The following is a 56,149-nucleotide window of genomic DNA, read 5'->3' on the forward strand; positions in this document are numbered from 1 at the left end:
GACTCCGCTCCGGGGTCGCCTGCGTCCCTGCGCACGGCCAACCAGCAGCGGGTGCTCGACGTCCTCCGGACGGCCGCCCCCGGCACCCACGATCCCGACGCGGGGGGACGGCCGGCGGCGTTCACCCAGGCCGAGCTGGCACGCGAGACCGGCCTCGCGCGCGCCACCATCTCCAACATCGTCCGCGAGCTCAGCGCCGCCGGGCTGGTCGACAGCGAGGCCGGGAGCGGGCGCCGCGGATCCGCGGTCAGCATCTCGCCCGCGGCCGGGGTCGTCGCCGGCGTCGACTTCGGCCACAGCCACCTCGCCGTCGCCATCGGCGACCTGACCGGCCACGTCCTCGCCGAGGAGCGTCGCAACCTGGCCACGGCACTCGAGCACGAGGAGGCGCTGGAGCTCGCCGCCGAGCTCATCGACAGCATGCGGCCCACCGGCAGCGCCCTGCGGCACATCGGCATGGGCCTTCCGGCCCCGGTGACGGACGACGTGATCCGCACGCCCGCGATCTTCCCGGGCTGGCGCGACGTCGACGCCGCCAGCGCCGCCGCCGAGGTCCTCGGCGCCCCAGTCGACGTCGAGAACGACGCCAACCTCGGCGCGCTCGCCGAGCACCGCTGCGGCGTCGGCCGCGGCCAGGACAGCTCGGTGTTCGTCAAGATCTCCTCCGGCGTCGGCGCCGGCATCATCATCAACAACAAGCTGTTCCACGGCTCGGGCGGCACCGCCGGCGAGATCGGCCACCTCACCCTCGACGAGCAGGGACCCATGTGCCGGTGCGGCAGCCGCGGCTGTCTCGAGGCCTACACGTCGGTCGGAGCGGTGACCGCGATGATCGCGAGCCAGTACCCGCACGCCAGCCTCGACGACATCGTCCGGGCCGCGGACGACGGCGACGTCTCCACCCGGCGGGCGCTCGAGGACGCCGGGCTCCACCTGGGCTGGGGCCTTGCCACGATCGTCAACCTGCTGAACCCGTCGGTGATCGTGGTCGGCGGTGACATGGCGCGGGCGGGTGAGCTGCTGCTCGAGCCGGCCCGGATCGGCCTTCGCCGCCATGCCCTCGACGCGGTCGCACAGACGCCGGTGCTCGCGAGCGCGCTCGGCGAACGGGCCAGCCTCGTGGGCGCCGTGCTCCTGGCCGCGGAGCGCACCGAGCTCCTCGTCGCCTGACACCTTTGGTCTCGAGGCTCGGCCGCGGGTGGCCGCGCACCTCAACCAGCGGCGGACCTGGGTCGCTCGCGCGCCCTGCGGCGCTGACGCCACGCCTTGAACCGGCGCCACCCGCTGCGGATCAGCCGGATCGCGAAGTACAGGACGACGAGACCGACCAGCAGCAGCACGCCCGCGATGGCCGCGGCGATGTAGGGGTGCTCGATCGCGAACCACACGAGGGCGAGCACGACGACGTCCTCCCCGATGCTGAGTGCGATGTTGCTGGCCGGCTCGGGACTGGTGTTGACCGCGAGCCGGCTGCCCGCCTTCACCGCGTGTGACGCGAGCGCGCTGGCTCCGCCCACGGATCCTCCGAGCAGACCGCTGATCTCGGTCGAGTCGCCGGCAAGCAGGACGCCGATCGTCCCGCCGACCAGGGGTCGGATCACCGTGGAGATCACGTCCCACGCGGAGTCGACGTACGGCACCTTGTCGGCGACGAACTCGAATGCGTACATCAGGGCGGCGACCGTGAGCACCTCCCACGACCCGAGCTCGTCGGGGATCTGCGCGAAGTCGGAGACCCGGTCGGCGATGCCGAGCACGAGCACGACCAGGTAGGCGTTGACGCCGCTGGCCCACCCGCTCGAGAAGGTCAGGGCAAGGGACTCCACGGCCGAAGGCTAGCCCGATCCGAGGCGCCGGATCAGCCCCTGCTGGCAAGCCGTCTGCCGGGCCTGGTCCCGGGTACCCATCCAGGATGACCAGCGACGACGTGACCCCCGACCCGCAACCCGAGACCGAGAGCTACGGCGAGTACAGCGTCGACGACGAGGACCAGCTGCAGCCTCAGGACACCCTCGCCGACCCCGACGTCGACGACGCCCTGGATCGCGGCTACTCCCCTCCCGAGAAGTACTCGGCGGCCCAGGGCTTCGGCAACACGCCTGCCGAGGAGGCGCAGGGAGAGACCCTCGAGATGCGGATCGCCCAGGAGGAGCCGGAGCCGGATCCCTACCTGGAAGCGGAGGAGCGCTCGGACGCCCTGGCCGGCGACGAGGACGACGACCACGAGGTCGGCGACGACCGCGCCGGCCGGCTCGTGGCGCCCGACGAGGGCGCGCACGAGGACACCGAGGCCGGCCTGGTCGGCACCGACGTCGGCATCGACGGCGCCGCAGCGAGCGCCGAGGAGGCAGCCGTCCACGTCATCCCCGACGACGAGGTGTAGGACCGGTCCCAGCGGCACCGGCCGGACGCCGAGGGTCTGCGATCCCGGCGCCCGGGTACCTCCTTCACCGGCGGATCAGCGCGATCTGTCAGTGAAGAGGGAGGGATTTGAGGATGTTCTCACTCATTCTGTGGATTCTCGCGGTGATTCTGGTCGTCGCCGGAATCATCGGCCTAATCCGTGGCGAGGTCCTCTGGGGCATCTTGCTCATCATCGTCGGGCTGCTCGTCGGCCCCGGCGGAGTCAGCCTGTTCACCTGACGTCGATCCACACCAGGCGGTGGTCGGAGGTCGGGAACGGGAACCTCCCCGTCAGCCGGTAGAGCGGATCCGTCGTCGTCGGCCAGAACACGCCGGCGTCGACGGTCCGCAACCGGTGACGTGACGGCAGCACGTAGTCCACGCGCAGGTTGCCCGGCGCCGTGTCCGCGAAGTCGGCGGTGTCGTAAGCCGGATCACCCTCGTGGGTCAGGTTCGCCCCACCCTGGATCGCACTCGCCTCGGGACCGCCGGCGGACGACGGCCCCGTGGCCTCGATGCGCGGGTGGTCGAGCAACTGGAGGATCGCGTCGTCGACCGAGTCGCCGTCATGCGGATCGGCGTTCTGGTCACCCGCGATCACGAACGGCGTGCCGGGCTTGAGGCCGCCGTACCGTCCCTCGTCGTCGTAGATGTACGCCGAGCTCCTGCGATTGCCGACGTAGTCGGCCCAGAACCGGATCTCGTCGTGGTTGCGGAGGCCGTTGCGGTCCTCGACGCCGTCGAAGGTGGGCGGCGTCGGGTGCGAGACCAGGAAGTGGACGGTGCGCTTGCCGATCCTGATCGGCAGGTCCCAGTGCGACTTCGAGGACAACCGGAAGACCGCCTGCTCCTCCGGTGTGTACCAGTCGGCGGGCGCCGACGTCGCCGGGTCGTCCGGGAGCAGCGCGCCCGGCATGTCCTTCCACAGGAAGTGCTGGAACGTCCGCGCGCGATCCGCGTCGATGGGGTACTTGGAGTAGACGACCATGCCGTACTGACCGGGGAACCAGCCGAACCCGAACGAGTCGTCGCCGTACGCGTTGGTGCCCTGCGGTCCGCCGACCTGCCCGTTGTTGTTGAGGTCGAAGCCACTGGGGATCCCGGTGTTGGAGGGCGCGATGAACGCATAGGGGTACTCGATCGGCTCCGCGCCGTTCTGCCCGATCTCGAGGTAGTTGTCGCGGAACAGGTCGACGGCCTCGGGCGCGTAGTCGAACTCGTTGATGAGCACCACGTCGGGGTCGACCCGCTGGATCGTCTCGGCGACGTTGCGGGCCTGCTGGTTGTCGGGAGTCGACAGGTCGGCCACCAGCTGGCCGGCGGCGTTGCGGTTGAGGGAGGCGTTGAACGTCGCGAACCGGACGGGCTCCTTGGAGCTCTGACCCCGGTCGGAGTCGGCGTTCGCCGACGAGGTCGGCAGAGCCAGAGTGGCGGCAGTCAGAGCCGCGACGGCGGCGGAAGCGATCAGAGCAGGTGTACGGCGCACGGCGACCTCCCGAGCGGGACGATGAAGCGGACCTCCCGACCCTAGGTCGACTTCCGCCGCAGCGCCACGGCACGACCGGTGAAGGTTCGGTGAACCCCAGCGAGGACGATGCGTGCGCTGGTCACGAACGCGCTCGGCGACGTGGCGGCCGGGGTACCAGCATCGGCACCCGGTCGATGACGTCCTGGTACGACGGGCGCCGCTCCAGGCTGCGCGCCTCCATCATGGGGATGCTGGCGCCGAGGAACATCGCGAGCATCGCCGCCGTACCGGCGAGGAGCCACCACCAGTCGCCCGGCGACGCGGCGATCCCGAACAGCGCGAGCGCGAACCAGAAGCTGATCTCGCCGAAGTAGTTGGGGTGCCGGGACCAGCCCCACAGCCCGCGGTCCATCGCCTCGCCCGGCCGGCGGTCCCGGACGAACCGGCGCATCTGCCCGTCGGCGACCAGCTCGAGCGCGACTGCCCCGACACCGACGACCAGGGCGACGCCGTCCAGCCAGCCGAGGTCACGGCCGGGCCGCGCGACCGCGACGTAGACCGGCACCGTGCCCAGGAAGGTCTGGAAGGTCGGGATCAGGTGGATCGCGAAGAAGTCGACCGGCAGCTCGAGCCTGCCGGCGCGGTCGCGCAGCATCGGGTAGCGCCAGTCCTCGTGGTGCAACCCCGGGAAGCCGGTCACCCAGTTGGCGGTCAGCCGGACTGCCCACAGGAAGACGACGCCGAGCACCAGCAGGGTCCGTACGTCGTCGCCGGCGCCGTCGCTCGCGATCAGCCAGTAGACCGCCAGGTACGGCGGCAGCACGCTCCAGTAGGGGTCGTAGAAGCTCGAGTTGTGGTGCCACCGGCTCGCCGCGAAGACCACGACGGTGGCGATGACGTCGGCGACGAGCGCGTCGAGCCAGAGCCGTCCGGTGTCGGGCCCCCAGGTCAGCCAGGCGGTCGCGGCACCGAACGCCAGGAGGTAGGCCACGGTGACGCGCGTCATCGACTCGGCCTTGCCCACCCGAGGAGGGTAGTGGAACGTGTTCTAGTTTTTCGACGTTCTCGCGCTCGCCTGACCGGCCGCCCACGTGACCAGGTCGCGCGCCGGACCTTCTGGCGGGTGGGCGCCGCCCCGCCACACCGCGTGGAGGCGACGGGTGAGGTCGAGGCCGGCGACGTTGATCCGGACCAGCCGGCCGGTCGTGAGGTCGTCCTTGATCGCGTGCGCTCCGAGGGCGGCGGGACCGGCGCCGGCCGCGACCGCGGACCGGACGGCCGCGGTGCTCGACAGCTCGAGGGCGGGCGGTGCTGTCGGCAGCCCTTCGAGCGCCCGCTCGAGGACGGTGCGGGTGCCGGAGCCGGGCTCTCGTACGACGAGCGGTGTCGCGGCCAGCGTCGTGGCGGTGACCCGGCGGCTGGACCGTGCGGCCCACGCGTGCCCCGGCCCGACGACCACGACGAGGGTGTCGGTCCCGACCAGCCGGTGGCGCAGGTCCTCGGGTGCGTCGGGTCCCTCGACGAACCCCAGGTCGACCTCACCGGCTGTCACGAGTGCGGCCACCCGCTGGCTGTTGGTCGCCGTCATGGTGACCTCGGTCGGCGTCCGCCCGAGCTGCGCCTGCCGGGCGCGAAGGGCCACCAGCCAGCCGGGGAGGAGGTGCTCCGCGATCGTGAGGCTCGCGGCGACGCTGAGCCGGCCACGCCGATCGGCCCGTAGCGCGGCGATCCCGGCGTCGAGCTGCTCGGCCGCCTCGAGGACCCCGGTCGACCACTGCACGAGCAGCTCACCGGTCGGAGTCAGTGCCGACCCGCGCCGCGACCGGTCCAGCAGCGGCGCGCCGATCAGCGACTCCATGGTGCGCACGCGCGACGAAGCGGCCTGCTGGGTGATGCCGAGCTCGGCGGCGGCCGCGCTCAGGCTCCCGGTGTGGGACACGACGACGAGCAGCTCGAGCGCGCGCAGCTCCGGCACGTGGGATCCCAACACAGGTCACAAGGCTACGTTGTGACGCCACAACCACAACCTCGTTCTGTGATGCGAGATTCGTCTCCAGAATCGAGGACATGACCCCCACCTCTCCGACCAAGCTGCGCGTTGCGATCGTCGGCGGCGGCCCGGCCGGCATCTACGCCGCCGACATCCTGACCAAGGCCGACGTCGACGTCTCGGTCGACATCCTCGAGCGGCTGCCCGCGCCGTTCGGACTGGTCCGTTACGGGGTCGCACCCGACCACCCGCGGATCAAGGAGATCGTCAAGGCGCTCCAGCGGGTGCTCGCCAAGCCTGACGTGCGGCTGCTCGGCAACGTCGAGTACGGAGTCGACGTCAAGCTCGAGGACCTGCGCGCCTACTACGACGCCGTCGTCATCGCCACCGGAGCGAGGGCCGACCGCGACCTCGGTATCCCCGGCGAGGAGCACTCCCACGGCGCCGCCGACTTCGTCTCCTGGTACGACGCCCACCCCGATGTCCCGCAGAGCTGGCCGCTGGACGCCCCGTCGGTCGCCGTGGTCGGCGTCGGCAACGTGGCGCTCGACGTGGCCAGGGTGCTGGCCAAGACCGCCGACGAGATGCTGACCACCGACATCCCTGCCCACGTGTACGAGGGCCTCAGGGCGAAGACCACCACCGACGTCCACGTGTTCGCCCGGCGCGGTCCGGCGTACGCGAAGTTCTCCCCGATGGAGCTGCGCGAGCTCAACCACTCCCCCAAGGTCGAGGTGATCGTCCACCCCGAGGGCTTCGACGTGGACGACCACGGGATGGAGCACATCGGCAGGCACAAGGCGCAGAAGATGGTGCTCGACACCCTCGCCAACTGGGTCGGCCGCGACCCGGTCGGCAAGCCGCACCGGATCCACCTGCACTTCGCGGAGGCGCCGACCGAGATCCTCGGCGGCGCGGGCGGAGCGACCACGCTGCGCACCGAGCGCACCCGCCCGGTGGGTGACGGCACTGTGGAAGGCACGGGGCAGGTCACCAACTGGGACGTCCAGGCGGTCTACCGCGCCGTCGGCTACCGCAGCACGGCGCTGCCCGGACTGCCGTTCGACGACCGTGCCGCCGTGGTCCCCAACGACGGCGGCCGGGTGCTCGACCTCGACGGCGACCCGGTCGCCGGCACCTACGTCACCGGATGGATCAAGCGCGGGCCGGTCGGTCTGATCGGCCACACCAAGAGCGACGCGGCGGAGACGATCGGCAACCTGCTCGCCGACGCCGCGGCGGCCGGGCCGACCGCCGTGCTCCGCGAGCCGGGCGACGTCGACGCCTACTTCGCCGAGCGCCACGTCGACGTCGCGACGTTCGACCACTGGGAGCGTCTGGACCAGCACGAGGTCGCGCTCGGCGTGGCGGAGGGTCGGGAGCGGGTCAAGGTCGGCGACCGGGCCGGGATGCTGCGGGCCGGTCGGGTCAGCTGAGGACCAGCTCGCGGTCGAGACGGGCGTCGGCCGCCGCCGTCCGCATCCTCGGCAGCGCCCCCGGGTGCTGGGCGTGGACCCACGCGAGCAGCTGCTCGCGCAGGTCGCACTTGAGGTCCCACGCCGACGACGCGTCGGCAGCGGAGGCGGTGATCCGGACCACCATCGCCAGCTCGGTGACGTCCGTCACCTGCAGGACCCACTCGCGTTGGTCCCACAGCGGGTTGGCCTCGACCAGCTCCCGGGTCTTCCTGCGCAGCTCGCCCACCGGTGCCGACGGGTCGAGGTAGAGCTCGAGGGCCGCGATGACCCGGGACTCGGACCGGGTCCAGTTCTCGAACGGGGTGGTGGTGAAGTACGTCGCCGGCAGCACCAGGCGCCGCTCGTCCCAGAGGTGGACGACGACGTAGGTCAGGGTGAGCTCCTCGATCCGTCCCCACTGCCCCTCGACGACCACGATGTCGTCGTACCGCAGCGCGTCGGTGAAGACGAGCTGCAGCCCGGCGAACACGTTGCTGAGCGTGGTCTGGGCGGCGAGACCGGCAACGACACCGACGAGTCCGGCCGACGCCAGCACCGAGGCGCCGTACGTCCGCATCGGGTCGAAGGTCATCAGCGCGGCGGCGGCGCCGACGATGGTCACGACGACCGCGGTGAGCCGGCGGATGATGCCCATCTGGGTGCGCACCCGGCGCGCCCGGCGGTTGTCCCGGACGTCGACCTTCACGCGGTGCATGACGCTGTCCTCGACGAGGAAGGCGGTCGTCGCGGCCAGCCAGGACACGGCGCCGATGGTGGCGATGACGAGGGCGTGCCGGACGGGTTGCTCGACGTCGGCCGGGAGGCCGGCGGGCCCGATGGCGATCAGCTCGCTCACGGTCACCAGCGTCGCCAGCCACGCCCGGTGACACCGGTCGTGCACGCGTCTCAGGAAGGGGCGGCGGGCGAGCCGGGCGACGACGGCGATCGCGCGGCCGCTCAGCCAGGCGACGGCGACGGCGCCGAAAAAGGTCCCGGCGAGGACGAGGGTCGGGCGTTCGGTGAGGAGGTGGAGCATGGCTCCTTCGGGGGTCGGGCAGGACGGTCAACCTCTATCCGTACCCGACCGATGCCCGCGAACACAGGCCGCTCGAGGTGAGACGAGTCACCCGAGGGTGACCCGCGACGGTCAGGCGACCGTGAGCGTCACCTCGACGTTGCCGCGGGTGGCGTTGGAGTAGGGGCACACCTCGTGGGCCTGCTCCACCAGCTTCTCTGCTTCGACACGATCGAGGGCCGGAAGCGCGATCTCGAGCTGGACAGCAAGGCCGAAGCCGCCGACGCCGTTCGCACCGATCGAGACGTCCGCCACGACCTCGGAGTCGGTGACGTCCAGCTTCGCCTTGCCGGCGACCAGCTGCAGCGCCGAGTGGAAGCACGCCGCGTACCCGGCGGCGAACAGCTGCTCGGGGTTCGTCGCGCCGCCGGCGCCGCCCAGCTCGCGGGGGACGCGGACGTCGGTGTCGATGAAGCCGTCCGGAGACTGGACGTGACCGTTGCGGCCCTCGCCAGTGGCGACCGCGGTTGCTGTGTAGAAGATATCCATGTGCACGACTATATTGTGTGCAATCTATTTGTGCAAGTTACACTGGACCCATGGCCTCGCACCCGCAGCTCGCCCTCAGCAGCCAGCTCTGCCTGCCGCTCTACGCTGCGGCGCGCGGGGTCACCCGCCGCTATGCCGAGCTGCTGGCCGAGATCGGGCTGACCTATCCCCAGTACCTGACCATGCTCGCGTTGTGGGATGCCGGGACGCCGCTGACCGTGGGCGACATCGGCGCGCGGCTCCGGCTCGACTCCGGCACGCTGACACCGGTCCTGAAGCGGCTCGAGAGCGCCGGCTACGTGGCGCGACACCGCGACGACGCCGACGAGAGGCGGGTGCTCGTGGACGTGACTCCTGACGGCGACCGCCTGCGGGAGCGGGTCGCCGACGTGCCCGAGCGTGCCTGGAGGGGCACCGGCCTCGGCGCCTCGGACGCTCAGCAGCTCCGCCGGCTCCTCGACCAGCTGCTCGACGGTCTGGACGCCAGCGCGGCGACCTGAGCAGTCCCGGACCCGCTCATCCGCCGGCGAGGCTGTCCCAGGCTTCCACCATGGCCGGTCCGTACCAGGTGAGGAGACGTCCGGACACCAGGCGGGTCGAGGTCCGGACGAACGCCTCCGGTCCGTCGTCGACCGTGAACTCGTACGGCTCGTCGGGCAGCAGCACGAGGTCGATGTCGCCGCGGTCGACGTCAGCGAGCTCGACCTGCGGGTAGCGGGCGTCGCTGTCGGCGAACGCGTTCTCCCAGCCGAGCCGCCGCAGCAGGTCGCCGGTGTACGTGCGTGCACCGACGACCATCCACGGGTCTCGCCAGATGGCTGCGGCGACACGGCGGCGTACGTCGGGCATCGGACCGCCCCAGAGCGCGCGGGCCCGGCCCAGCCACTCCGGCCGCGGCCAGCCGAGGCCCTCGTCGTACAGACGGTCGAGCGAGTCCAGCGCCTGGGGCACGCTCTCGATGTCGGTCACCCACACCCGCACGCCCGCATCGCGCAGTCGCCGCACGTCGAGCTCGCGGTTCTCCTCCTTGTTCGCGACGACGAGGTCGGGCTCCAGTGCCCGGATCGCGCGAAGATCCGGGTTCTTCGTGCCGCGGACACGGGGGACGTCGAGATCAGCGGGGTGCGTGCACCAGTCGGTCGCGCCGACCAGTGCTTCCCTCCGGTCGGCGGCGAGCGCCTCGGTGATCGACGGCACGAGCGACACCACCCGCGTCGCTGGCCGCGGCCCGTCGTACGGCGCGCCGAGGTCGTCCGCCCTCCCCCGGGCCGGATCTACTCCCACTCGATGGTGCCCGGCGGCTTCGAGGTGATGTCGACGGTGACGCGGTTGATCTCGCGGACCTCGTTGGTGATCCGGGTCGAGATCCGCTCGAGCACGTCGTACGGCACCCGTGCCCAGTCGGCCGTCATCGCGTCCTCGGACGTGACCGGCCGCAGCACGACGGGGTGGCCGTAGGTGCGGCCGTCGCCCTGGACGCCGACGGAGCGCACGTCGGCGAGGAGCACGACGGGGAACTGCCAGATGTCGCGATCGAGGCCGGCCGCGGTGAGCTCCGCCCGTGCGATCGCGTCGGCCTCGCGGAGGATGTCGAGCCGCTCGCGGGTGACCTCGCCGATGATGCGGATGCCGAGGCCGGGGCCGGGGAACGGATGCCGCCAGACGAGCTCGGGCGGGAGGCCGAGCTGCTCGCCGACCAGCCGCACCTCGTCCTTGAACAGCGTGCGCAGCGGCTCGACCAGCTCGAACTCGAGGTCGTCGGGAAGGCCGCCGACGTTGTGGTGGGACTTGATGTTGGAGGTGCCCGTGCCGCCGCCGGACTCGACCACGTCGGGGTAGAGCGTGCCCTGGACGAGGAACTTCACCGTGCTGCCCGCGGGCGAGCTCTTGATGATGTCCACCTCGGCCGCCTCGAACGTGCGGATGAACTCGCGGCCGATGATCTTGCGTTTGGTCTCAGGGTCGCTGACCCCGGCGAGCGCCTCGAGGAACTGCTTCTCCGCGTCTACGACGACCAGCTTGGTGCCGGTCGCGGCCACGAAGTCGCGCTCGATCTGCTCGGTCTCGCCCTTCCGCATCAGGCCGTGGTCGACGTAGACGCAGGTGAGCCGGTCGCCGATCGCCTTCTGCACGATCGCGGCCGCCACAGCCGAGTCGACGCCCCCGGACAGGCCACAGATCGCCCGGCCGTCGGTGCCGATCTGGGCGCGGATCCGCTCGATCTGCTCCTCGGCGATGTTGCCGATGGTCCAGGTCTGGCGGCAGCCGGCGATGTCCCAGAGGAAGTGCTCGAGGACCTTCTGGCCGTGCTCGGTGTGCAGCACCTCGGGGTGCCACTGGACCCCGGCCAGGCCGCGGTCGACGTTCTCGAACGCCGCGACCGGCGTGCCCGCGGTCGACGCGAGCACCTCGAAGCCGTCGGGCGCGGCGGTCACCGAGTCGCCGTGCGACATCCAGACGTTGTGCTCGGTCGGGACACCTCCGAGCAGGGTGCCGGCGTGGCCGACGTGGACCCGGGTCCGGCCGTACTCCCGCGCGCCGGTCTCGGCGACCGTGCCGCCCAGCCCCTGCGCCATCAGCTGGAAGCCGTAGCACATGCCGAAGACCGCCGTACCCGCCTCGAAGATCGCCGGGTCGAGCCCGGGCGCACCCTCCGCGTAGACCGAGGACGGCCCGCCGGACAGGATGATCGCCTTCGGCCCCATCGCCATCATCTCGGCCACCGGCATCGAGTGCGGCACGATCTCGGAGTAGACCCGCGCCTCCCGCACCCGCCGCGCGATCAGCTGGGCGTACTGCGCCCCGAAGTCGACCACCAGGACCAGGTCGTGCTGTTGCGAGGGATCAGGCGCCGTCATGACCGGATCCTATCGACCGGCGCGGGCTGGTCCGGCACGGCGTTCCTGTCGTGCTCGACGCGGGTTGCCCGGTCTCGATACGGCCGTCGCTGGTGCTCGCAGGCTCGCACCAGCGGGCCTACTCGACCTCCCGTCCTGGGTCTCCGGCTTCGCAGGCTCAGCCGGAGGGACGTGAAAAAGCACCAGGGCCCGACCGGGGAGGGAGGGTGGTCGGGCCCTGATCGTCCAAACAACTGCTGGACAGTGCCTGGACCGAGCCCGGACTTTCGGGAGGGAGCGTGAATCTCCGGGCTCGTTCGATCAACGACGGCATTCGGGGCGGGTTACGCCCGTTCACGACCCCATCTGAAGGAGTTTCGAACGAATATTCGTGCTCAGGAGACGCCGACGATGGGCAGCCGGAGCGCTCCGGGGGCCTCGTCGGGCACGACGGGCTGCTTCGGGGCCACCGGCTGGATGCGTCGGTACGACGCGCCGGCGGCCGGTCGGGTGTCGACCTCGCCCTTGTTGGGCCAGAAGGCCATCGCCCGCTCGGCCTGCGCCGTGATGGTGAGCGAGGGGTTCACCCCCAGGTTGGCCGAGATGGTCGACCCGTCCGCGATGTGCAGGCCCTCGTAGCCGTAGACGCGGTGGAAGGGGTCCACCACACCGGACTCGGGGCTGTCGCCGATGGTGCAGCCACCGATGAAGTGCGCGGTCAGCGGCCTGTTGAACGGCTCGCCGATCGTCCCGCCGGCCTTGCCGTCCATCACCGCCGCCATCCGGCGGACCGCCTCGTTGGCGACCGGGATCCAGGTCGGGTTGGGCTCGCCGTGACCCTGCCGCGACGTCAGGAACCAGCCGAACGGCGTCCGTAGCGGCCTGGTGGTGATCGAGTTGTCGACCGTCTGCATCACCAGCGCGATGACGACGCGCTCCGACCAGTGCTTGACGTCGTAGAGGTCGAGGACGTTGCGCTTCTCCTTCCACAGCTCCTTCAACCAGGTCTGCCAGCGCGGCAGCGGACCGCCGCCGTCGGTGAGCACGGTCTGCATGAGCGCCATCGCGTTGGAGCCCTTGCCGTAGCGCACCGGCTCGATGTGGGTGACGTCGTCAGGGTGCCACGACGAGGTGATCGCGATGCCGGTGCTGAAGTCCGCCGGCGCGCCCTTCGGTGCGATCGCTCCGAGCAGCGACTCCGAGTTGGTGCGGGTGAGCACGCCGAGCCGGTCGGAGATCCTCGGCAGGTCTCCCGTCGACTTGAGCTTGTGCAGCAGCTTCTGGGTCCCGAGGGCAGCCGCTGCGAAGATCACGTGCTCCGCGGTGAACGTCTTGATGGCCGACCGGCGCGACAGCTTCGCCTTCGTCCATCGCGCGTCGACGCGGTAGCCGCCCGCCTCGAGCGGCCGCACCCGCGTCACCGTGGTCAGCGGGTGGACCACGGCGCCGTTCTGCTCGGCGAGGTAGAGGTAGTTCTTGACCAGGGTGTTCTTGGCGTTGTGGCGGCAGCCGGTCATGCACTCGCCGCAGTCCAGGCACGTGTTCCGCTGCGGGCCGGCGCCTCCGAAGTACGGGTCACCGACCTGCGCGCCCGGCTCCTGGCCGGGCCCGCCGAAGAAGACGCCGACCGGGGTCGGGTGAAACGTGTCGCCCGCACCCATGTCGTCGGCGACCTGCTTCATCACCAGGTCGGAAGGCGTCACCTTGGGGTACTCGACGACCCCGAGCATCCGCTTGGCCTGGTCGTAGTAGGGCTCCAGCTCGGACTTCCAGTCCGTGATGTGCGACCACGCAGGGTCGCGGTAGAACGCGTCGAGCGGCTCGTAGAGCGTGTTGGCGTAGACGAGGGAGCCGCCCCCGACGCCGGCACCGGCCAGGATCATGCAGTCGCGGACGGCGTCGATCCGCTGGATGCCGTAGCAGCCGGCAGCGGGCGCGAAGAGGTAGCGCTTGAGGTCCCAGGAGCTTGCGGCGAAGTCCTTGTCGTCGAACCGCGCGCCCGCCTCGAGCACGGCGACCCGGTAGCCCTTCTCCGTCAGCCGGAGAGCGGAGACTGACCCGCCGAATCCGGAGCCGATGATGAGAACGTCGTAGTCGAACGCCTCCGCCATCCTCAGGCCCTGCCCAGCTTGTTGAGCAGGCGCAGCCCGAGAGTCTGGACCTTCGCGTGCCGCTCGGCGCTGAGACCGAACTGCGGGGAGAGGCGGAGCACCCGCTGCGTGCCGACCGACTGGGTCTCGGTGTAGCGGTGGATGCCCTCGACACCCTGCCGGCGGCCCATGCCCGACGCGCGCATGCCGCCCATCGGAGCCGCGACGCTGCCGAAGGTGGCTCCGAACGCCTCGTTGATGTTGACCGTGCCGCACTTGACCTGGCGGGCGATGGCGCGCGCACGCTCGCCGTCGCGGCTGTAGATGGCGGCGTTGAGGCCGTACTCACCGTCGTTGGCCCGCGCGACCGCGTCGGACTCGTCGTGGAACCGGTAGAGGGAGACCACCGGTCCGAACGTCTCGTCGCCGAAGCAGGCCATCTCGGGCGTGACCCCCTCGAGGATGGTCGGCTCGAAGAAGTACGGCGCCAGGTCAGGGCGCGGCGAGCCCCCGGTGAGAGCGCGCGCGCCCTTGCCCACCGCGTCGTCGACGTGGTTGGTCACCGTCTCCAGCTGCTCGGCGGTGATGAGCGGCCCCATGTCGACCTCCCAGTCGAGGGAGGCGCCCAGCGACATCGCTTCGGTGCGGGCGACGAAGCGCTCGACGAACCGGTCGTACACCTGGTCGGCGACGAAGATCCGCTCGGCGGAGACGCAGAGCTGACCGGCGTTGGAGAAGCTCGCCCGGACCGCGCCCTCGGCCGCCTTCTCGACGTCGGCGTCGCGGAGCACGAGGAGTGGGTTCTTGCCGCCCAGCTCCAGGGAGCACCCGATGAGCCGCTCGGCGCACTGCTGGGCGATGAGCTTGCCGGTGGCGGTGGAGCCGGTGAAGCAGATGTAGTCGGAACGTTCGATCATCGGCCCGCCGAGCTCGCGGCCCGGCCCGGCGACGACCTGCCAGAGGTCCCGCGGGAAGCCGGCCTCGTCCAGCAGCTTGACCGCGACCAGGGCGGTCAGCATCGTCTGCGCGTCCGGCTTGGCCACGACCGCGTTGCCGGCCATCAGCGCGGGGATCCCGTCGGAGATCGCCATCGTCAGCGGGTAGTTCCAGGGCGAGATGATCCCGACGACGCCCTTCGGCACGTGGTTGACGTCGATGCGGGTGAACACCGGGAACAGGCCACCCCTGCGCTCGGTCGCCAGGTGCTGGGCGCCGGTCCGCGCGTAGTAGCGGGCGGTGAGCGCGGTGTGGGCCACCTCGTCGAACGCGTGCTTGCGTGCCTTGCCGTTCTCGAGCGTGATGATGTCGAGCAGCTCCGGCATCCGGTCGAGCAGCAGGTCGTGCAGGCGCAGCAGCTTGGCGGCGCGTTCCGCGACCGGCGTACGTGCCCAGGCGGCCTGCGCGATGCGGGCCCGTCGGTAGGCCTCGGCCACGTCGTCGGCACTCGACTGCGGGATGTGCGCGAGCGGGGCGCCGTCGAGCGGCGAGGTCACCTGGACGGTCGTGCCGGTGGTCGCGACGACGCGCTCGGTGAGGCTCGCGACGTACTCCGGCTCGAGGACGTACGACGCCCGCGGGTCGTGCTCGGGGTCGTGCGGACCGTCCACGAGGGGCCCGCCGCCGACGCCTTCGGGGTGGCCGGGGTTCGAAGCGTTCATACGACGAGGGTAGTGAGTGCGATCACTCCCGGCTACCGATCGGTAGCCAATGTGCTGCTTTACACATCCAGATCCTGTGTCAAGGCCGGAAGTGCGCGCTCAGGAGCCGTCGCGTCGGACCACGATGGGCGGCCGGACGACGTCGTTCTGCTGGGTGAGCGCGGTCATCAGGTGCGGTGAGCCGTCGGGAAGCAGACCGGACAGCGGGGTCAGCCGCGCCTCCGCGTCGTCGATCTCGACGAGCATCAGGTGCGCCTGCGCGGCCCAGGCCGTCGTGTGGGCCGCGTCGAAGCCCTCCGGGATCTCCTCGCGGACCTTCCCTCCGGCACCGGAGACGACATAGGTGCGACCGTCCACCTCGGAGACCTGGAAGTTGTGCTCGTGCCCCGCCAGGACGAGGCGGACCCCACCTTGCTCGAACAACGGCTCGAGCGCCTCCAGCATCTCCTGGTCGTTCTCGTGCAGCGGTCCCGCGCAGTAGACCGGGTGGTGGGAGAACGGGATCCGCCAGGTCGGATCACCCGAGGCCAGCGCCTGTTCGAGCCAGTCCCGGTGGTCCGGCACCTGGAAGTACCGGTGGTGCTCGGCGTCCTCCTCGTCCTGCGACGTGTCGATGCAGATCAGCTCCAGGTTGCGGCCGTAGCCGAAGCGGTAGAACAGACCGGGACCCACCGAGGCCCGGTCCTGCTGATCGCGGAAGCGCTCGTGGACGTGGAAGTTGTCCTCCATCTGCTCACGGTCGTCGCTGCCCTCGGTGTCGCTCGTGTCGTGGTTGCCGATCGCGGGGAACACCGGGACCCGGGCGATCACGTAGCGGTAGGGCTGGAAGAAGCTGGAGTACCAGTCGTCGTCCTCCCCTCCGCTCTCGTCGTCGACCTGGCCCTGCTCCCCCTGGTAGATGTTGTCGCCGAGCGAGAGCACGAAGCGGACCTCGTGCTCACGCACCAAGGTCGTCAGCAGCTCCGCCACCCGCCGCTGGCGGCGGCTGGACTCGCTGTCGGACCGGATCCCGACGCCGTAGTCGCCCATCGCGACGAACCGCACGCCCGAGGCGTCGGTGTCGGGTGACGGGAACGTGTGGAACCGCAGGTCGTAGCGCCCTCCGGGTTGGAGGTCGTAGCCGCCGGCCGCGGAGGGCATCCAGTCCCACCTCTGCCCGGCTGCCCACTCGCGCCCGTCGACGAGGACCCGGTAGCGGTAGTCGGCGTCGGGCGTCAGGTCCCCGACCCAGGCCCAGGCCTGGGTCGACGTCTCCGCTCGTCCGACTACGTCACCGGTACCGGCCAGCACCTCGACCACGGCGTCACCGAAGGGCTCGGCGCTGTGCCCGATGGACGTACGGCGTCCCACGGCCTCCCGCAGCTCGGAGTCGTCGAGGATGCTCCACCCGCCATGGGCTGCCCGACGGAACCAGAACGCACCCCACGCGATCAGCACCCGGTCGTGGGAGAGGTCGACCAGGTGCACGAACTCCTCGCGACGAAGGCTTCGGTCGCTCGCCCCGCTCTCCCCCATTGCCGCAGCCTAGTCCTCGGGCACTTCCACGATCACCTGCCAGCACGACGTACGGCGTGCGAGCCTTGGCCATGGCCCGACGACCACTCGCTCTGCTCGCCACCGTGCTCGCCGCTCTCCTCGCGCTGCTCGTCACGCCGTTCGCGGCCGCCGAGGACCTGGTGGTCCCGGACGACCGGCGCGACTACTGGCACGACCACCGCGCCGACAGCGGCACTCCCGACCAGCACCGGCCGGACTGGGGCAGACCTGACCTGCGCCGCACCGTCTACCGGCACCGGAGCGAGAAGGTACGCGTCCGGCTCGACATGGCCCGCCTGGCGCGCGGCGATGCGGGCTACTGGGAGGTCGTGGTCCGCTACCGGACCAACGAGGGTCGGACCGGTCAGGCGACGCTGTTCAAGCCGCACGAGGGCCAGGTCGTCGTCGGGTGGACCGGCGACGGGAACTGCTTCATCGACCCGCACCTCGACTACGCCGACGACTACTTCGTGGTCGAGGTCAGCCGCAGCTGCCTCAGCCTGCCGAGGTGGATCAAGTTCAAGTCAGCCACCCGCTGGTGGCCGACCAGTGACGACGTCGCCTACCTGGACGTGTCCGGCTCCGAGGGCTACCGCATGAGCGAGTGGTCGGCACGGGTCAGGCGGGACTGAGCCCGTCACATCGGCGGCGAGGACAGGTAGACCGACTTCAGCTCGGAGTACTGGGCCAGGCCCTCGGGGCCGAACTCGCGCCCGAGCCCGGAGGCCTTGTAACCGCCGAACGGTGCGGCGAAGTCCATCGTGTAGGTGTTGACGCCGAAGGTGCCGGTGCGCACCCGGCGCGCCACCTCCACGCCGGCCTCCTGGTCGGTGGTCCACACCGTGCCGGCCAGTCCGTAGTCGGAGTCGTTGGCGATCCGCACGGCGTCGTCGACGTCGTCGTACGGGATCACCGACAGCACCGGCCCGAAGATCTCCTCCTGGGCGATCCGCATCCGGTTGTCGACGCCTGCGAAGACCGTCGGCCGGACGTACCAGCCGTTGTCGAGCCCGTCGGGCCGGCCGGAGCCGCCGGTGAGGAGCTGCGCGCCCTCCTCCTGGCCGAGCGCGATGTACTTCTCGACGCGCTCCTGCTGGCGCTGCGCGACCATCGGGCCGATCTCCGTGGCGGGGTCCATCGGGTCGCCGACCTGCATCCCCGCGACCGCCTCGGCCAGCGCCTGCGAGACCTCGTCGTGGCGGTCGCGGCTGACCAGCACCCGAGTCTGCGCGACGCAGGCCTGGCCCGAGTTCATCAGGCCGATGAACTTGAGTCCTTCGAGCGTCGCCGCGAGATCCGCGTCGTCGAGCACGATCGCGGCGGACTTGCCGCCGAGCTCCAGCGAGCAGTGCTTGAGCTGCTCGCCACAGATCGCGCCGATCCGGCGGCCGGCCGCGGTGGAGCCGGTGAACGCCACCTTGTCGACGCCGGGGTGCGAGACCAGGTGCTCGCCGACCTCGCGGCCGGCGGCGACGATGCTGACCACGCCCTCCGGCACGCCCGCCTCCTGCAGCAGCTCGGCGAGCAGGTAGCAGTCCAGCGGGCTCTCGGGAGCCGGCTTCACGACGACGGTGCACCCGGCGAGCAGGGCCGGGATCAGCTTGGACATGACGGTGAACTGCGGGACGTTCCACGGTGGGATCGCGGCCACGACACCGACCGGCTCGTGCCGCACCATCACGTCGGCGCCGAGCGCCCCCGGGCGGGTGGACTCCCAGGGGAACTCACGAGCGATCGTCAGGAACGCCTCGATCTGCATCCAGGGCGCCGGCGACTGCGCCAGGTTGCTGAACGAGATCGGCGAGCCGATCTCGGTCGTGATCACCTCCGCCATCTCACCGAGCTTCGCGGCGTACAGGCCGGACAGGTTCTGTACGACGTCGATCCGCTCCGCCGGCGACAGCCGCGGCCACGGGCCGCCGTCGAAGGCCTTCCGCGCCGCGCCCACCGCCGCGTCGATGTCCGCCGCGCTGCCGTCGGGCACCCGCGCGACCACCTCCTCGGTGTGCGGCGACACCACCTCGAGCACCGCGTCGGAGGCCGGCTTCGTCCAGGTGCCGCCGATGAAGAGTGCGTCACGGTCGAGAGTCATGAGGTTCCTTTCAGGGTGCCGGGGTCTCGATACGTCCTCGCCCAGCGGCTCGGACTACTCGACCACCGGCCGTTACGGTGCAAGGTCGAACCAGTCGGTGAAGCCGCTGGGATCGTGCCGCCCGAGCGCGCCGTGCTCGAAGAGGCCCCACCCCTCTGCCCCGTCGGCACCGGGGCCGTGGGCGACGGCGTGCCCGACGTGGTCGATCACGCCGAACATCACCCTGCCGGCGACCTCGGGGTCGTTGACGTCGTAGCTGAGCCGCTCGGTGAACCCGGCGCCCTTCCACGTGCCGTGGGTCCAGTCGGAGTCACCCCCGTAGCCGCCGCCGACGTGGATCGGGACCGCGAGCTTCGAGGTCACCTCGAGCACCAGGTCCTTGCTCTCGGGGGTCTGGCAGGTGATGGTCGCGCCGGTCGGCACCCGGGTGCCTGATGCGTACCTGATCTCGACGCGGGGCCAGCCGAGCTGCTCGACCCGGCCGTCCTTCCAGACCCGGGTGCAGTCGTTGAGCGTGCGGAAGCCGTCGGGTGTCTCCTGGATGATGATCACGACGCAGAAGTCGTCGAACCGCATCGGCACGTAGAGCCACCACATGCCCGCGAACGCCGGGTCGGCCGGCTTGCCGGCCGGGACGGCCTCGCCGACCGGGCGGATGCCCCACGACCGGTCGCGGGAGCCGACCCAGCGGTCGGGGGTGACCGCGATGTCCTCGCCGTCGACGGCGATCGTGCCCTCCCAGGTGCCGACCTGCGCGAACCGCTGCGCGTCGAGGATGGTGCCCGAGCCCTGGCGCATCACGTGCGGGAGCTCCTGGACGACGTCGAACGAGCCCTCCCACGTCAGGTCGAGGGCGATCCCCTCCGTCTCCTCCATCAGCACCCGCAGCTTGCGCAGCGGCTCGACGATCTCGATCCGGTAGCTGCCGACCCGCTGCTCCATCCGGTCCGCGCCGCGCGGGTCGGCGGCGTCGCTCAGGTGGACGGCGGTCTGCTCGTCGCCGCGACGCAGCAGCACGAAGGCGTCCTTGGTGCCGAGGTTCGGGTAGAACCCGAGGCCGGTGATGAGGAACAGGTCGCCGGTGCGGTCGTGCGCGTTGAGGTAGCAGCGGTCGTAGAAGTTGCGGTCGCTGCTCCCGGCCCACGCGACGGGTCGTGGCAGCTGGTGGATGGGGTACTCGTCGAGCGGGCCGAGCCCGACGTACTCGTCGTGGAGGCTCACGTTCTTGGGGTCCCCGCCAGATTGTTCGCTGGAGGAGCGAAGCGGGGGAAGCGAAGAATCTGGTGGGGTGTTCATGCTCTTACCTCGTCCAGCAGCCGCTCGAAGAGCGGGCGGTGGTGCATCACGGCCTCGGGGTCGTCCGGTCGCTCGATCTCACCGAAGTGGATCTGCCGGGCGCTGGTGCGGAGGAAGACGACGCCCCAGATCACTCCGGCGTGGATCTGGTACCAAGTGAGGTCCCCGACCTGGACGCCCGACAGCTCCTGGTACGTCGCCACCACGTCGTCGGCCCTGAGGAACTCCGGCATCCCGGGCAGCTCGAACGCGGTCGCGATCTCCTGGAAGACGGCATGGGCGAACACGAGCCAGGCCAGGTCCAGCTCCCGCGGCCCGAGCGTTGCCATCTCCCAGTCGAGCACGGCGACGGGTTCGAAGTCGCGGTACATCACGTTGCCGATCCGCGAGTCGCCCCAGACCAGCACCGCCTCGCCCGCCGTGTCCTCATCGGGGAGATTGGCCTCCAGCCAGGCGAGCGCCCGCTCGATGAGGGGCGAGCGCGGGCTGCCCTCCGCGGCAGCGACGGCGTAGTCGTACCAGGCGCGGGTCTTCGCCAGGTTGCGGGCGAGCGGCGTCGGACCGTCGTGCCCGGTCACCGCGGGGTCGAGGAACCCGAACCGCCCGGCGGCGTCCGGGATCCCGTGCAGCTTCGCCAGGACCTCGATGGTGGAGCGCTGCAGGACCGCCTGCTGGTCGGGCGCGGCGTCGTAGAGCCAGTTGTCGCCGAACGGGTACGGCATCACGTCCGGCGGCACGGCGCCGTCGAGCCGGTCCATCAGGAAGAAGGGGGTGCCGAGCACCTCCCCGGTCGGCTCGATCAGGCCCACCGGCGGCACCGGGATGCCGGAGAGCTCCCCGGCGAGCCGCATCGCGTCGTACTGGTCCTGGAGGCGGTACGCCGGGAACACCGGCACGTCCTCGGCGGCCGGGGCGACCCGGGCGACGTACTCCTTGGTCGCGCGAGCGCCGCCCTCGGTCGCCGTGATCGCCAGCAGCACCGTCTCGCTGGACATGCCGTTGGTCTGGATGCCCTGGTGCAGGGTGACCTCGGGATCGCTCCCGGGCGGCAGGGTGCCGGCGAGCCACTCCTCCAGCCGGGCGCGCACCGTCGCCGCGTCGCGGCTGGAGCGCTGCAGGGTCATGTCGGCGGGCGGTGGTGCCTGCGTCATGTGCGGTTCCTCCGGGGGATCAGCGCGACCGAGGCCGCGTCGTACAAACTAGAACACGTTCTAAGGCTTCTCAACCAGCGCCCGCGAGAAAGCGCTCGGAGTACGGCGCGAACCGCTCGGCAAGCTCGTCCGGATCGAGGCCGACGCCCTCGGGCCGGTAGTCGATGCGGCCGAGGTGTCCGCGTGCGTGGCTCGCCAGGTACTCGACGGCGCCGGCACGCGCCGATGGGGTGAACCGCTCCCCCGCCAACGCGAGCACCCGCTCGAGCGCGCCTTCCTGGTCGGCCATGAAGGTGTCGAAGGGCAGGTCCATCGAGGTGTCCGGACCGAGCACGTCACGGTCGCGCAGCAACGCGTCGAGCATGACTCCGAGTCGGTCGGCCCAGCGCCTGCCCGTTGCGGGCGGGTCGAGCGGCGCCGCGCGGAACATCCGCTCCGTGTAGGCGACCATCGTCGCGAGCGAGGTCACCACGTGGGCCGGGTCGCGGTGGGTGATCACGACCGTGGCCTCCGGGAACACCTCCGCGACGACGGGCAGCTGCTCGAGGTGCTGGGGCGACTTCAGCAGCCACCGGCGACCGCCGCGCAGGCTGCTGCCTTCCATGTGTTGTAGCGCTTGGAGCTGGACCCGCAGGTAGGCGTAGTGCGGCGCCTGGTTGTGCGAGAGGTAGTGGTCGACCCACCCCGGCACGTCGGTCAGCGTCTCGAAGTACATCGTCGAGAAGTCGTTGGCCAGCAGCGCGATCTCCTCGTGCACGTGCTCGGGTCCGTCCATCTCGTGCATGAGGATGAAGTGCGGCAGTGCTGTGTGCATCGCGTCCATCGCCACCGCCGTCCGCGCGATGCGCGGATCGGGTTCGGCACCGCGCTCGGTCGGCAGCGGGAACGGCTCGAGGCTCTCCCAGTAGGGCAGGGTGCGGAACAGGCCGGTCGCCGCGAGCAGCTGCTGCAGGTGCGTGGTGCCGGTGCGCGGCAGGCCGGCGATGATCACCGGCGGCACCAGCTCCGTCTCCAGCACCGTCGGCTCGCGCCGCAGCAGGTCGGCGAGGAGCAGCCGGTTCTTGAGCAGCTGGAGGAACTGCAGGTAGAGGTTCACCTGCCCCGCCGGGGACAGCCCCGGCAACGAGCGGTAGCACTCGAGCAGGAGGTCCATCCGCTCCAGGTAGTCGCGCGGGCCGAAGTCGTCGAGGCCGAGCTCGGCGGAGGCCTGGGCGTGCAGAGCACCGGCGTCGAGAGGGCAGAGCTCTGCGATCGACTCGACCGACCCGAGCAGCTCCTGGGCCTCGCGGCCGAACCGCGGCTCCGCCAGGTCGTCGAGGACGACGGCTGCGCCGGCGCGGTCCGTGGCCTGTTCCTGCATGACGGATTACGATACCCTCGGTCTCGAAATAGGGGAAGGGCGATGACGAACCAGGCATCCGAGCGAGGCGCCGGCCGGCCGCGGGACCCGCGGATCGAGCAGGCGGCGCTCGCCGCGACTCGCGACCTGCTGGTCGAGGTGGGCTACGCCCGCCTCACCGTTGCCGCCGTCGCGGGACGCGCGGGTACGACGAAGGCGGCGCTCTACCGCCGGTGGCCGTCGCTCCCCCACCTGGTCTACGAGGCCGCCTTCCCCGACGAGCTGCTCAAGGACTGGCATCTCGGGCCGGATCTCCGCGCCGACCTGCTCGGGATCGTCACCGGCACCCGCGACGCCTTCACCACGCCGGTCGCGGCCGCGGCGCTCCCCGGGCTGCTGGCGGAGTTCTCGACGCACCCGGCCCTGCACAACGCGCTGCTCGCCCGGTTCGCCGGTGTCTTCGACGCGATCGACGACCGGCTGCGCACGGCCGCGGACGAGGGCGAGGTGCGCCCGGACGCGCGCTCGGAGGACCTGCTGCGGCTGATGATCGGCGCCGCGCTGATCGGTGTCCTCCTCGGGCCGGAGACCCTCGACGACGCCTGGGCCGACCGCGTCACCACCATCCTCCTGGAAGGAGTCCGACCGTGAACGATGCTGCCGAGGACGAGCCCACCGAGGCGAAGGCGGCCTTCCGGGAGCTGCTCGACACGCTGCGCGACCTCGACTGCGCCTTCCTCGAAGGCGACCGCGCGGTGACCGACGACCGGCACGTCGCCGACGGCTACCGCCAGATCCTCACGACCCTCGGCGTCGCTCTCGACACCTACCTGTTCCCCGACCCGGGCCGACCGCAGTTCGTCGACGTCAACACTCCTTTCCGTCGCGACCGGCGGTGGGGCGGCGACAACACCGATGCCTACTACGCGCTCTGCCCTGTCGACCCGACCCGGCGGTACCGGGTGAGGGGCAACCGTGGCGACAGCGTCTACTTCTCCGTCACTGCCTACAACGAACCCGCGCCCGGCACCTGGTCGGACCAGGTCGTCGCGATCGTCCGCGACACCGATCTCGACTACGACGACGACGGCGGGTTCACCTTCGACCTCGGCCCGCTCCCGGACGCGGCCGTGCTGCTCACCCGCGACTACCAGGCCGACCCGCTCACCGGGCGCCGGATCGACTGGCAGATCGAGGCGTACGACGAGCCCGAGCCGATCCGGCACGGATCCACCGAGACCGCCGCCGCCCTCCGCGCCAGCTCGGCCTGGCTGCGGACGATGTTCGCGATCATCCCGCTCACCGTCGGGGTGCGCAGCGACGCCGAGCACACGATCGGGCACGAGATCACCCAGCTCGCCAACGACTTCGGCGACCCGTACCAGGTGGGGGACGCCAACTTCGGCTGGTCCGCACGCGACGCGTCGTACGCGTTCGGGAGCTTCGTCCTCGACGACGACGAGGCCCTGGTCATCACCCACCGACCGCCGGCCTGCCGGTTCTGGAACTTCGTGGTCTGGAACCAGTTCATGGCCACCCACAACGCGGACGACGACCGCTGCTCGATCAACGGCACCCAGGCGGTTCCCAACGCCGACGGGACGATCACCCTCGTCGTCGCGCGCCGCCGGCTCGGCCACCCCAACGCGATCTCGACCGTGGACTACCCGCGCGGCAACCTGGCCTTCCGCTGGTTCCTCGTCGACGACGTACCCACGAAGCCGGACGTGAGGCTCGTGAAGGCAGCCGAGGCTCCGACCGCGGTCAGGTGATCGGGGCGCCGATCACCCTCCTGCGTTCTCGTCCTCGCGTTCCTCCGGAGCATCCTCGGGCTGCTCCTCCGGCACCGACGCATCGCGATCGGCCGCCACCGACCCGGCTTCGACCTCCGTCGTCGGCTCGTCAGCAGCGGACGCCGGATCGGGCGTCGGCCCGGCGCTCGTGCCGGACAAGGTGGCGAGCATCTGCCGCACGTTGGTGAGCTGTGCGTTGATGCTGTCGCGGCGCTGGCTCGCCGCGGCCAGCTCGCGGTCGGACTCGGCTCGGATCCGGTCGGCGGTCGTCCGCGCCTCGGTGATGACCGCAGCGGCCCGCTCCTCCGCGTCGGTGACGACCCGTCGCGCTTCCGCCTCGGCGGCCTCCTGCTCCCGCTGCGCCGCTGCGCGGGCCTCTACCACCTGCTGCGCCAATGCTTCGAGCTGCGCGTGCGTCTCGGTCTGCTGCTGGCGGAACTCAGCGGCGGTGCGCTCTCGGCGCTCGGCCAAGGTGGCCTCGAAGTCCGCGGCGGCCTTCGCGGCGTTGGCGCGCTGCTGTTCGAAGATGGCCTCGCCCTCCTGCCGCCGGGCCGAGGCGTCCCGCTCCGCCGCGTCGCGCTCGTCGTCGGCGGCGCGCCGGGCGTCGGCGAGGAGACGCGTCGCCTCGGCGTCGGCATCCCGGCGGCGCTGCTCGGCGTACTGGTCGGCCTCGTCGCGGACGGTGACAGCGGCCTGGTCGGAGAGCTTCCGGGTGTCCTCCGCCTCGGCCCGGGCCTGCTCGCGCAGCTCGGTGGCCTCCTCCTCGGCCAGGGCAAGGATCTGGCCGACCCGCGCGCCCATGTGCTCGAACGTGACCGCTTGCGCGGAGCTTGCCTCTTCGGCAGCGGCCACCTGTGCGGCCGCACGGCTGACGGCCTCCTCCGCGGCGGCCTCGGCAGCGGCCTTCGCGGCGGACGAAGCCTCGGCCGCACTGGTGGCTTCCTGGTAGCGCGCCTCGAGCTCGGCGGCCGACGCCTCCCTGTCAGCCACCCGCTGCTGCAGCTCGGCGAGCGCCCGATCGACCTCGACCGGGTCGTAACCTCGCATCACCGTGCGAAAGTTGGGGGCGGACTGGGTCATGGTTGCTCCTCGGTTGGGGGGGTGGACTCGGACACGGCCAGCGCCTCGATGACTCCGGACAGCTGGGTGAGCTCGAGGGCGATCTCGTCGCGGCGGCCGCGTAGCGCAGCGACCTCGGCGCGGGCGTCCGACAGCACCTGGCGGGCCTGATCACGCACCCGGTCGGCGTCGGCCTGGGCGTCGGCCAGGAGCTGGGCGCTCTCCTCCCGGCTCCTGCGCAGCGCCTCTGCGCCGTCACGGCGCGCGGCGGTGACCTCGTCGGCGACCTGGGCGCGCAACGCACCCGCGCCGGCCTCGGACTCGGCTCTGCGGCGTTCGGCACGTTCCACGATGACGGTGGCCGCGGCCTCGGACTCCGCCAGCGTCGCGCGCGCCCGCTCGTCGGCATCGGACCGTACTGCCGCCGCCTCGCTCTCGGCGGCTGCCAGGGCCGCAGCGGCAGCGGCGTGGAGCTCGTCGGCCCGGCGATCGGCCTCCGCCACCTCCTCCCGCAGCCGCGCGGTCACTCCAGCGATCACTGCCTGGACTCGGCGTCGGATCCTGGCCAGGTAGGCACCGGCGTCGGCATGGGCGGCGGACCGGATCGCCTCCCCTTCCGCAGCGGCAGCGGCCAGCAGCGCGTCGACCGTGCGCTTGGCCCAGGCGGTCTGCTCGGCAGCCCGGCCCAGCTCGCTCTCCGCCTCCTCCCGTGCCGCCGAGAGCAGCCGGTCGGCCTCGAGCCGCGCAGTGTGTACGGCGCCCTCCGCCTCGGCGAGATGGGCAGCGAGCTCCTTCTCGGCATCGCTGCGGAGCCGGGCAGCCTCCTGCTCCGCAGCCTCGCGCAGAGCCTCGGCCTCGGCGGACGCCGTGCCCAAGGTGGCTTCGGCGTCGGCAACGGCGGCAGCCACGATCATCGTCGCGTGGTCGGCCGCCGCGGTCTCGCGCTCCACCGCGACCACACGGGCACGCTCGAGCACCCCGGCGGCCGTGGACTCGGCGTCCCGGGCTGTCCGCTCCGCTGCCGCCTCGCCGCGAGCAAGAAGCTCTGCCGCGGCTTCCCGGAGCCCGTCTGCTTGCTGCCTCCCCTCGTCGAGCACCCGATCGCGCTCGGCCTCGGCCGCTCCGGTCAGCAGGGCGGCCTGCTCGTTCGCGTCCGCCACGATCGCGCGGGCCTCGCCCGATGCGTCGGCGAGTCGCCGGGCGGCGAGGTCCCGGTCGCGCTCGGCTGCAGCGCGTACCTGCTCGGCTGCGGCTCGCGTCTCGTCGTGACGTCGCTGAGCCTCCTCACGGAGAGCCCGGACCTCGGCCGTGGCTCGAGCCGCCTCTTCCGCGGCCTCGCGGTGGAGCTGGTCGGCGATCTCCTGGGCGCGTCGCAGGAGAACGGCGGCGGCACCCTCCGTGCCCACCGTGCCCGTGACTGCTTTCCCGAGTGCGGGCCGTTCCCGCTCCATGCGCCGATCATGCCAGGCATGACGCGATGGGTGCGGGCCGGGTCGCGACGAGGTGTCCTAGATGGCTGATTCCAAGGGGTCGTGCTAGCGAGCGGCGCTCAGCGCCACGCTGGCAAGGCGCCGATGCGCAGTCAGACTGGGCGTCTTTCCAGCGTCGGCAACGCCGCCAGAGCGGATGATGAGCGTCGCGCAGCGCGCGAGACCTTGGGTTCAGTCATCTAGTCTCACGCCCATGAGCGACCTCCCGGGCTGGACCCGCAGCGAGTTCACCGACGACGGCGTCACGCACCCGACGTACCGCAAGGGCGAGGGGCCGGGCGTCATCGTCATCCACGAGATCCCGGGGATCACCCCGCAGGTGCTCGCCTTCGCAGAGGAGGTCGTCGAGCAGGGACACACCGTCGTCATGCCGCACCTCTTCGGCACGCCGAACGCAAAGGTCGGCCCCCGGTCGATGGCTCAGGCCGCCCGAGAGATCTGCGTCAGCCGTGAGTTCCTGCGGATGGCGACCAACACCACGACACCGGTGGCCACCTGGCTGCGGGCGCTGGCCCGGGACCTGCACGCGGAGCTGGGCGGCCCGGGCGTCGGGGCGGTGGGCATGTGCTTCACCGGCGGCTATGCGCTCGCCATGCTGGCGGACGCCGCGATCGCGGCTCCCGTCCTCGCGCAGCCGTCGGCGCCGTTCGCCGTGACCCCCGGCCGCAGCCGCGACCTCGGTCTCAGCCCGGCCGACCTCGACGCGGTGAAGGAGAAGGTCAGCGCGGGTTGCCAGGTCCTCGGGCTGCGCTACAAGAACGACCTCGCGGTCGGCGGCCGCTTCGACAGGCTCCGCGACGAGCTGGGCGACAACTTCATCGCCGTGGAGTTCCCCGGGGTCAAGCACTCGACGCTGACCCTCCACCGGCAGCAGGAGGCGGTCGATCGCGTCCTCGCCTTCTTCAAGGAGAAGCTCGCGGGCTGAGCGGGCTGAGCCTCACTCCGGCGAGCGACAGGTGGGGTGCAGCTGCGGTCCGGAGACGCCGCAGTGCACACACTCCTCGACCCGCACCCGCTGGTCACCCGCGGTTGCCGGCTCGGCGGCGGTGGCGAGGGGCTTCCGGATGAAGGCGGCTGCGCACGCGGCACCGACGAGCAGCAGTCCGGCGCTGATCAGCATGGCGTTGCCGTAGCCGTCGTCGAACGCAGCCGGGTCGGTGTAGTCCGCACCGGCGATGCCGGCCGCGACCGGGATGACGGCGACCGCCAGCAGACCGGCGGTGCGGGCGACGGCGTTGTTGACGCCCGACGCGATGCCGGCGTGCCGGTCCTCGGCGGAGTCGAGGACGGTCGCCGTCAGCGGCGCGACCATCAGCGCCAGCCCGGCGCCGAAGAGCAGCACCGGCGCCAGGACGTCGCCGAGGTACGACGCGTCGGCGCCGACCCCGCTCAACCAGAGCACCCCGCCGGCCGACAGCAGCGGACCGAGGGTCATCGGCAGCCGCGGCCCGATCCGCTGCGCGAGCGCACCTGCGCGTGACGAGAACGCCAACATGATCACCGTGACCGGCAGCATCGCCGACCCGGCCACGATCGGCGACCACCCGGCGACGACCTGGAGCTGCAGCACGAGCAGCAGGAAGATCACGCCGAGCGCGGCGTAGACCAGGAACGTGACGACGTTGGCCGCGCTGAACTGCGCGTTGCGGAAGAGCTCCAACGGCACCAGCGGTGCCGCCGACCGCGCCTCGACCACCACGAACGCCACCAGGCAAGCGAGCCCGGCGCCGACGGTGGCGATGACCGACCCGCTGAAGCCGGCCTCGCCGGCGCGGGTGAGCCCGAACGTGAGCGCAGCGAGCCCCACGGCTGCGAGCGTCGTACCGGTCACGTCGAGCCGACCGGCCGCCTCGGGGTCGCGGCTCTCGGGGACGTGACGGACCGCGACCACGATGATCACCACGGCGACCGGGACGTTCACCAGGAAGACCAGCCGCCAGTTGAGCTCCACCAGCCAACCGCCGACGAGCGGTCCGATCGCGGCGGCGATGCCGCCGAGGCCGGACCAGGCGCCGACCGCCGCCGACCGGTCCTCGCTGTGGAACGACGCGGCGATGATCGCCAGGCTGCCGGGCGTCAGCAGCGCACCGCCGACCCCCTGCAGGCCGCGGGCGGCGATGAGCGTCTCGATGTTGGGCGCCAGTCCGCAGAGCAGCGAGGCGAGCGCGAACCACACCACGCCGATGAGGAAGATCCGACGCCGACCGAGCCGGTCACCGAGCGAGCCGCCGAGCAGGATCAGGGCGGCCAGCGTCAGCGTGTAGGCGTTGATCGTCCACTGCAGCCCCTCGAACCCGGCGTCGAGGTCCTCCCCGATCCGGCCGAGGGCGACGTTGACGACGGTCGCGTCGAGCAGCGCCAGGCCGGAGCCCAGCACGGTGGTCAGCAGTACCCAGCGGCCACGCGCGCTGCCCATGCGAAGGATCGGCTCACCGACCGGCGTCGAAGTCACTGGATCTCGATACACGCCGTCGCCCCCGCTCGCAAGCTCGCGCGGGCGGGCGCACTCGATCTCGTCGTCGGACGTAGCCCGGGCTCCGCCCGGTCTACTCGACGACGACCTCGATCCGCTGGAACTCCTTGAGGTCCGTGTAGCCGGTGGTGGCCATCGAGCGCTTGAGCGCGCCGACCAGGTTCATGGTGCCGTCGGCGACCCGGCTGGGGCCGAACAGGATCTCCTCGATCGAGCCGATCTGCTCGAACTGCACCCGCTGCCCCCGCGGCAGGTCGTGGTGGTGCGCCTCGGCGCCCCAGTGGAAGCCGCGACCAGGCGCGTCGGTGGCGCGGGCGAAGGGCGAGCCGACCATCACCGCGTCGGCACCGCACGCGATCGCCTTGGCAAGGTCGCCGGAGCGACCGATCGAGCCGTCGGCGATCACGTGGACGTAGCGGCCGCCGGACTCGTCGAGGTAGTCACGGCGGGCGGCGGCGACGTCGGCCACCGCGGAGGCCATCGGTACGGCGACGCCGAGCACGGTGCGGGTGGTGTGCGCAGCGCCTCCGCCGAACCCGACGAGCACGCCGGCCGCACCGGTGCGCATCAGGTGGAGCGCGGCCTGGTGGGTCGCGCAGCCGCCGACGATGACCGGCACGTCGAGCTCATAGATGAACTCCTTGAGGTTGAGGGGCTCGGCCTGGCTGGAGACGTGCTCGGCGCTCACGGTGGTGCCCCTGATGACGAACAGGTCGACGCCCGCATCGGTCACCACCTTCGCGAATTCCTTGGTGCGCTGCGGCGAGAGCGAGCCGGCGACGGTCACCCCGCCCTCGCGGACCTGCCGCAGCCGCTCGGTGATCAGCTCCGGCTTGATCGGCTCCGAGTAGATCTCCTGGAGCCGATGGGTCGCGGCGTCGCCCTGGAGACCGGCCACCTCCTCCAGCAGCGACTCCGGGTCGCTGTAGCGCGTCCAGATGCCCTCGAGGTTGAGCACACCGAGGCCGCCGTACCGCCCGAAGGCGATGGCGGTCTCCGGGGACATCACCGAGTCCATCGGAGCGGCGAGGATCGGCAGCGAGAACCGGTAGGCGTCGATCTGCCAGTCGACACTCACCTCCTCGGGGTCGCGGGTGCGCCGGGACGGCACGATCGCGATGTCGTCGAAGGAGTACGCGTGGCGGGCGCGCTTGGCGCGGCCGATCTCGATCTCGCTCACCGGAGCAGTGTAGTGAGCCTCTCCCTCCTCGCCGTTCGAGGCGTCAGCCGACGTCGAACGTGTTCTTGAGACCCAGCCGGTAGAGCTGCTGGTCCACGAGTTTGAGCGCCTCCCACTCCGGCGGGCGGTGCAGCCGGTAGATCGGGGCGGGCGCGCCACCCGCGCCGGACTCCGCGAGGATCGCGTTGGCGGCCTGACGGCCGGACTCGTTGGCGCCCTCCATCGTCGCCAGGTCGACGTTGGTGCGGCAGAAGTCGCCGGCCAGGAACAGGTTGGAGAGCGCGGTCCGCGCGGTCGGCCGGAGCTTCCAGGAGTCGACCGTGTTGATGAGCAGCGGCTCGTCGTTGGAGTTGCGGCGGCTGACCGGGTCCCACTTGATCGCGGGGTCGAGGAAGAACGAGTGGAGGACGTCGTCGGGCAGCACCGACGCGCCGGTGTCCTCGAGCGACGCCTTCATCTGCGCCCAGACCTCGGCCCGCACCTCCGCCTTGGTGCACCGGTTGGCGGGCTTGCCGTAGAGGATCCCGGGTGTGGTCCAGTCGGACACGTCGACCGACAGGCAGTCGACCGCCGTGCCGTCGCCGTACGTCGCCGCGAAGTCGTTGGTCCAGTGCCCTGCCTGGAGGATCCCGGTGAGCGACCAGGGCGAGTCGAGGAATGCCAGATGACCGTCGGTGATGGTGACCGGCCGCTTCAGGTAGAACTGGATGCCGTTCATCCAGTCCGTCACCAGCCCGCGCAAGCCCTCGAGGCTGGGGTCCGCCCGCAGCACGGCGGGCGAGAGCAGCCGGGTCACCCGCTCGACCGGCATGGCGGAGACGAACCAGTCCGCGTCGATCGTGGCCGGGCCGGACGCGGTGCGGGCGCGGGCTCCGGTGATCCGGCCGCCCGCGACCTGGAGCCCGGTGATCGTGGTCGCCGACCGGAACCGGACACCCTTGCTGCGCAACAGGTCGACCCAGGGGTCGATCCACACCTCGTTGGTCGGCCCGTTGAGGATCTGGTCGGGCGGGCGCCCGTTGGTCCCCACCCCGGCGAACGAGTAGAGGAACGCCTCGGCCATGTTGCCGATGGTGCGGGTGCTGGCGATCTCCTCCTTGGCGGCGACGAGCGCCCGGGTGAGACCACGGGCGGCGACCGTCTGGTACTCCGGCGATCGCTGCTCGGCGCGCACGAAGTCCCACCACGAGGTCTGCTCCCACTGCCCGAGGCGCCGCTCGTCGCAGCTGGAGAGGAAGACGACCAGCCGGGTTGCGAAGTACGTCGCGTCGACCGGGGAGATCATGTTGCCGCCGAGCAGCTCGTTGACGATGAAGCGCTTGACCGCGTCCGGCGTCGCCAGGTGCCGTGGGTCCGGGATCAGCCCGAACAGGTTCTGGTCGTCACGACCCCCCGAGCGCGGGAACAGCGGCATCCCCGCCGAGACCAGGTTGTCGAAGACGCCGTTCTCGTTGGAGCCGAAAGGGATCCGCGCCATCGTGTCGGGGATGTGGTGGTAGAAGCCCGGGAAGAACCGGAAGCCGTGCTCACCGGGGAGTGCGCGGCGGCCGCCCCGCGCGGTGCCGGGCACCGGGATGCTGCGCGCCTTGCCGCCGAGCGCCTTCCGCTCGTAGACGGTCACCTCGAAGCCGCGCTCGACCAGCTCGTGGGCGGCGGCGAGGCCGGCCATCCCGCCGCCGAGCACGGCCACCCGGCGCCGGTCCAGCGCGAGTGCCGGCGACAGCGGCCCGACGGCCATCGCAGCCGCCGCGACCCCGGACCCACGCAGCACGCTGCGTCGAGAAAGCGACCCCATGCCGACCACCCGTCTTCATTAACCGACACTCATGTCGGTTAACGGGAGTCTGACCGAAGGGTCCTGCACCCGTCAACCGGGCGACCAAAGCAGCCGGCCATAGCTGAAAACGCGTCGGACCGAGCGTAGGAAGCGAGGAACGAGCGACACGCTCGCGCCATCAAGCACCGTGGTAGTTAGGGGCCTCGACGGTCATCTGGACGTCGTGGGGGTGGCTCTCCTTGAGCGACGCCGAGGTGATCCGGATGAACCGGCCCTTCTCCTGCAGCTCGGGGATGGTGCGCGCGCCGACGTAGAACATCGACTGGTTGAGTCCGCCGAGCAGCTGGTGGGCGACCGCGGAGAGCGGTCCGCGGTAGGCGACCTGGCCCTCGACGCCCTCGGGGACGATCTTGTCGTCGCTGGTGACCTCGGCCTGGAAGTAGCGGTCCTTGGAGTAGGACTTCTTTCCACGCGACGACATCGCGCCCAGCGAACCCATGCCGCGGTAGGCCTTGAACTGCTTGCCCTGCACGAAGATCACCTCGCCGGGCGACTCCTCGCAGCCGGCGAGCATCGAGCCGATCATCACCGACTCCGCACCGGCGACGATCGCCTTGGCGATGTCACCGGACTGCTGGAGGCCGCCGTCGGCGATCACGGGTACGCCGGCGGGCCTGGCCGCGAGGGAGGCCTCGTAGACGGCGGTGACCTGGGGTACGCCGCATCCGGTGACGACGCGCGTCGTACAGATCGAGCCCGGGCCGAAGCCGACCTTGACGGCGTCGGCGCCGGCGTCGACGAAGGCCTGCGCTCCGTCCCGCGTCGCGACGTTGCCGCCGATGACCTGCACGTGGCGGGTGGCGGGGTCGGTCTTGAGCCGCTTGACCATGTCGAGGAGGAGGGTGACGTGGCCGTGGGCGGTGTCGGCGACGAGCACGTCGACACCGGCGTCGATGAGCGCGGTGGCCCGCTGCCAGGCGTCGCCGAAGTAGCCGATCGCGGCGCCGACCATGAGCCGGCCCTGGCCGTCCTTCGAGGCATCGGGGAACTGCTCCGACTTCACGAAGTCCTTGACCGTGATCAACCCGCCGAGCCGCCCGGCCTCGTCGACCAGCGGCAGCCGCTCGCGCTTGTGCTTGCGCAGCAGCATGGTGGCGTCGTCCCTGCTGATACCGACCGGTCCGGTGACCAGCGGCATCGGGGTCATCACCTCGTCGACCTTGGTGGTCGCCCACTCCGCGACGGGGGTGAACCGCAGGTCGCGGTTGGTGCAGATGCCGAGCAGCCGGTTGTCGGCGTCCACGACGGGAAGGCCCGAGACGCGGTACTCGCCGCAGATCCGGTCGAGCTCCTCGAGCGTCGCGTCAGGTCCGATGGTGACCGGGTTGGAGATGATGCCGGTCTGGGTCCGCTTCACGAGGTCGACCTGGTAGGCCTGCTCCTCGGACGAGAGGTTGCGGTGCAGGATGCCGATGCCGCCCTGCCGGGCCATCGCGATCGCCATCCGCGACTCGGTGACGGTGTCCATCGCCGCGCTGACGAGCGGCGCCTTGATGGTGATCTCACGCGTGAGCCGCGTGGTCAGGTCGATGTCGTCGGGCGCCAGGTCGGAGTGACCGGGCAGCAGCAGGACGTCGTCGTAGGTGAGACCGAGGGACGCGAACTTCTCGGGGACCTCCATGACGGAATCCTACGCGGGGTCGCGTCGATCACCGGAACCGGGACAGACTGTAGAAGTGACTCCTGCCCCGCTGCCTCCGCACGTGCTGGTCCTCTTCGGTGCGACCGGCGACCTGGCCTCCCGCAAGCTCTTCCCCGGTCTCTACCGGCTGGCGGCGGCCGGCCGGCTGCCGAAGCACCTCGCGGTGATCGGCAGCGGCCGCCGCTCCCCCGGCACCGACGACGAGTTCCGCGGCCAGGTGCGCGCCGCGCTCCACGAGTTCGTCAAGGAGGTCGACGACTCGGTCGCCGACCCGCTCCTGGAGCGGATCTCCTTCGTCGCCTCCTCCGCCGACGACGGCACCGACCTTGCCGAGGCCGTGCGCCAGGCAGAGGACCGGCTGCTCGAGGACGCGGGTTGCCTGCTCTCCGACGTACGACGGCTGCTCTACCTCTCGGTGCCGCCCTCGGCGGTCAAGGACATGGTGGGGATGCTCGCGAAGGAGGACCTGGTCGACCGTTCGCGACTGGTCGCGGAGAAGCCGTTCGGCACCGACCTGACGACCGCCCGGGCGCTCGACGTCGTGCTCCGCAACGCCTTCGAGGAGGCGCAGATCTTCCGGATCGACCACTTCCTCGGCAAGGAGGCGGTGCAGAACATCCTCGCCCTGCGCTTCGCCAACGGGCTGTTCGAGCCGGCGTGGAACCGGCACACCATCGAGTCGGTGCAGATCGACGTGCCGGAGAAGCTCACCGTCGAGGGCCGCGGCAGCTTCTACGAGGGCACCGGCTGCCTGCGCGACATGGTCACGACCCACCTGTGCCAGCTGCTCGGCTTCGTGGCGCTCGAGGACCCGCACGCCTACCGGGAGTCCGCGCTGCGGGCGGCTAAGGCGGCCGTGTTCGCGTCGGTCCGGCCGCTCGACCCGGACCGCGTGATCTTCGGTCAGTACGACGGCTACCGGGACGAGCCAGACGTCGCACCCGCCTCCGACGTCGAGACCCTCGTCGCCATCGAGATCTGGATCGACAACGACCGGTGGCGCGACGTCCCGTTCTACCTGCGCACCGGCAAGGCGATGGCCGAGGGCCGGCGGACGATCACGATCCGGTTCTCCGACCCGCGGCACCGCTGGCTCAAGCCGGCCGACGGCGGCCCACCGGCGCCCAACGAGCTGGTCATCGAGCTCGCCGACCAGCCGCGGATCGCGATCGACGTCCGCGCCAAGCGACCCGGTCCTGACATGGAGATCGTGGAAGGCGTGTTCCGGCTCGACCTGGTGTGCGACGTGCCCGACTCGGACCCGCTCGAGGCCTACGAGCGCCTCCTGCTCGACGTGATGCGCGGCGACCGGACCCTGTTCATCAGCTCCGACGAGGTCGAGCGGCTGTGGGAGATCTGCCAGCCGGTCCTCGACCGCCGGCCGGCGTGCCAGCCCTACCCGCAGGGCTCGTGGGGCCCGCAGGACGCGATCGACCTGCCGCTCGGCGGCTGGCGGCTCGGCAACCACCCGCCGGAGCGGTCGCTGACGAGCTAGACGCGTCTAGTGCCGCGACCACTCCTCGCTCTGGGTGAGTCGGAGGAGATAGGCCAGCGGCGGAAGGACGACCACCACCGCGAGCCCGACCGCGACCAGGAGTGCCTGCAGGGTCGCGCTCGCGCCGGCCGCGTCGACGATGCGCACCTCGTCGACGAGCAGCCAGGGGTACTGCGCCACGCCCCAGCCCGACACCACGGACGCCACCGCGACCACGGCGGGCCAGCGGGCGAGGGAGTAGCGACGCTCCCACAGGAGCCAGAGCGTCGCCGTACCGGCGAGCGCCGAGACGACCACCAGCGCCGCCGCCCGCCCGGCGAGGCCCTCGCTCAGCGTGGGCGCGTCCTCCGAGACGGGCACGAGCGCGACCAGCACGACCACGCCGGTGACGGCTCCGACCACCAGGGCCCGGAGGCGCAGGTCCTCCGCGAGCCGGACCTTGTCGCTGCGCGCGGCGTCGGCGGCGAGGAACACACCGGCGAGGAACGCGCAGGTGCCGACCGCGATCAAGCCACCGAAGATCGAGGTCGGGTTGAGCCAGGACGACCAGCGGTCGCCGACCCCCTCGGCCGGTACCCGGCCGGAGGCGATCGCGCCGGCCACGGTGCCGAGGAAGAACGGCGTGAGGATCGACGCGGTCGCGAAGATCACTCCGAAGAGCCTGGCCTGACCGAGGGTGGCGGAGTACTTCCGGAACGCGAAGCTCGCCCCTCGCAGCACGATCCCGAGCAGCGCGAGCAGCAGCGGCAGGACGAGCGTCGTCATCGCCGCCGCGAACGACTCGGGGAACCCGGTCCACCAGATCACCAGCACGTAGATCAGCCAGACGTGGTTGGCCTCCCAGACCGGTCCGATGCTGTGGTCCACCAGGGTCCGCATCTCCGCACCACGCCGGCTGCTGCCGGCCGTGAGGTCGAAGAACCCGGACCCGAAGTCGGCGCCGCCGAGCACGGCGTACGCGACGACACCGACGAACATGGCGGCCGCGACCGCGACCTCCAGGCTCATCATTCGGGGTCCCCGCGAAGTTGTTCGGAGGAGCGAAGCGGGGGAGAAGAACTTCGCAGGGTATTCGTCCGCTCCCCCACGGTCTGCGGAGCGTAGGGGCTGGGCAGGTCGGTCTCGCCGGCGCGCCAGCGCCGGGCCATCGAGCGGAGCACGACGACCGCACCTGCCGTCATCGCGGCGTAGACCACTGCGGTAGTGCCCAGTAGCCACCACAGGCCGGAGTAGTCGCCGGCCGCCTCCTCGGTGCGCATGAAGCCGTAGACGATCCACGGCTGACGCCCGACCTCGGTGGCGATCCAGCCGGACTCGAGCGCGAGCACGGCCAACGGCCCGCTGATCGAGACGAAGCGCAGGAACCAGCGCCTCTCGAGCAGGTTGCGGCCGCGCCAGCGCAGGAACCAGAACAGAGAGACCGACGCCGCGAGCAGGGTCCCGATGCCGACCATCGACTGGAACGCCCAGTGCGTCAGGTTCACCGGCGGCCGGTCCTCCTCCGGGATCTCGTCCAGACCGGGCACCGGATCGCTGAGCGAGCTCATCGCGATCACCGAGCCCAGCACCGGGATGTCGATGGACCCACGGACCTCGCCGTCGACGTAGATCCCGCCGATCCGGAGGGGCGACGGGCTCTCGGTGGTGTCGGCGAGCTCGAACGACGCGAGCTTGGCGGGCTGGCGCTCGTCGAGTCCTCCCCCGAGCAGGTGGCCCACGAACGGCTGCGTCAGCGCGGCGACCGTCGCGAACACGAAGGGCACGATGAAGCCCAGCCGGTGGTGCTCGTCCCGTCGACCTCTCAGCATGCCGACGGCGTAGACGCCGGCGACGCTGAATCCCACGACCATGTAGGCCGCGACCCACATGTGCGCGAACTGCAGCCAGACCTGGTCGTTGAACATCGCGGCCCACGGGTCGATGTCGGTGACCTGGCCGTCGACCAGGCGAAACCCGGCAGGTGCGTTCATCCAGGCGTTCACCGCGAGCACGCAGAACGTGCCGACGACGCCGGCGATCGCCATCGGCACGAGCATGAGCACGTGCCGCTTGGGCGGCATCCGGCCCCAGCCGTAGAGGTAGATGCCGAGGAAGATCGCCTCGACGAAGAAGGACAGCCCCTCGAAGGCGAACGGGAGCCCGAGCACGTCGCCGTAGGTGCCCATCAGCCCCGGCCAGAGCAGGCCCATCTCGAAGCTGAGGACGGTGCCCGAGACCGCGCCGATCGCGAACAGCACGGCGGAGACCTTCGACCACCGCTTCGCCAGCTCGAGCGCGACCGGGTCGTCACGCCGGATGCCGCGCAGGTGCATCACGAGGATCATGGCGGGGAACGCGACGCCGAAGCAGGCGAGCACGATGTGCCAGCCGAGCGAGAGCGCCATCTGCTGGCGGGCCGGAAGCAGCCCCTCGGGCTCCACCGTCGCGACGAGCTGGACGGTGTCCGCGAGGAGAGCAGGCATCATCACGCGTTCGACGCTACGCCCGCGTCAGCAGCGGTTCACGGGTTTGTGAATCATTTCACGAACCCGCTGGCGCGGCGTCGTCCCCTCTCAGCCGGACGGTCACCACGAGCCCCCCGCCGTCGCGGGGTCGCGCGTCGACGGAGCCGTCGTGCGCGCGCACGATCGCCTCCACGATCGACAGGCCGAGGCCGACCCCGCGGTCGACGACGAGCCGGTCGCCGGCCTGCCGGCGGAACGGCTGGAACAGCCCCGCGACGTCGTACGACGACACCACGGGACCGGTGTTCGACACCTCGACCCGGACCCCGCCATCGGCGCCGGGGCCGCTCACGACCCGCACCCAGCCGCCCCGCTCGTTGTGGCGGATGCCGTTCTCGACGAGGTTGGCGACCAGCCGCTCGAGCAGCAGGGCGTCGCCCTGGGTCGTCGCCCCGACGACCTCCTCCGTCACCTCGACGCCGGCCTCCTCGGCCTCGTCGGCCGTCAGCTCGACGACGTGCTCGACGATGTCGGCGAGGTCGACCGGCTGTCGGTCGAGCGGCTCGTTCTCGGCACCGGCGAGGTCGAGCAGGCCGCTGATCAACCGCTCGTGACGTTCGTTGAGGGCGAGCAGGTCCGCGCCCAGGGTGCGCAGGTCGGCGGACGCTTCCGGCCGATGCATCGCGAGCTCGACCATCGCCCGGCTGACCGTGAGCGGCGTGCGCAGCTCGTGGGAGGCGTTGGCGACGAAGCGACGCTGTCCGGCGAAGGACCGGTCGAGCCGCTCGACCATGGAGTCGAACGCGACGGCGAGCTCCCTCACCTCGTCGTCGGGACCGGCCAGGCCGATCCGCTCGTGGAGTCCCATGTCGGCGGCGGGTGCGGCCGAGATCCGGTGCGCGGTGGCGGTCACCCGGTGCAGCGGGGACAGCACCCGACCGGCGGCCAACCACCCGAGGCCGGTCGCGAGCCCGCCCACGACGAGGAGGGCGATGCCGCCCTGGACCAGCAGCGACTCACCCGCGGCATGCCGGACCGAATCCTCCTGGTCGACCAGCCACTTCCGTGCGTCCGGCCCCTTGAGCACGTCGCCCTCGGGCGTCTGGATCTCGATGCTGTCCAGGTCGCGCGGATCCGCGGCGGTCTCGGTCGGCTCCTGGATCCTTCCCTCGAACAGCACCCGGTCGCCCGACGGCTCGAGCTGCTCGAGGAAGAGGATGTAGGTCGCGGCCAGCAGGACGACGCCGGCCGCGAAGAACAGGCCGCCGTAGATCACCGTCAGCCGCGCGCGCAGCGTCAGCCGCCGCGGCAGGATGCGGACGCTCACGCCCGTGGGAGTTTTCATGGGATCCGGTACCCGACGCCGGTGACGGTCTCGACCAGGGCGGGTTCGCCGAGCTTGCGCCGGAGCTTGTGCACGGTGAGCCGGACCGCGCCGGTGAACGGGTCGGCATGCTCGTCCCACGCCTTCTCGAGCAGCTGCTCCGCGGACACCGCAGCGCCGTCGGCCAGGAGCAGCTCCGCGAGCACCGCGAACTCCTTGCGCGCGAGGGGGACGTAGCGGGTGCCACGGAAGACCTCGCGTCGAGCCGGGTCGAGCGTGATCTCCCCGCGTCGCAGCACCGGAGGCGCGGCCGGCCTCGACCGCCGACCGAGCGCCAGCACCCGCGCCGCCAGCTCAGGGAAGGCGAACGGCTTGGTGAGGTAGTCGTCGGCGCCCAGCGCGAGTCCTTCGACACGCTGCGTCACCGCGGTCGCCGCGGTGAGCATCAGCACCCGGGTGTCCGCATCGCCGGCGACGATCTCGCGGCACACGCGGTCGCCGTGCACGACCGGCAGGTCGCGGTCGAGCACCACGACGTCGTACTGGTTGACCCCGATGCGTTCGAGCGCCTCGCCTCCGTCGAGCGCCACGTCGACCGCGTGCGCCTCCTGCCGCAGCCACTCCGCCACCGCCGTCGCGAGCTGCGGCTCGTCCTCCACCACCAGCACGCGCATCCGGCTCTACCTCTTCGTCGACGGGTCGCGGCCAGCCTGTCGCCGCCCGCGTTTCCTCGACGTTAGCCATCACCGAACAGCGGAGAAACGGGCGCGCCACTTGCATGGACCACGTGGCGTCCCGCCCGCCGCCGTCGGGGGACCGGGCGGGGCAGCCACGCCAACCAACCAGAGGAGGACGTGTGATCACAATCAACGGGATCCGCTACCGGGCCGCGGCCGGGCTGCTGGCCCTCGGGCTGCCCCTGGCGCTGGCGCTGACCGGATGTGGTGACGAGGACGACGGCGGCGGGGTTGCCAGCGCCGGCGGCGAGGCCACCGAGGACGGCGGCGACGGTGCCGAAGGAGCGGAGGACATGGACGAACGCGACCGGATGCTGGCGTTCGCGCAGTGCCTGCGGGACAACGGCCTCGACGTCGAGGACCCGGCCGAGGGCGAGGCGTTCGACCTGATGTTCGGCCCCGAGGTCGACCGGGCGACGGTCGACGCGGCGATGGAGGCATGCCGCGAGTACGCACCGGACGGCGGACCCGGCGGCGGTGAGCCCATCGACAACGAGGCGATGCTCGAGTACGCGCAGTGCATGCGGGACAACGGGGTCGAGGCGTTCACGGACCCCGAGGCCGACGAGGGAGGCATGCGGATCACCCCGGAGATCGCCGAGGACCCCGACTTCGAGGCGGCCCAGGAGGCCTGCCAGGACATCTTGGGAGAGCTGCAGGACGGGGGGATGTGGTGAGCGTCCGCAGTCGGGTGGTCGCCGGCGCCGTCGCCGTGGCGGCGGCGGCCGCGGTCATCACCGTGGTCGTCGTCGGACGCGATGGCGATGCCGAGGCGTCCTCCGACGACGGGTTGCCGCCAGCGACCACAGAGGTCACCCGCGGCACCCTCGTCGACTCCGCAACCGAGGGCGGGACTCTCGGCTATGGCGCCGAACGGTCGCTGGCCACCCGGCTCGCCGGCACCGTCACCTGGCTGCCCGCCGAGGGCGACGTCGTACGGCGCGGCGAGGCGCTCTACGAGGTCGACGCCGACGCGGTGCCGTTGCTGTACGGCGACGTCCCGCCGTTCCGCGACCTCGACCAGGGCGACGAGGGCCGCGACGTCCGCCAGCTCGAGCAGAACCTGTGGGCACTCGGCTACCGCGGCTTCGAGGTTGACGGCGAGTTCACCTACTACACAGCGGTCGCGCTCGAGGACTGGCAGGAGGACCTGGGCGTCGAGGAGACCGGCACGCTCGCGATGGCCGACGTCGTCGTCCTCGACGGCCCGGCCCGCGTGGCGACCGTGACGGCCGGTCTCGGCGACGCCGTGGCCCCCGGCTCGACCATGCTCTCGGTGACCGGGACGACGCCCGCGGTGACGGTCGAGGTCGACCCCAGCGACCGCCGGCTGGCGGAGATCGGCACCGAGGCCGAGGTGACGCTGCCCGACGGCTCGTCGGCGCCGGTGACCGTGGTCGACGTCTCGACCGAGGTGACCGAGGGCGAGTCCGGCGAGGAGTCCGACACCAGCACCACCGTGGTCGTGGTCGCCGAGCTGCAGGGCGGCGAAGCCCGCGAGCGCGCCCGGGAGTACGACGCCGCGGCGGTCGACGTCACCTTCACCGCGGGCAGGCGCAAGAACGTGCTGATCGTGCCGGTGGCGGCGCTGGTCGCGCTGAGCGAGGGCGGCTTCGGGCTCGAGGTCGTCGAGGACGGCTCGTCGGAGTACGTCGCCGTCGATGCCGGGCTCTTCTCCGGCGGCCGGGTCGAGGTGTCGGGCGCCGGCATCACGGAAGGGACCGTCGTGGGGGTGCCCGAATGATGACCACCCGACCGATCACCCGCTCGACCGCGCCCATGATCGAGCTCGACGAGGTCCGCAAGGAGTACGCCGGCGGGGTGCAGGCGCTGGCCGGCGTCACCGTGCGGATCTCACGGGGCGAGCTGGTCGGGATCGTCGGCCCTTCGGGATCGGGCAAGTCGACGATGCTGCACGCGCTCGGGACCCTGGACCGGCCAACGTCGGGAAGCGTCCGGGTCGCCGGCCACGAGGTCGCTGCTCTCTCCGACGCCCGGCTGTCCGCCCTCCGCTCCCGCTACGTCGGGTTCGTCTTCCAGCAGTTCCACCTCGCCGGCGGGAGGTCGGCGCTCGACAACGTCGCGGACGGGCTGCTCTACACCGGCCAGCGGATGCGCGAGCGGCGACGTCGAGCCGCGCTCGCGCTGGAGCGGGTCGGGCTCGCGCACCGCATGGAGCACCGGCCGCACGAGCTGTCGGGCGGCGAGAAGCAACGGGTCGCGATCGCGCGGGCCACGGCAGGCGATCCACCGCTGCTGCTGGCCGACGAGCCGACCGGAGCACTCGACTCTGCCGCGGGAGCCGGCGTGATGACGCTCCTGCGCAGCCTGCACCGGGACGGCACCACGGTGGTGATCATCACCCACGACCCTGACATCGCCGACAGCCTGCCGCGGCGGATCCGGTTGCGGGACGGACTGGTCGTCGAGGACTCGGCGACCGACGCCGTCGCCGGCCGCCCGGGGGTGCTCCGATGAGCGGCCCGGCATCGACCGAGCGGCTCCGGCCCGCCCGGCTCGCCGTACCGGACGTGTTGCGGGTGGGCGCGTTCGGTCTGCGGACCCGGCCGATGCGCGCGTTCCTCTCCTCCCTCGGCATCGCCATCGGGATCTCGGCCATGGTGGCGGTCGTCGGGATCTCGTCGTCGTCCCGCGCCGACCTGGACGCGCAGCTCGACGCACTCGGGACCAACCTGCTGACCGCGAACAACGGCAGCACCATGATCGGCGGGACGGCCGTGCTGCCGCTCGCCGCGGAGTCGATGGTTGAGCGGATCGCGCCGGTGGAAGACGTGTCGGCGACCGGTCGCGTGGCTGACGCCGACGTCTACCGGACCGACAAGATCCCGGCCGAGGAGACGAACGGGGTGGTGGCCTACGCCGTCCGGACCGGGCTCCTGGCCACGACGAGCACGACCGTGGCACAGGGCACCTGGCTCAACGACGCGACCGCGAGATATCCGGCGGTCGTCCTCGGATCGCTCGCCGCGGAGCGGCTCGGCATCGGTGCGCCGGGCCCGGACACCCAGGTGCTGATCGGCGGGACGTACTTCACCGTCGTGGGGATCCTGGAGCCCTCTGCCCTCGCGCCCGAGCTCGACACCGCGGCGTTGACGGGGTGGCAGATCGCACGGAGCGAGCTCGGCTTCGACGGGCACGCGACGACGCTCTACACCCGCGCCGCGGAGGACCAGGTGACGGCAGTGCAGGCCGTGCTCGCGGCGACCGCCAACCCGGCGGCTCCCAACGAGGTCGAGGTCTCCCAGCCCTCGGACGCGCTCGAGGCACAGCAGGCCGCTGACCAAGCCCTCACGGGTCTGCTCCTCGGTGTCGGTGCGGTGGCGCTGCTCGTCGGCGGCGTCGGGGTGGCGAACACGATGGTGATCTCTGTCCTCGAACGTCGGGCGGAGATCGGCCTGCGCCGGTCACTGGGGGCGACCCGTGGCCAGATCCGCACCCAGTTCCTCACCGAGTCGCTCCTACTGTCGTCGCTCGGCGGGCTGGCCGGCGCGGCGATCGGCACCGCCGTCACGTTCGGCTATGCGGCCACCCAGGCCTGGATCGCCGTCGTACCCATGTGGTCGGTGCTCGCCGGGCTGGCCGCCACCGTCGTGATCGGCGGGATCGCCGGGCTCTACCCGGCCGTTCGCGCATCCCGGCTCCCGCCCACCGAGGCGCTCGCTGCCCCGTGAGCGCTGGCGTCAGGTCCGCAGCTCGTTGACCGCGATCCGCACGGTGACGGTGTCGCCGGCCATCCGGATCCGGCCGCGCAGGCCGGCGGAGAGCACCATCGGCAGCACCGACTGGCTGTCCGACGGCGCGGTGAGCACGATCTCCTCGGCGCCCTGCCTGCGTGCCATCCGGGCGATGTCGGAGAGCAGACGGGTGCCGATGCCCCGCCGCTGCCAGGACGGGTCGACCCACATGTCCACCGGCCAGGGCTCGTCACCGGCGGCACCCGGCTCGAACGACGCCCGCCCGATGACCCGACCGCTCACCAGCACCGACACCTCGTTGTCGCCCGCGACGGACGTCGGCTGGGCGCCGCCACCGGTGTCCGGCGCCTTCGGCGACTGGCGGCTCAGGACGTCGCTCACGAGCTCGGCGAGTGCGGAGCCGCGGACCCGCTCGGCCGGGGTGAACGGCGTCTCCCGCCGGATCTGGATCACGGCGTTGCCGACCTGCATCTCGAGGACGTCCTCGGTCCCGTGGGTCGGCTCGACGTCGGCGTCGAAGAGGTGGGCGACGACGTCGGGGAACGTCTCGGGATGGTCGAGGATCTGCTGGGCCGCCTTGACGTACCGCGTCGGCTGGTCGTCGAGGGCGTGCCGGTTGACCTCGTGGGTGACCACGGAGTCGCCACCGGCCCGGCGCACCATCTGGATGACGTCCGGTTCGCTCCAGTCGTCGGGCGTCCGGACGACGAGCTCGATGGTTGCGGTGCCCGGTGTGCGGCCGGTGAACACCTGGACCGCGCCGATGTTGGCACCGGCCTTGCCGCACTCCTGGGCAAGGGGGGCCAGCTTGCCGGGACGGTCCGGCAGGTTCGTGCGCACCCTCCACAACATGTACCCAGCATGCCGCATCCGTGGCACCCTGGCGCCGTGCCGACCTGGGTCTATTTCCTCCACCCGCCGCGGGACGACTTCGCGGCCACCATGACCGACGACGAGGCCGCGGTCTTCGGCGACCACTTCGAGCACCTGTCGAGGCTGCTGGCCGACGGGGTCCTGATCCTGGCCGGGCCCACGCTCGGCTCGACGAACACCGGCCTGTGCATCTTCGACGCACCGGACGAGTCGGCTGCCCGCGCGGTCATGGAGTCCGACCCGGCGATCGCCCGCGGTGTCGTGGCCGGCGAGCTCCGCGAGATGCGCGTGTCACTGCTGCGCGGACGCGACTGACGGCGCCGGGGTCTGCTCGCCTGCCTCGATCGCGACCTGCAGCCGGTTCTGCGGCAGCGGGACCGGGCAGGTGGTGTAGTCGGTGTAGGCGCACGGCAGGTTGATGGTGCGGTTGAAGTCGAGCACGAGGCTGCCGTCCGCCGCAGGTGCCGGCGTGTAGAGCTGGCGCCCGGCGCCGTACGTCGTCCGGCCGGTCGTCGCGTCGGCGAACACGAGCCACAGCCCGCCGTCGTCGTCGTACGCGACCAGTCGGACAGGCTCGCCCGCGAGGGTGAACGCCACCTCGGCGACCGCGTCGTCGACCGGTCGCTCACCGTCGAAGGGGTGGAACGTCGCGCGCACGACCCAGTCGGGCGAGGGCGGGTAGGTCGGCGTCGGCCGGTACCCGGCACGGAGCGCGTGGCCCGGGTCGCGCGGCCGGAGGAGGACGGCGCTGTCGCGCCTGGCCACCTCGATCTCCACGTCCCCGGCGGTGGCGCGGATCCCCGGATCGTCGACCGCGCCCAGCACCTGGTGCCCGCGGAGCTCGCGGCCGTCGATCGTCAGGGCCTCGTCCGGACCGAGCTCGACCTCGACGCCGTCGGCACCGAGCCACCAGACCCCCGGGGCGCCGTCGTACTGCCTGCGCTTCTCCGTCAGCCAGTACAGCCCGGTGATCGACAGGAAGCCGTGCGGGGCGGTCAGCCGCGCCTCGCGCTGGGCACGGAACGCCTGCCACTCCCCGAGAAAGTCTCCAGCCACGCCCCGATCCTGCCCCGTAGGCCCGAATTGCGTCGACCCGGCGCGTTTGAACGCGCCGGGTCGACGTTGGGATGAGCCGGGTGGATCAGTGCCCGTGGCCGTGACCGTGGCCGTGACCGGCCGCGTCGGGCTCCTCTTCCTCGGGCTTGTCGACGACCAGGGTCTCGGTCGTCAGCAGCATCGCAGCGATCGAGGTCGCGTTGACCAGCGCCGAGCGGGTCACCTTGACCGGGTCGAGGACGCCCTGGGCGACCAGGTCGCCGTACTCCTCGGTGGCCGCGTTGTAGCCGTTGCCGACGCCGAGCTCGCGCACCTTGGTCGTCACGACGTAGCCGTTGACGCCGCCGTTCTCGGCGATCCAGCGCAGCGGCTCGTCGGCCGACTTGCGGACGATGCGGACACCGACCGCCTCGTCGCCGGTCAGCCCGAGGTCCTTGTCGAGCACCGAGACCGCGTGGATGAGCGCAGAGCCACCGCCGGGGACGATGCCCTCCTCGATCGCGGCCCGGGTCGCCGACACGGCGTCCTCGATGCGGTGCTTCTTCTCCTTGAGCTCCACCTCGGTGGCGGCGCCGACCTTGATCACGCAGACGCCGCCGGCGAGCTTGGCGAGACGCTCCTGGAGCTTCTCCTGGTCCCAGTCGCTGTCGGCCGCCTCGATCTCCTGCTTGATCTGGTTGACGCGACCCTCGACCTGCGCCGGGTCGCCGGCGCCGTCGACGATCGTGGTGCTGTCCTTGGTGACCACGATGCGGCGGGCCTGGCCGAGCACGTCGAGCCCGACCTGGTCGAGCTTGAGGCCGACCTCGGGCGCGATGACCTGACCGCCGGTCAGGATCGCGATGTCCTGCATCATCGCCTTGCGCCGGTCACCGAACGCCGGGCTCTTCACCGCGACCGCGGTGAAGGTGCCGCGGATCTTGTTGACCACGAGCGTGGAGAGCGCCTCGCCGTCGACGTCCTCGGCAAGGATGAACAGCGGCTTGCCGGCCTGGATGACCTTCTCGAGCAGCGGCAGCAGGTCGGCGATCGCGGAGATCTTGCCCTGGTGCAGCAGGATGTAGGGGTCGTCGATGACCGCTTCCATCCGCTCCGGGTCGGTGACGAAGTAGGCCGAGATGTAGCCCTTGTCGAACTGCATGCCCTCGGTGAACTCGAGCTCGGTGCCCATGGTGTTGGACTCCTCGACGGTGATCACACCGTCCTTGCCCACCTTGTCGAAGGCCTCGGCGAGCAGCTCGCCGATGTGGCTGTCGCGGCTGGAGATCGTGGCCACGCTGGCCATGTCCTCCTTCGTCTCCACCTCGCGGGCGGCGGCGAGCAGTGCGTCGGACACCGCGGTCGCGGCGGCGTCCATGCCGCGCTTGACACCCATCGGGTTGGCGCCGGCGGCCACCGCGCGGAGGCCCTCGTGCACCATCGCCTGCGCGAGCACGGTCGCGGTGGTGGTGCCGTCACCAGCGATGTCGTTGGTCTTGGTGGCGACCTCCTTGGTGAGCTGGGCACCAAGGTTCTCGAACGGGTCGTCGAGCTCGATCTCGCGCGCGACGGTCACACCGTCGTTGGTGATGGTGGGCGCGCCCCACTTCTTGTCGAGGACGACGTAGCGGCCCTTGGGGCCGAGGGTCACCTTGACCGTGTCGGCGAGCTTGTCGACGCCGCGCTCGAGAGCGCGCCGGGCATTCTCGTCGAACTCCAGGATCTTCGGCATTGCTTCTCCTTCAGGAACGATCACGCCCGGACGTCATACGACGCGCACCTCGGGAGGTGCGGCGCGTATGACGTCCGGGCGCGGGGATCAGGAACCGACTACGGCAAGGACGTCGCGAGCGGAAAGGATGAGGTACTCCTCGCCGCCGTACTTGACCTCGGTGCCGCCGTACTTGCTGTAGATGACCTTGTCACCCACGGCCACGTCGAGCGGGATCCGGCCGTCGCCGTCCTCGTTGAAGCGACCGGGACCGACCGCGAGGACCTCGCCCTCCTGGGGCTTCTCCTTGGCGGTGTCCGGGATGACCAGGCCAGAAGCCGTGGTCTGCTCGGCGTCGAGCGGCTTGACGACGATCCGGTCCTCGAGCGGCTTGATGTTGATCGACACGTCGATCGACCTCCACTTTCTTGTGCGGGGTGTGTGCAGGTGTCTGGCGGGCTGGCGCCCACCCACGTTGGGGCTTGCCTTGGGGAGTACGCCGTCGCGGGGGTCGCACACTCGTCGGCAAGCGCTGGCACACTCACGTGGAGAGTGCCAACACGAAACTAGCACTCTCCTTCAACGAGTGCCAGAGCGGGTCTGACAGGATCGGTGCTGTGGACCTCGAGGCGTTCCGGTGGCTGCTCACCGACGAGGGGCAGGCGCTCCTGGCGAGAGCCACTGACCTCGTTGACGAGCCCGAGCTCCAGGTGCAGGCCGAGCTGCGGCGGGACGCGTCGCCGGCCGCCGTCGCCGTGGCCATGACCCAGGTCGAGCTGAGACACCGCGGCCACACGAAGTTCGGCGAGCTCGCGGACCGGATGTACTTCACGCCGAGCGGCCTCGAGCAGGCGACCCGGCTGTCGGTCGCGGCCCACCGGGCCGGTCGCTACGGAGCGTTCGGCGCGCGCACGCTGATCGACCTCGGCTGCGGGATCGGCGGCGACCTGATCGCCGGTGCTCGCGCCGGGCTGGTGTGCGCCGGCGTCGACCTCGACCCGGTGCGCGTGGCCATCGCCGAGGCCAACCTGGCCGCGCTCGGGCTGCCCGGCGCGGTCCAGGTCGCCGACGCGACGACGGTCGACCACGGCGGCTTCGACCTGGCGTTCGCCGATCCCGCGCGGCGCAGCGGAGCCGGACGCACCTTCAATGTCGACGACTGGGCGCCGCCCTGGACCTGGATCGAGGGCCTGCTCCGCCGTGACGCGTGCGTCAAGGTCGCCCCCGGCATCCCGCACGCCCTGGTGCCGCCCGACGTCGAGGCGGAGTGGGTGAGCGACGGCGGCGAGGTCAAGGAAGCCGCCCTCTGGTCCGGTCGTACGGCGACCGCGAGCCGCCGGGCCACCGTCATCCCCTCGGCCGGCCCGGGGCAGGCCGGGGGCCTGGCCTCCCTGACCGACGAGGACGACCCGGGCATTGAGGAGACCGGAGTCGGCGACGTCGGCGCGTTCCTCTACGAGCCGGACGGCGCGGTGATCCGGGCCGGTCTCGTGACCGCGGTGGCGGCCGGCGTCCACGGACACCTGGTGGACGCCAGGATCGCCTACGTCACCTCCGACGAGTCCTTCCGCACACCGTTCGCCCGCGGTTACCGGGTGCTCGAGAACCTGCCCTACCGCGAGAAGCAGCTCAGGGCCGCCCTCCGCGAGCGCGGCATCGGACGCCTCACCATCAAGAAGCGCGGCGTCGACGTCGCACCCGACGCGCTGCGCAAGCGGCTCGCGCTCACCGGCGACGAGGAGGCCACCCTGGTGCTCACCCGGGTCGCCGGCCACGGCACCGCCCTTCTCGTCTCCCCCTTCTGACCGTCGAATCGGGGGGAATCTCCCGCCGAATCGGGGAAGGTCACCCGTCGAATCGGGGAAGTTGACCCGTCGAATCCGGCCGGTTCGCCGGGCGAACTCGCCCGATTCGCCGGGCGAACTCCCCCGATTCGCGGGGGGGTGGGCAACCGAGGTCGTCCCCGGCGCGTCATAGGGACGTGAGCACACGGAGGGTCATGGGCGCCTTGGCCGTGGTCGGCGTGCTCGTCGTTGTCGGCGCCGGCTGCGGGGGCGACGACCGCGACGGGGCGCCGTCGCCGGACGCGACGTCTGCCGACGCATCCGTGAGTACGGCGCCCGCCGGCCCGATCGGGTGGGTCGACGCACTGCCGATCGGGCCCCCGCCGACCATCGGGTACGTCATCGGGCACACGTACCACTCCCCCGACGGCCGGACCGTCGAGCTGCCGCGGGATCGGGGGATCACGGCGATCGCCCGCCTCGGGGACGGGTTCCTCGTCGTCGACGACCGCTACTTCGAAGGCACCGCCGGGGTCGAGCTCCTGGACGCGCGTGGCAACCGGGTGCGCGAGATCGGCACCGTCGCCGGCACTCCTGTCCTGAGCCCTGACGGTTCCACGCTGCGGTGGATCACATTCACTCCGTCCGAGGTCTCACGCTCGGAGTGGCGGCCCCCCCGGCTCCACACGGCGGACGTCGCGACGGGCGAGATCCGGTCGCGGGTCATCCACCGTGACCGCGACGAGCTGCCCGAGATACCCCAGCCGGAGGGCCTCGCGGAGGTCTCGGTACGACGCGGGGTGGTGCTCGTCGTCGACCAGGTCACCGGTGAGCAAGTGGCCAGGCTCCCCTCGCCCGGCAGCTGGATCCGCGGCAGGATCCGGTCGGCGGCCTGGGAGGACCGCGCCCACCTGCTCGTGTCCTACGTGCGCGGCAACGGGCGCGCGGCCACGATCCTGCGGGTCGACGTACGGACGGGCGACTGGGCGCTCGCAGTCGACTGGACGCCGACGCAGCGCTCCTCGACCGTCGCGTTCGAGACCGGCCCGGCCGACTAGCCCGAACGAGCGGCCGGCTTCAGGGCCGTTCGGGACGCGGCGGCTGGTCACCGGGCAGCGAGTCGGCCTTCACCGCGCCCCGCTGACCGAGCGGCTCGTCCGGGCCGACCGTCGTGTCCTTCGCGGTCTGCTGCTCGGCCTCGGCGTTGATCTCCGCACCGAGCAGGACGACGTACATCGTCAGCCAGAGCCAGAGGAGCAGGACGACGACGCCCGCGAGGGCGCCGTAGGTCTTGTTGTAGGAGCCGAAGTTGTCGACGTAGAGGGAGAACCCGAGGCTCGCGACCAACCAGACGACGGTCGCGACGACCGCGCCCACCGACACCCACTTGAACTGGGCGTCATCGCGGTCGGGGGCCACGCGGTAGAGCACGGCCAGGGCGAACGACATCGCAGCGACGAGCCCGAGCCAGCGCAGGGCCTCCATTCCCCAGCGCACCGGTCCGGCGTCGACCAGGTTGTCCAGCAGCGCCGGTGCCACCGCGATCAGCGAGATCGCCACCACGACGAAGACGATCGCGGCGAGGGTGAGCAGGAGCGAGAGCGCCTTGCGCTTGACGAAGCCGCGGGTCTCCTCCTCGTCGTAGGCGATGTTGATCGCGGAGAGGATGTTGCCGACGCCGCCGGACGCGGTCCAGAGCGCGAGCACGAGGCTCACCAGCAGCCCCAGCCCGAGGGAGCCGGACGACGTCGAGGTGATCGCCTCGAGCTGGGTGGTCAGGACGCTGGCTGCGTCGGACGGGAGCGCGGCCGTCAGGTCGTCGACCTGCCGCTGCACGTCGGCCGGGTCCCGGACCAGGCCGTAGAGCATCACCGCCGCGATCATCGCGGGGAACAGGGCGAGGAACGAGTAGAACGCGACACCGGCCGCGAGCAGCGGCACCTGGTCGGACTTCGCCTCCTTCCAGGCACGTTTCACCACCTGGAACCACCCTGCGCGCGGGATCTCGCTCGGGCTGTCCGCCTGTTGCCCCTCCAGGTTGTCCCGCGTCACCTGCGCCGTCATGGTCGGGCGGTACCCGACCGGTCTTCCCCCAAGCGTCGCGACACCGCGAAATCAAGCACGCCGCCCCCTGTCCGGGGGGCGGCGTGCTCGGGACGGCTCGACGGCTAGGGCGCGTCTCCTTATCCGGCGGCGTCGCGCAGCAGGCCCGGGATAAGGAGACGTGCCCTAGCTGCCAGGCGTCTCTTCCTTGACGGTCTGCGCCGAGGACTGGCCCTCCTCCTTGAGCGATGCCGCGCTGTCCTGCGCGCTCGACCTGACCTCCTGCGCGGCCTGGGTCGCCGACTCCTTCAGGTTGTCGCCGATCTCCTGTCCCACCGCCTTGGCCTCGTCGGCGATCGGCGAGTCCTTGACGGCCTCGGTGAGGCGCTGTGCGGCTTGGGCCTCCTTGTCGGAGGCTGGGATGAGCGCCGAGATGACCATGCCGGCGCCGAACGCGACCATGCCGGCCGCCAGCGGCGCGCCCTGGGTCTGGCGCTCGATCGTGCCGACGGCCGACTGCGCGGTGCCGGCGACGGCGCTCGTGGCGTTGGACGCGGTGTCCTTCACCGAGCCGGCCGCGCCCTGGGCCGAACCGCCGGCGCTCCCGGCCGAACCCATCACAGAGTCCTTGAACGTCGACAGTCGGCTACGCACCGCTTCCTTGCGGCGCTCGACCATCCGGCCCGGGCTCACCTTGTCGTAGAGCGCATCCACGTCCCGCGACAGGTCCTGCCGTGTGTCGGCGATCTGTCCGGTCAGCTGTTCTTCAGTTCCTTGGCCCATGCCGCGTCCTCCTTGAGAGTCTTCTGGGTTGTCTCGAGCTTGGGATTCATCGACTTCAGCTCCTTGCGTCCGACCATCGCCATCACCCCGGCAGCCACGAGCCACAGCACGGTGACGATCAGCGCCGCCAGGGCCGTGTGCATCCAGGAGTCGAGGAGGAACATCAGCGCCAGCGACAGGAAGAGGAGGGCGAGGTGGCCGGCGACACCGGCTCCTCCGACGAGACCGATCCCCTTGCCGGCCTTCGTCGCCTCCGCCTTGGCCTCGGTCTTCGCCAGCTCGATCTCCTGCTTCACCAGCGTCGTGAGGTCGTTGGCGATGTCGCCCACGAGCTCGCCGAGGGACCTGCCGTCGGAGGTCTCACCGGTGCCCGCGGGGCCTGCGTGCTGCGCATCTGGGGCGTACGCCGTCGCGCCCGGGGTCTGTTGATCGGTCACAGGGTGCCTCCCGGAGTGGATCCTCCTGCCGGGTAGACCGGCGGCTCGGCGGGAGTGTCGGTGCCGGCCAGCGGGTCGTCGGCTGCGGTGCCACCGGCGGTCACGGGCGGCGCGGAGGGCGGCATCGAGTAGCCGGGAGCAGCCGGCGGTGGCGGGGCCGGCGGGCTCGCGAACTCGGTGGTGGGGGGCGTCGTGGAAGCGCCGGCGGCAGGGCTGTCCTGCGCGTCCTTGGCGCCACGCGCCACCCGACCGGCCACGACGCCGGCTGCGAGCGCGCCGAGCAGGAACGTGCCGGGACGACGCCGGGCGAAGTCGCGCGCCTGGTCGAGGACCTGGGCCGGCTCCTGCCCGCGCAGCTGCGAGCTGATCGTCCTGGCCTTCTCTCCGACCTGTGTCACGACGTCGTGGGCGAGCCCGGAACCGGCACCTTCGCCGCGGGCCATCCGCTCCAGGTCCTCGGCAAAGCTCTGGAGCGTGCTGACCAGGGTGTCGAGCTGGCTCCTGGACTGTTCCTGGACCTGGACGCGGGCCTCGTCCACGAGGTTGCGGGCCTGCTCCTTGGCGTCGGTGGCCACCGACTGCGCCTCGGACTTCGCCGCTTCGGCGAGGTGTGCGCCTTCGTCGGCCGCGGTCCGCGCCGCGTGCTTCGCCTGGTCCTTGGCCCCGCCAGACGCGCCCGCTCCACCGGTCTGCGTCGGAGCGTCTGCTCCGTAGTCGTAAGTCGTCATGGTCGTCCTTCCCCTCAGATGGACCCCGGCAATACCCCCGGCCCCCACCGACACACGAGGGCCCGCCCGCATCCACGAAGAAAGGCCCGAAATCACGGCGTGTTCGCGAATCGATCCAGGTCCGCCGGGTATCGATCGGCGGTGATCAAGGGTCGGGGGGACCCGGAGGTCCTCCTCCGCTCATGCGGGATGCGCGTAACCCAACCGCGGCTGGCTGTCGCGGCCGTGCTGGAGCGGGCGCGGGCCGAGGAGGAGCACCTCACCGTCGCGGAGGTGGTCGAGCGCAGCCGCGAGATCGTGGGCCGCCTCTCGCCGCAGACGGTCTACGACTGCCTTCTGGCCATGACCGCCGCAGGAGCGGTCCGCCGCGTCGACCTCCCCGGTTCGCCGGCGCGCTTCGAGTCCAGGGTCGGCGACGGTCACCACCATCACGTCTGCCAGCGGTGCGGGACGGTGCACAACGTGGCCTGCGCGGTCCCCGCACCGGACTGCCTCGAGCCCGACGTGCCACCGGGTACGACGATCGACAACACCGAGGTCGTCTACTGGGGCGTCTGCGCAGATTGCGCGAGAACCGCCTAGCCGAATTGCAACCAATCTCCGACGAGTCGCGTCCTTCACCCGACACAGTTCCACCAGGGGCCGCTTCCGGCGGCTCAACGAAGGAGACGACGATGGCGCGACAGGGGGCGGGCTGATGAGCCGGAGGGACCGCGAAACACAGCGGGACGCCGAGTTCACCGAGTACCTCGCCGCCCGGCAGCCGAGCCTGCTGCGTACGGCGTACCTCCTCACCGGCGACCGTCACCAGGCCGAGGACATCTTGCAGACCTCGCTGGCGAAGCTCTACCTGGCGTGGGACAAAGTCCACGATCGCGGCGCCGTCGACGCCTACGTGCGCCGGATCATGGTCAACGAGAACAACTCGCTGTGGCGGCGCGCCTGGAAGAAGCGGGAGTACGCCACCGAGGTCATCCCCGAAGGCGACCCGCACCACGACCAGTACGACGACGGCACCAACGACCGGCTGTGGGAGGTCGTGCAGACCCTGCCGCCGAAGGCCCGGTCGGTCGTCGTCCTGCGCTACTACGAGCAGATGGCCGAGGCCGAGGTCGCTGACGCGCTCGGCATCTCGATCGGCACGGTCAAGTCCCAGTGCAGCCGGGCTCTCGCCGCTCTTCGCGCGCGGGTGCCCGCCGAGCTCCACCCCCGCTACGGCGAGGAGTCCACGTCATGAACCACCCCACCGATCCCACCAACCCCGCCCCCGACGAATCCGCATGGGAGGTAGCGATGAGCCGCGACTTCGATGCGCGCGTCCGTGACCTCCACGAGGCGCCGCTCGACATCACCTCCGTGAAGGGCAAGGCCCACAAGATCAAGCGCAACCGTCGCGCCGCGGTCGCGGGCGGCGTCCTCGGTGTCGCCGCGATCGTCACGCCGATCGCGGTGCTGGCCAACAGCACCGACGACGCTGGCGGCCGCTCGCCCGAGTTCGTCGAGCAGACGACCGACACGGCGGCACCGCCCGCGAATCCGGACTACCTCCAGGGCACGACCTGGCACCAGGCCGACGGCGACACGGTCGAGCTCGACCACGAGTACCAACAGGCCGTCCAGTGGGGCGACCGACTCGTGGGCACCCGCAGCGGTCCGGAGGTCTACCTCGTCACCGAGGTGCTCGACGAGGACGGCAACGTCATCGAGTCGATGAACACCACCTCGCCGGTCGCCATCAACGACACGGGCACCACGATCGCCTGGGTCGAGGACAACGGGCAGGTGATGACCGCGTGGGACGGCGGCGAAACGGCGATCGGCTCGGTCGAGCTGGCAGCTCCCGGCGAGACCATCGCCTGGACGGCGGCCGCGATCTCCGGCGGGCCCGATTGCAACGAGGACGCAGACGGGTGCGTCGTCTACCTCAACTCCAACCTCGACGAGGACGCCCGCGCGGTGAGCTCGGACGGGATCAACGACATCGCGGCCGACGGCGCCAAGCGGGTCTTCGACTCGACATCGGACGGCGCCGTCAGCGTCGTCACCGAGGTCGATGACTTCGGCGACACCTGCGGCGGCATCTACGAGACGCAGACATCCGCCTTCCGCTTCGAGACGTGTGACTACCAGGTGCAGCAGTTCTCCCCCAACGGGGACTTCTTCATCGGCACGCAGAGCCAGTTCGACGGGGCCGGACCGAGCAGGATCGCCCTCGTCGACGCCGCGGACGGGCAGACGGAGGTGAACTCGTTCGAGCGCGACGGCTGGATCGTCGGCGACTGGACCTGGTCACCCGACGGCGCGGTCATCTTCACCGCCTACGAGGGCGGTCGGTGGCACCTGATGGCGATGACCGTCGACGGCGACACCACCGAGCTGGCCGAACCCGTCCGCGGCGACGACTTCGCGACCGGCTTCCGGCCGATCCGCCACTGATCTCTCTTCTCTTCTCTTCTCTTCTCTTCAGCCCACACCCGAAGGACTCGCCATGACCTTTCGTTCGCATGCCCGGATCACCGCAGCGGTGATCGCCCCGCTCGCCCTGCTCGCCGCCGGCTGCGGCGGCTCCGGCGAGGCGTCGACCGACGCCTCGGACCGCGCCTCCACGGCGTCGTCCGACCCGACCCCACCGTCCGGCGAGCCGTCTGCGACCAAGTCGAAGACGGAAAGCGGATCGGACAATG

General features: G+C 71.3%; 54 protein-coding genes (2 of these 54 only partly in view). 21 read left to right on the top strand and 33 right to left on the bottom strand.

Features of this window, described 5'->3' with window-relative positions; all coding sequences use genetic code 11:
* Positions 1-1,170 carry the 3' portion of an ROK family transcriptional regulator gene (locus SHK19_RS17240; protein WP_322456341.1) on the top strand. The gene continues 18 nt to the left of window position 1, outside the view, so only the last 1,170 of its 1,188 coding nucleotides appear in the window; its start codon lies off the left edge, out of view; the stop codon is at positions 1,168-1,170.
* 41 nt (positions 1,171-1,211) lie between these two features.
* Here the strand turns inward: SHK19_RS17240 and SHK19_RS17245 are convergent, their stop codons facing one another.
* Positions 1,212-1,826 (bottom strand): DUF4126 domain-containing protein, encoded by a 615-nt coding sequence (locus SHK19_RS17245; RefSeq protein WP_322936975.1) that lies wholly within the window; start codon positions 1,824-1,826, stop codon positions 1,212-1,214.
* Between the two features lie 86 nt (positions 1,827-1,912).
* Between SHK19_RS17245 and SHK19_RS17250 the strand changes: the two genes are divergently transcribed.
* Both SHK19_RS17250 and SHK19_RS17255 read left to right on the top strand, forming a co-directional pair.
* Entirely contained in the window at positions 1,913-2,383 is a 471-nt protein-coding gene (locus SHK19_RS17250) for a DUF5709 domain-containing protein (protein WP_322456339.1), read from the top strand.
* A gap of 113 nt (positions 2,384-2,496) precedes the next feature.
* Positions 2,497-2,643 (top strand): GPGG-motif small membrane protein, encoded by a 147-nt coding sequence (locus SHK19_RS17255; RefSeq protein ID WP_322456338.1) that lies wholly within the window; start codon positions 2,497-2,499, stop codon positions 2,641-2,643.
* On the opposite strand, the gene SHK19_RS17260 is transcribed toward SHK19_RS17255, so the two are convergent.
* The 3 genes from SHK19_RS17260 to SHK19_RS17270 form a co-directional block, all read right to left on the bottom strand.
* A complete protein-coding gene (locus SHK19_RS17260) occupies positions 2,636-3,889 on the bottom strand; it encodes an endonuclease/exonuclease/phosphatase family protein (protein WP_322456337.1) in 1,254 nt (417 codons plus the stop codon). The two genes, SHK19_RS17255 and SHK19_RS17260, sit on opposite strands and share 8 nt — an antisense overlap.
* A 121-nt stretch (positions 3,890-4,010) precedes the next feature.
* A complete protein-coding gene (locus SHK19_RS17265; protein ID WP_322456336.1) occupies positions 4,011-4,895 on the bottom strand; it encodes a DUF1295 domain-containing protein in 885 nt (294 codons plus the stop codon).
* Between the two features lie 24 nt (positions 4,896-4,919).
* Positions 4,920-5,861 (bottom strand): LysR family transcriptional regulator, encoded by a 942-nt coding sequence (locus SHK19_RS17270; RefSeq protein ID WP_322456335.1) that lies wholly within the window; start codon positions 5,859-5,861, stop codon positions 4,920-4,922.
* A gap of 77 nt (positions 5,862-5,938) precedes the next feature.
* On the opposite strand from SHK19_RS17270, the gene SHK19_RS17275 reads away from it, so the two are divergent.
* A complete protein-coding gene (locus SHK19_RS17275; RefSeq protein WP_322936976.1) occupies positions 5,939-7,297 on the top strand; it encodes an FAD-dependent oxidoreductase in 1,359 nt (452 codons plus the stop codon).
* Here the strand turns inward: SHK19_RS17275 and SHK19_RS17280 are convergent.
* The gene (locus tag SHK19_RS17280) at positions 7,290-8,354 is read right to left on the bottom strand and encodes a mechanosensitive ion channel family protein (RefSeq protein ID WP_322936977.1); all 1,065 of its coding nucleotides are present in this window, start codon (positions 8,352-8,354) and stop codon (positions 7,290-7,292) included. The two genes, SHK19_RS17275 and SHK19_RS17280, sit on opposite strands and share 8 nt — an antisense overlap.
* Positions 8,355-8,465: 111 nt before the next feature.
* On the bottom strand, positions 8,466-8,882 hold the full coding sequence (locus SHK19_RS17285; RefSeq protein ID WP_322456332.1) for an organic hydroperoxide resistance protein: 417 nt from the start codon (positions 8,880-8,882) through the stop codon (positions 8,466-8,468).
* Positions 8,883-8,932: 50 nt separating this feature from the next.
* On the opposite strand from SHK19_RS17285, the gene SHK19_RS17290 reads away from it, so the two are divergent.
* Positions 8,933-9,382, top strand: coding sequence for a MarR family winged helix-turn-helix transcriptional regulator (locus tag SHK19_RS17290; RefSeq protein ID WP_322936978.1), 450 nt, complete (start codon positions 8,933-8,935; stop codon positions 9,380-9,382).
* A gap of 16 nt (positions 9,383-9,398) precedes the next feature.
* On the opposite strand, the gene SHK19_RS17295 is transcribed toward SHK19_RS17290, so the two are convergent.
* From SHK19_RS17295 to SHK19_RS17315, 5 genes are all read right to left on the bottom strand, one after another.
* A complete protein-coding gene (locus SHK19_RS17295; protein WP_322936979.1) occupies positions 9,399-10,166 on the bottom strand; it encodes a helical backbone metal receptor in 768 nt (255 codons plus the stop codon).
* Positions 10,157-11,740, bottom strand: a complete 1,584-nt coding sequence (guaA, locus tag SHK19_RS17300) for a glutamine-hydrolyzing GMP synthase (RefSeq protein WP_322936980.1) — start codon at positions 11,738-11,740, stop codon at positions 10,157-10,159. The genes SHK19_RS17295 and guaA overlap by 10 nt, the downstream gene beginning before the upstream one ends.
* Positions 11,741-12,114: 374 nt before the next feature.
* Positions 12,115-13,830 (bottom strand): GMC family oxidoreductase, encoded by a 1,716-nt coding sequence (locus SHK19_RS17305; protein WP_322936981.1) that lies wholly within the window; start codon positions 13,828-13,830, stop codon positions 12,115-12,117.
* Positions 13,831-13,832: 2 nt separating this feature from the next.
* Complete coding sequence (locus tag SHK19_RS17310; protein ID WP_322456327.1) at positions 13,833-15,467, bottom strand: succinic semialdehyde dehydrogenase; 1,635 nt, start codon at positions 15,465-15,467, stop codon at positions 13,833-13,835.
* A gap of 99 nt (positions 15,468-15,566) precedes the next feature.
* Positions 15,567-16,982: a metallophosphoesterase gene (locus SHK19_RS17315; RefSeq protein WP_322456326.1), complete on the bottom strand. Its 1,416-nt coding sequence runs from the start codon at positions 16,980-16,982 to the stop codon at positions 15,567-15,569.
* 71 nt (positions 16,983-17,053) lie between these two features.
* Between SHK19_RS17315 and SHK19_RS17320 the strand changes: the two genes are divergently transcribed.
* Complete coding sequence (locus tag SHK19_RS17320; protein WP_322456325.1) at positions 17,054-17,635, top strand: hypothetical protein; 582 nt, start codon at positions 17,054-17,056, stop codon at positions 17,633-17,635.
* A gap of 5 nt (positions 17,636-17,640) precedes the next feature.
* On the opposite strand, the gene SHK19_RS17325 is transcribed toward SHK19_RS17320, so the two are convergent.
* From SHK19_RS17325 to SHK19_RS17340, 4 genes are all read right to left on the bottom strand, one after another.
* Complete coding sequence (locus SHK19_RS17325; RefSeq protein ID WP_322936983.1) at positions 17,641-19,095, bottom strand: aldehyde dehydrogenase; 1,455 nt, start codon at positions 19,093-19,095, stop codon at positions 17,641-17,643.
* Positions 19,096-19,167: 72 nt separating this feature from the next.
* Positions 19,168-20,316, bottom strand: coding sequence for a hypothetical protein (locus tag SHK19_RS17330; protein WP_322936984.1), 1,149 nt, complete (start codon positions 20,314-20,316; stop codon positions 19,168-19,170).
* 71 nt (positions 20,317-20,387) lie between these two features.
* Positions 20,388-21,542: a phosphotransferase family protein gene (locus SHK19_RS17335; RefSeq protein ID WP_322936985.1), complete on the bottom strand. Its 1,155-nt coding sequence runs from the start codon at positions 21,540-21,542 to the stop codon at positions 20,388-20,390.
* Between the two features lie 70 nt (positions 21,543-21,612).
* The gene (locus tag SHK19_RS17340) at positions 21,613-22,902 is read right to left on the bottom strand and encodes a sulfotransferase family protein (RefSeq protein ID WP_322936986.1); all 1,290 of its coding nucleotides are present in this window, start codon (positions 22,900-22,902) and stop codon (positions 21,613-21,615) included.
* A 42-nt stretch (positions 22,903-22,944) separates the two neighbouring features.
* Here SHK19_RS17340 and SHK19_RS17345 point away from each other — a divergent pair, with 42 nt between their 5' ends.
* On the top strand, positions 22,945-23,532 hold the full coding sequence (locus SHK19_RS17345; protein WP_322456320.1) for a TetR/AcrR family transcriptional regulator: 588 nt from the start codon (positions 22,945-22,947) through the stop codon (positions 23,530-23,532).
* Positions 23,529-24,653, top strand: coding sequence for a DUF1214 domain-containing protein (locus tag SHK19_RS17350; protein WP_322936987.1), 1,125 nt, complete (start codon positions 23,529-23,531; stop codon positions 24,651-24,653). Before SHK19_RS17345 ends, SHK19_RS17350 begins: the two co-directional genes overlap by 4 nt.
* 12 nt (positions 24,654-24,665) lie before the next feature.
* On the opposite strand, the gene SHK19_RS17355 is transcribed toward SHK19_RS17350, so the two are convergent.
* Together SHK19_RS17355 and SHK19_RS17360 are read right to left on the bottom strand one after the other, a co-directional pair.
* Positions 24,666-25,754, bottom strand: a complete 1,089-nt coding sequence (locus tag SHK19_RS17355) for a DivIVA domain-containing protein (RefSeq protein ID WP_322936988.1) — start codon at positions 25,752-25,754, stop codon at positions 24,666-24,668.
* A complete protein-coding gene (locus tag SHK19_RS17360; protein ID WP_322936989.1) occupies positions 25,751-27,184 on the bottom strand; it encodes a coiled-coil domain-containing protein in 1,434 nt (477 codons plus the stop codon). Before SHK19_RS17360 ends, SHK19_RS17355 begins: the two co-directional genes overlap by 4 nt.
* Before the next feature lie 232 nt (positions 27,185-27,416).
* On the opposite strand from SHK19_RS17360, the gene SHK19_RS17365 reads away from it, so the two are divergent.
* Positions 27,417-28,148, top strand: coding sequence for a dienelactone hydrolase family protein (locus tag SHK19_RS17365; RefSeq protein WP_322456316.1), 732 nt, complete (start codon positions 27,417-27,419; stop codon positions 28,146-28,148).
* 12 nt (positions 28,149-28,160) lie between these two features.
* Here SHK19_RS17365 and SHK19_RS17370 read toward each other — a convergent pair whose 3' ends face one another.
* The 4 genes from SHK19_RS17370 to guaB form a co-directional block, all read right to left on the bottom strand.
* Positions 28,161-29,675 (bottom strand): MFS transporter, encoded by a 1,515-nt coding sequence (locus SHK19_RS17370; protein WP_322456315.1) that lies wholly within the window; start codon positions 29,673-29,675, stop codon positions 28,161-28,163.
* 94 nt (positions 29,676-29,769) lie between these two features.
* The gene (locus tag SHK19_RS17375) at positions 29,770-30,876 is read right to left on the bottom strand and encodes a GuaB3 family IMP dehydrogenase-related protein (protein ID WP_322936990.1); all 1,107 of its coding nucleotides are present in this window, start codon (positions 30,874-30,876) and stop codon (positions 29,770-29,772) included.
* Positions 30,877-30,919: 43 nt separating this feature from the next.
* Positions 30,920-32,671, bottom strand: coding sequence for a hydroxysqualene dehydroxylase (locus SHK19_RS17380; protein ID WP_322936991.1), 1,752 nt, complete (start codon positions 32,669-32,671; stop codon positions 30,920-30,922).
* Positions 32,672-32,831: 160 nt separating this feature from the next.
* Entirely contained in the window at positions 32,832-34,334 is a 1,503-nt protein-coding gene (gene guaB / locus SHK19_RS17385) for an IMP dehydrogenase (protein WP_322456312.1), read from the bottom strand.
* Positions 34,335-34,389: 55 nt separating this feature from the next.
* Here guaB and zwf point away from each other — a divergent pair, with 55 nt between their 5' ends.
* The gene (gene zwf / locus SHK19_RS17390) at positions 34,390-35,850 is read left to right on the top strand and encodes a glucose-6-phosphate dehydrogenase (protein ID WP_322456311.1); all 1,461 of its coding nucleotides are present in this window, start codon (positions 34,390-34,392) and stop codon (positions 35,848-35,850) included.
* A gap of 6 nt (positions 35,851-35,856) precedes the next feature.
* On the opposite strand, the gene SHK19_RS17395 is transcribed toward zwf, so the two are convergent.
* The 4 genes from SHK19_RS17395 to SHK19_RS17410 are packed head-to-tail and all read right to left on the bottom strand — an operon-like array spanning position 35,857 to position 40,292.
* A complete protein-coding gene (locus SHK19_RS17395) occupies positions 35,857-36,861 on the bottom strand; it encodes a cytochrome d ubiquinol oxidase subunit II (protein ID WP_322936992.1) in 1,005 nt (334 codons plus the stop codon).
* Positions 36,858-38,315, bottom strand: a complete 1,458-nt coding sequence (locus SHK19_RS17400; RefSeq protein ID WP_322938709.1) for a cytochrome ubiquinol oxidase subunit I — start codon at positions 38,313-38,315, stop codon at positions 36,858-36,860. The genes SHK19_RS17395 and SHK19_RS17400 overlap by 4 nt, the downstream gene beginning before the upstream one ends.
* Before the next feature lie 55 nt (positions 38,316-38,370).
* A complete protein-coding gene (locus SHK19_RS17405; protein WP_322936993.1) occupies positions 38,371-39,639 on the bottom strand; it encodes a sensor histidine kinase in 1,269 nt (422 codons plus the stop codon).
* Positions 39,636-40,292 carry a response regulator transcription factor gene (locus SHK19_RS17410; protein ID WP_322456308.1) on the bottom strand — a complete coding sequence of 219 codons (657 nt, stop codon included), beginning with the start codon at positions 40,290-40,292 and terminating at the stop codon, positions 39,636-39,638. The genes SHK19_RS17405 and SHK19_RS17410 overlap by 4 nt, the downstream gene beginning before the upstream one ends.
* 182 nt (positions 40,293-40,474) lie before the next feature.
* On the opposite strand from SHK19_RS17410, the gene SHK19_RS17415 reads away from it, so the two are divergent.
* Genes SHK19_RS17415 through SHK19_RS17430 form a run of 4 tightly spaced genes read left to right on the top strand, consistent with a single transcriptional unit; the run spans position 40,475 to position 44,047 of the window.
* Positions 40,475-41,032, top strand: a complete 558-nt coding sequence (locus tag SHK19_RS17415; protein ID WP_322456307.1) for a hypothetical protein — start codon at positions 40,475-40,477, stop codon at positions 41,030-41,032.
* Positions 41,029-42,099 (top strand): peptidoglycan-binding domain-containing protein, encoded by a 1,071-nt coding sequence (locus SHK19_RS17420; protein WP_322936994.1) that lies wholly within the window; start codon positions 41,029-41,031, stop codon positions 42,097-42,099. The genes SHK19_RS17415 and SHK19_RS17420 overlap by 4 nt, the downstream gene beginning before the upstream one ends.
* The gene (locus SHK19_RS17425) at positions 42,096-42,833 is read left to right on the top strand and encodes an ATP-binding cassette domain-containing protein (protein WP_438862040.1); all 738 of its coding nucleotides are present in this window, start codon (positions 42,096-42,098) and stop codon (positions 42,831-42,833) included. Before SHK19_RS17420 ends, SHK19_RS17425 begins: the two co-directional genes overlap by 4 nt.
* A complete protein-coding gene (locus SHK19_RS17430; protein ID WP_322936995.1) occupies positions 42,830-44,047 on the top strand; it encodes an ABC transporter permease in 1,218 nt (405 codons plus the stop codon). The genes SHK19_RS17425 and SHK19_RS17430 overlap by 4 nt, the downstream gene beginning before the upstream one ends.
* 9 nt (positions 44,048-44,056) lie before the next feature.
* Here the strand turns inward: SHK19_RS17430 and SHK19_RS17435 are convergent, their stop codons facing one another.
* The gene (locus tag SHK19_RS17435) at positions 44,057-44,923 is read right to left on the bottom strand and encodes a GNAT family N-acetyltransferase (protein ID WP_322936996.1); all 867 of its coding nucleotides are present in this window, start codon (positions 44,921-44,923) and stop codon (positions 44,057-44,059) included.
* Between the two features lie 36 nt (positions 44,924-44,959).
* Between SHK19_RS17435 and SHK19_RS17440 the strand changes: the two genes are divergently transcribed.
* A complete protein-coding gene (locus SHK19_RS17440; protein WP_322936997.1) occupies positions 44,960-45,259 on the top strand; it encodes a YciI family protein in 300 nt (99 codons plus the stop codon).
* On the opposite strand, the gene SHK19_RS17445 is transcribed toward SHK19_RS17440, so the two are convergent.
* From SHK19_RS17445 to groES, 3 genes are all read right to left on the bottom strand, one after another.
* Positions 45,236-46,000 carry a DUF1684 domain-containing protein gene (locus SHK19_RS17445; RefSeq protein ID WP_322936998.1) on the bottom strand — a complete coding sequence of 255 codons (765 nt, stop codon included), beginning with the start codon at positions 45,998-46,000 and terminating at the stop codon, positions 45,236-45,238. The genes SHK19_RS17440 and SHK19_RS17445 overlap by 24 nt on opposite strands.
* 85 nt (positions 46,001-46,085) lie before the next feature.
* On the bottom strand, positions 46,086-47,711 hold the full coding sequence (groL, locus tag SHK19_RS17450; protein WP_322456301.1) for a chaperonin GroEL: 1,626 nt from the start codon (positions 47,709-47,711) through the stop codon (positions 46,086-46,088).
* A gap of 87 nt (positions 47,712-47,798) precedes the next feature.
* The gene (gene groES, locus SHK19_RS17455; RefSeq protein ID WP_322456300.1) at positions 47,799-48,098 is read right to left on the bottom strand and encodes a co-chaperone GroES; all 300 of its coding nucleotides are present in this window, start codon (positions 48,096-48,098) and stop codon (positions 47,799-47,801) included.
* A 209-nt stretch (positions 48,099-48,307) separates the two neighbouring features.
* Here groES and SHK19_RS17460 point away from each other — a divergent pair, with 209 nt between their 5' ends.
* Together SHK19_RS17460 and SHK19_RS17465 are read left to right on the top strand one after the other, a co-directional pair.
* The gene (locus SHK19_RS17460; protein ID WP_322456299.1) at positions 48,308-49,495 is read left to right on the top strand and encodes a THUMP-like domain-containing protein; all 1,188 of its coding nucleotides are present in this window, start codon (positions 48,308-48,310) and stop codon (positions 49,493-49,495) included.
* A gap of 176 nt (positions 49,496-49,671) precedes the next feature.
* On the top strand, positions 49,672-50,532 hold the full coding sequence (locus SHK19_RS17465; RefSeq protein WP_322936999.1) for a hypothetical protein: 861 nt from the start codon (positions 49,672-49,674) through the stop codon (positions 50,530-50,532).
* A gap of 19 nt (positions 50,533-50,551) precedes the next feature.
* On the opposite strand, the gene SHK19_RS17470 is transcribed toward SHK19_RS17465, so the two are convergent.
* The 4 genes from SHK19_RS17470 to SHK19_RS17485 all read right to left on the bottom strand — a co-directional run bounded on the left by SHK19_RS17470 (position 50,552) and on the right by SHK19_RS17485 (position 53,465).
* The gene (locus SHK19_RS17470) at positions 50,552-51,538 is read right to left on the bottom strand and encodes a YihY/virulence factor BrkB family protein (protein WP_322937000.1); all 987 of its coding nucleotides are present in this window, start codon (positions 51,536-51,538) and stop codon (positions 50,552-50,554) included.
* A gap of 165 nt (positions 51,539-51,703) precedes the next feature.
* Entirely contained in the window at positions 51,704-52,300 is a 597-nt protein-coding gene (locus SHK19_RS17475; protein ID WP_322456296.1) for a DUF3618 domain-containing protein, read from the bottom strand.
* Positions 52,273-52,737, bottom strand: a complete 465-nt coding sequence (locus SHK19_RS17480) for a phage holin family protein (RefSeq protein WP_322456295.1) — start codon at positions 52,735-52,737, stop codon at positions 52,273-52,275. The genes SHK19_RS17475 and SHK19_RS17480 overlap by 28 nt, the downstream gene beginning before the upstream one ends.
* Complete coding sequence (locus SHK19_RS17485) at positions 52,734-53,465, bottom strand: hypothetical protein (RefSeq protein ID WP_322937001.1); 732 nt, start codon at positions 53,463-53,465, stop codon at positions 52,734-52,736. Before SHK19_RS17485 ends, SHK19_RS17480 begins: the two co-directional genes overlap by 4 nt.
* Positions 53,466-53,654: 189 nt before the next feature.
* On the opposite strand from SHK19_RS17485, the gene SHK19_RS17490 reads away from it, so the two are divergent.
* The 4 genes from SHK19_RS17490 to SHK19_RS17505 form a co-directional block, all read left to right on the top strand.
* Complete coding sequence (locus SHK19_RS17490; protein ID WP_322456293.1) at positions 53,655-54,047, top strand: Fur family transcriptional regulator; 393 nt, start codon at positions 53,655-53,657, stop codon at positions 54,045-54,047.
* A gap of 115 nt (positions 54,048-54,162) precedes the next feature.
* Complete coding sequence (locus SHK19_RS17495; RefSeq protein ID WP_322937002.1) at positions 54,163-54,702, top strand: SigE family RNA polymerase sigma factor; 540 nt, start codon at positions 54,163-54,165, stop codon at positions 54,700-54,702.
* Positions 54,699-55,901, top strand: a complete 1,203-nt coding sequence (locus SHK19_RS17500) for a TolB-like translocation protein (RefSeq protein WP_322937003.1) — start codon at positions 54,699-54,701, stop codon at positions 55,899-55,901. The genes SHK19_RS17495 and SHK19_RS17500 overlap by 4 nt, the downstream gene beginning before the upstream one ends.
* A 52-nt stretch (positions 55,902-55,953) precedes the next feature.
* On the top strand, positions 55,954-56,149 hold the 5' portion of the coding sequence (locus SHK19_RS17505) for a hypothetical protein (RefSeq protein ID WP_322937004.1). It continues 914 nt past the right edge of the window; only the first 196 of its 1,110 coding nucleotides appear in the window; its start codon is at positions 55,954-55,956; its stop codon lies off the right edge, out of view.

The sequence above is a fragment of the Nocardioides bizhenqiangii genome, assembly GCF_034661235.1.
In the GTDB taxonomy this organism is placed as follows: domain Bacteria; phylum Actinomycetota; class Actinomycetes; order Propionibacteriales; family Nocardioidaceae; genus Nocardioides; species Nocardioides bizhenqiangii.

Bases quoted from the DNA above. Each gene is read 5' to 3' on its own strand.
- SHK19_RS17475 (WP_322456296.1), bottom strand. From the start codon at position 52,300: ATGGGCCAAGGAACTGAAGAACAGCTGACCGGACAGATCGCCGACACA.
- SHK19_RS17495 (WP_322937002.1), top strand. From the start codon at position 54,163: ATGAGCCGGAGGGACCGCGAAACACAGCGGGACGCCGAGTTCACCGAG.
- SHK19_RS17255 (WP_322456338.1), top strand. From the start codon at position 2,497: ATGTTCTCACTCATTCTGTGGATTCTCGCGGTGATTCTGGTCGTCGCC.
- SHK19_RS17290 (WP_322936978.1), top strand. From the start codon at position 8,933: ATGGCCTCGCACCCGCAGCTCGCCCTCAGCAGCCAGCTCTGCCTGCCG.
- SHK19_RS17380 (WP_322936991.1), bottom strand. From the start codon at position 32,671: ATGGGGTCGCTTTCTCGACGCAGCGTGCTGCGTGGGTCCGGGGTCGCG.
- SHK19_RS17360 (WP_322936989.1), bottom strand. From the start codon at position 27,184: ATGGAGCGGGAACGGCCCGCACTCGGGAAAGCAGTCACGGGCACGGTG.
- SHK19_RS17340 (WP_322936986.1), bottom strand. From the start codon at position 22,902: ATGCAGGAACAGGCCACGGACCGCGCCGGCGCAGCCGTCGTCCTCGAC.
- groL (WP_322456301.1), bottom strand. From the start codon at position 47,711: ATGCCGAAGATCCTGGAGTTCGACGAGAATGCCCGGCGCGCTCTCGAG.
- SHK19_RS17430 (WP_322936995.1), top strand. From the start codon at position 42,830: ATGAGCGGCCCGGCATCGACCGAGCGGCTCCGGCCCGCCCGGCTCGCC.
- SHK19_RS17435 (WP_322936996.1), bottom strand. From the start codon at position 44,923: ATGTTGTGGAGGGTGCGCACGAACCTGCCGGACCGTCCCGGCAAGCTG.
- SHK19_RS17395 (WP_322936992.1), bottom strand. From the start codon at position 36,861: ATGATGAGCCTGGAGGTCGCGGTCGCGGCCGCCATGTTCGTCGGTGTC.
- SHK19_RS17355 (WP_322936988.1), bottom strand. From the start codon at position 25,754: ATGACCCAGTCCGCCCCCAACTTTCGCACGGTGATGCGAGGTTACGAC.
- SHK19_RS17410 (WP_322456308.1), bottom strand. From the start codon at position 40,292: ATGCGCGTGCTGGTGGTGGAGGACGAGCCGCAGCTCGCGACGGCGGTG.
- SHK19_RS17275 (WP_322936976.1), top strand. From the start codon at position 5,939: ATGACCCCCACCTCTCCGACCAAGCTGCGCGTTGCGATCGTCGGCGGC.
- SHK19_RS17490 (WP_322456293.1), top strand. From the start codon at position 53,655: ATGCGCGTAACCCAACCGCGGCTGGCTGTCGCGGCCGTGCTGGAGCGG.
- SHK19_RS17365 (WP_322456316.1), top strand. From the start codon at position 27,417: ATGAGCGACCTCCCGGGCTGGACCCGCAGCGAGTTCACCGACGACGGC.
- SHK19_RS17345 (WP_322456320.1), top strand. From the start codon at position 22,945: ATGACGAACCAGGCATCCGAGCGAGGCGCCGGCCGGCCGCGGGACCCG.
- SHK19_RS17285 (WP_322456332.1), bottom strand. From the start codon at position 8,882: ATGGATATCTTCTACACAGCAACCGCGGTCGCCACTGGCGAGGGCCGC.
- SHK19_RS17405 (WP_322936993.1), bottom strand. From the start codon at position 39,639: ATGAAAACTCCCACGGGCGTGAGCGTCCGCATCCTGCCGCGGCGGCTG.
- SHK19_RS17320 (WP_322456325.1), top strand. From the start codon at position 17,054: ATGGCCCGACGACCACTCGCTCTGCTCGCCACCGTGCTCGCCGCTCTC.
- SHK19_RS17500 (WP_322937003.1), top strand. From the start codon at position 54,699: ATGAACCACCCCACCGATCCCACCAACCCCGCCCCCGACGAATCCGCA.
- SHK19_RS17305 (WP_322936981.1), bottom strand. From the start codon at position 13,830: ATGGCGGAGGCGTTCGACTACGACGTTCTCATCATCGGCTCCGGATTC.
- SHK19_RS17310 (WP_322456327.1), bottom strand. From the start codon at position 15,467: ATGAACGCTTCGAACCCCGGCCACCCCGAAGGCGTCGGCGGCGGGCCC.
- guaA (WP_322936980.1), bottom strand. From the start codon at position 11,740: ATGACGGCGCCTGATCCCTCGCAACAGCACGACCTGGTCCTGGTGGTC.
- SHK19_RS17250 (WP_322456339.1), top strand. From the start codon at position 1,913: ATGACCAGCGACGACGTGACCCCCGACCCGCAACCCGAGACCGAGAGC.
- SHK19_RS17425 (WP_438862040.1), top strand. From the start codon at position 42,096: ATGATGACCACCCGACCGATCACCCGCTCGACCGCGCCCATGATCGAG.
- SHK19_RS17325 (WP_322936983.1), bottom strand. From the start codon at position 19,095: ATGACTCTCGACCGTGACGCACTCTTCATCGGCGGCACCTGGACGAAG.
- SHK19_RS17485 (WP_322937001.1), bottom strand. From the start codon at position 53,465: ATGACGACTTACGACTACGGAGCAGACGCTCCGACGCAGACCGGTGGA.
- SHK19_RS17335 (WP_322936985.1), bottom strand. From the start codon at position 21,542: ATGACGCAGGCACCACCGCCCGCCGACATGACCCTGCAGCGCTCCAGC.
- SHK19_RS17400 (WP_322938709.1), bottom strand. From the start codon at position 38,315: ATGATGCCTGCTCTCCTCGCGGACACCGTCCAGCTCGTCGCGACGGTG.
- SHK19_RS17280 (WP_322936977.1), bottom strand. From the start codon at position 8,354: ATGCTCCACCTCCTCACCGAACGCCCGACCCTCGTCCTCGCCGGGACC.
- SHK19_RS17315 (WP_322456326.1), bottom strand. From the start codon at position 16,982: ATGGGGGAGAGCGGGGCGAGCGACCGAAGCCTTCGTCGCGAGGAGTTC.
- guaB (WP_322456312.1), bottom strand. From the start codon at position 34,334: ATGGAGGTCCCCGAGAAGTTCGCGTCCCTCGGTCTCACCTACGACGAC.
- SHK19_RS17470 (WP_322937000.1), bottom strand. From the start codon at position 51,538: ATGACGGCGCAGGTGACGCGGGACAACCTGGAGGGGCAACAGGCGGAC.